We start from the raw sequence: 56,285 nt of genomic DNA, 5'->3' as shown, positions 1-56,285 counted from the left end.
CTGAAGCTGGGGCGCCGCGCTGGGAGAAGGCGCCAATTTCATTTGGGCGGCTCATACAGTGTTTTTCGCGTTTGCGAAAGGGGGGAGGCCGGATTGCCTGCCATGCATGGACGTCAACTCGATATCTGCGGATCGAGCGTCGTCCGCCACAGCTCGGTATCGTTCCGATCCATCAGCCTCACGGTCAGTTGCTCGGTCTGCCCGTCGATGTCGACAAGCCCGAAGAACTGCATGCCTGCCGACGGCGGCAGGTTCTGCTCCGCACCGCCGGGTGCGGCTTTCATGAACTTCACCTCCGGTCCGAAAGTCATGTCGAGTTCCTGCGGCCCATAGGTTCCGGAATGCAGCGGACCCGCAACGAACTCCCAGAATGGCAGGAACTCGCGGAACTTGGCCTTACCGGGATCGTAATAGTGTACAGCCGTGTAGTGCACGTCGGCTGTCAGCCAGATCATGTTCGCTATGCCGGCATCGCGGATGAAGCGCAGCAGATCGGCGAACTCCAGCTCGCGGCCAAGCGGGGCGCCATTGTCGCCGTTGGAGATCGACTCGCTGCCCGTCCGGTGGCCGTAATCGTCCCAGATCACCAGCCCGATCGGCAGATCGCAGGCGATCACCTTCCAGGTCGCGGTCGAGCGCACCAGTTCCCGCTTCAGCCACGCCAGCTGGCGCTCGCCCAAAAGCCGCGACTCCGGCGTCGACTCGGCATCGAGCCCATGACTGTTCGGGCCGCGATAGGAGCGCAGGTCGATGAAGAAGACATCGAGCAGCGGACCGTAAGACACCTTGCGGTAGATCCGACCGGGCTCATCGGCCACGTAACGGATCGGCGTCATCTCGTGGAAGGCACGGCTTGCGCGGGCAGCAAGCGTGGCGATCGATTTTTCCTTGTAGCGATCATCATCACGGAGGTCGGTCGAGGGCGACCAGTTGTTCAGCACCTCGTGATCGTCCCATTGGTAGAAGACAGGGCAGACCGCATTGAACGCCTTCACGTGCTCGTCGAGCAGATTATAGGTCCACTGGCCGCGAAACTGGTCGAGCGTCTGCGCGATGTCGCGCTTTGCCTCGGTGACGACGCGGTTTTTCCAAACGCCGCCATCTCGCAGCCTGACCTCGTCCGTGATCGGATTGTCGGCGTAAATAGTGTCGCCCGAATGGATCATGAAATCCGGGCGATGGTAGGCGATCGTCGAATAGGTGCGCATCCCCTCCTCGTCGATGCCCCAGCCCTGGCCGGCCGTATCCCCAGACCACGCGAAGCGGATGCTGCGCTTGCCCGCCGGCGCCGTGCGAAACTGTCCATGGATGGGTTCCGACAGGTCGTTGAGGTCCTGCAGGTCGGCCGCACGAAAGCGATAGAAGATCTCTTGATCATCAGGGAGATTCTGGAGCAGCAGCTTTCCCGCAAGATTGGTGCCCGGTGTCACGTCTATGGGCGCGACGCGCACCGCGTTGGCGAACCGGTCGCTCGTCGAATACTCGACATGCAGTCGTGCCGGCCGGTTCACCTGCGCCCAGACCATACCCGAATTCGCATCGACATCGCCGGATTGCACGCCTGCTGTAAAGACCGGGCGACTTGACGAGCCGCGCGCGTAGTAGGGCATCGCCAGCCCCGCCAGTGCAAATCCGCCAACGGCGCCCATGGATGAGAGGAAGCGTCGGCGGGTTGTTTCAGTCAATGTCATGCCAAGGTCTATCCGGCTAACGGGAGGGCCGAACCTATGGCGGCTGTCATGTCATGCGTTTGAAGGCGGCATGACGGTTTTTCGAAACTTCAGCGACAGTTTTGCTACGAGGCGTCGCCGGTGAGGCGCTATTCCGCCACCAAACCACTGCGGCGAAGCAGCGTCAGCAGCAGAAGCGGCAAGAGCGACGTGATGAGGATAGCGATGAAGGCCATCGCCATGCCGAGCCCGATCGATCCCTGTTCGAACTGGCGCCAGATGAAGGTGGCGATCGTCTGCATGCCGACAGGCGCCACGACAACCGAGGCCACCAGTTCGCGCGAGGCGAGCGCAAAGACCAATAGCATCGCCGAAGCAAGGCTCGGGAAGACGAGCGGCAGGAGGATGCGGCGAAAGGCGGTTACCCCGCTTGCGCCGAAGACCCGGGCCGCCGCTTCCAGGCTATCCCCGATCTGCTGGAACGCCGCGGTCGTATAGCGCACCGGCTGCGGCAGCAGTATGCAGCAATAGGCGAGCAGCAGGATGAATGCCGTGTTGTAGGGGGTCGCCGGCAGCCATGGCATGTTCCAAGCAAGGATCAGCCCGACGGCAACGACGATGCCCGGCAGCGCATTCGGCAGGATCGTCATCGTGTCGATCGCCACGCGTCCGCGGATCTTCGTCTTGACGACCGTATAGGCGGCCAGCACGCCGATGAGCCCGGTAATCAAGGCCGTGCCGATGCCAAGCGAGAAGCTGTTGGCGAGCGCCCCCAGAGCGCCGGCGCTGTTGTTGAAGACCGACAGGAAGTTTTCGGCGCTGATGTTGTCGAGCGCCAGACCACCGGAAATCGTCCGCGACAGCGCCGTGAGCAGGATCGATAGCAGTGGCACGCCCGTTGCCAGGAAGGCAACCACGGCAAAGGCGATCATCACGGGAACCTTCATCGCCCCAAGCGGTCGCTTGTCCTTGGCAGCAGGTTTGCCGCCCACCGTTTGATAGGAGCGTCGGGCGAGGATCCATCGCTGCAGCAGGAATGTCAGCAGAGACATGACGACGAGCAGGATCGACAGGATCGCCGCTCCCGGCAGATCGATCGGCCAATCCGAGATCCGCAGGTCGATACCGGTGACCAGCACCTGGAAGCCGGCACGACGACCAAGGGCAGCGGGCGTACCGTATTCCTCGATCGCCGCGGCAAAGACCAGCATCAGGCTGGCAACGAGCCCGGGCGCCGACAGCGGCAGCGTGATCCGAAAGAAGGCGCGCGCCGGCGACGCGCCAAAGACGCGGCCGACATCCGCATAACGCGCACCAACAGCCTCAACCGTGCGCGACACGGCGAAATAGACCACCGGAAAGGTATTGAAGGCCATGACCATGGTCATGCCGAAGAGCGAGAAGAGGAAGGGCGCGAGGTTAAATCCCGCGATCTGCTGAAGATAACCGCGCGGCTGCAGCGCCATGATCCAGCCAAGCGTCGCGATGTAGGGCGGGATCATGAATGGGACGAGCAGGAGCACATCCCACAGCGGTGCAAGCGGGATGCGGTAGAGTGCGCGAAACACGCCGAGCGGCACCGCCACCAGCGCCGAGGCCAGCACCACGCAGCTGCCAAGCAGAATGGTGTTGCCGGCCATCGCGATCAGCGCGCTATCGAAGAGCGTCGCAACAAGCGAAGAGAAAGGGCCCGCGAACGAGCCCTGTCCGATGTTGGGGAAGATGCCCTGAAGCACAACGGCGATGAAGGGAACGGCGACGATAACGGTCAATCCCGCGATCGCCAGCCAGGCGGCCGGCGCAGCGCCGCTACTATCGTGCGTCCTCATCGCCCTGCCCTTACTTACCGCCGAACGTGTCGGTGACCTGCTTCAGCGTTTCCTTCCGCTTGCCGTAGACATCAGCGGTGTCGTACTTCAGCAGCTTCAGATCGCTGATCAGCGGACGGCTGGCCGGAATGTCGCTACGAGCCGGCATCAGCATCTGATCGGCAACGAGCTTCTGGCCTTCGTCGGAGAGCATGTAGTCGATGAACTTCTTCGCCTCGTCCTGGTTCTTCGACCAGTTGAGGATCATGGCCGGACGCGGCGCGATGACGGTGCCGGATTCCGGGAAGATCACATCGATGGCCTCGCCCTTTTCCTTGGCGTTGAGCGTGATGTAATCGACGGCGCCGAAGACAGCGGCCTTGGCACCCTGCAGAACCGGGTTCAGAGCCTCGGCATTGGCGCCGGCGATGATCGCGCCATTATCCTTCAGATCCTTGAAGAGCTTGAAGTCGTCCTGGCCGGCCAGTGCCGCCGTCAGCTCGAAGGACGAGCCGGATTGCGCCGGATCCGGAATATTGACGAGGTCCTTGTATTCGGGCTTCGTCAGGTCGGCCCACTCGGCGGGCTTCGGCGTGCCGCTCTTGGTGTTCCAGGCGATGCCGAGCGCCGAGATGCCCTGGGCAACGGCCGTGTCGGTCTTCAGGAAATCAGGAACCCTGGCGGCGTTCGGGCTGCTGTAGGACACGAGCCAGCCGCGCTTGGCGAAGTCGGTTGCCGTATCCCAGGAAGCCGAAATGAGAACGTCGACCACAGGGTTCGAGGCTTCTGCTTCGATACGGGCCATGACCTTGCCGGTCGTTGCCTGGAAGACATTGACCCTGACCCCAGTCTGTTTGGTGAAGCCGGCCGACAGCTTGTCGATCAGCCCCTGCGGACCGGCGGTATAGACCGTGATGTCGGCGTGGGCGACGCCCGCCATCAACGTTACGGCGAGAACGCCGAAAGTGATGCTCTTCAACGACTTAAGCATGCTCCAAATTCTCCTCTTTGGACAAATGAATTTCTTTGCCGAACCAGCGGATCTGGCCGGGATCGATCGACAGACCGATGCCCTCGCCGGGCCGCAGCTTGGCGCGGCTCAAAACCTGCAATTCGATCTTTTCGGCGCCGACCAGCGAGACGGTCGCCAGATGACCATCCCCGCGGAACTGCGAACGCAGCACCGTTGCGGCAAGTGTGCCTGGCAGGATCTCGCCCGCGCTGATCGATCCGGTGGGGATGAGGACGCGAACGGCGCAATCGACACCATCGACGCCGCGCAGCAATGCAAGGCCGCTACCTTTGAAGAACCAGTGTTCGTCGCGGTATTCGAGTTCGGCGACACCGCCGAGGCGCAGGAAGTCGGCCACCTCGGGCGTTGCGGGCTTCTCGATCAGCTCGTCGGGCGATGCCAGCTGCTCGATCAGCCCGCCACGCATGACGGCAACATCATCCGCCAGCGTCAGCGCCTCGCTATGATCGTGCGTGACGTAGATTGCCGTCAGGCCGAGCGTCGCGATCAGCTCGGCAAGTTCGCCGACCATGTTTTCACGCAGTTCGCGATCGAGATTGGACAGGGGTTCGTCGAAGAGAATGAGCTGCGGTTCGGCAACGATCGCTCGCGCGATCGCGACACGCTGTTGCTGGCCGCCGGAGAGATCGCTCGGCCGGCGGTCGGCATAAGCACCGAGACCGACGCGTTCGAGCGCCCGCATCGTCCGCGACTGCCGTTCGGATTTACCGACGCCGCGCATTTCGAGCGGAAAGGAGACGTTGCCGCCAACGGTCATGTTCGGCCAGAGCGCATAGTCCTGAAATACCATGCCGAGGTTGCGCTTTTCCGGCGGCGAGAAGGCGCCAGTTGCGGCATCGGCAACGGTGCGTCCGGTAATCGCGATCGAACCTTTCGTAGGCGCGAGCAGTCCGGCGACGAGCCTCAGAAGAGTGGTCTTTCCGCAACCGGACGGCCCAAGCAGCGCCAGCGTCTTGCCCTTGGAAAGCGAGATATCAATGCCCTTCAGAACGGGGGTCGCCCCATAGTGCAATTCCACGCCGGCCGTCGAAACGGCCGCATTGGTCTCTGAAGGTTGAGGGGTCATGAAAAAACCGGCATCGGTTGAAAATCGATGCCGGTTGCTTATTAACCTTCAATGACAGTCATGTGACGAAGCGGCAAGAAGCCGTCTTCCATCAATACTTTAGCCGTCGCGTATCGATGACGCGCAATACCTGCCGCCTCAGGCGTCGCTGCCCGACAGTTCTTCAAAGGTCGCAAGACCCTTCTTCACCAGCATGGCATCCGGGCTTGGCAGCTTGCCGCGGAAACCCTTGTAGGCATCCTCAGGATCGATCGCGCCACCGACGGAATAGATGTTGTCCTTGAGCTTGGCCGCCATCTCGCGATTGAACGCGTCGCCGGTTTCCTCGAAGGCGGCAAAGGCATCCGCATCGAGCACTTCGGACCACATGTAGGAATAGTAGCCGGCTGAATAGCCGCCCGAGAAGATGTGCTGGAAGTGCGGCGAGGCATGCCGCATGACGATCGACTTCGGCATGCCGAGCTCCGACAAGACCTCCGTCTGCACGACCATCGGATCCTCCACCTTGTCGCGGGTGTGGAACGCCATGTCGACAAGCGCAGACGAGGTGAACTCGACCGTATTGAAGCCGGAATTGAAGGTGCGCGCGGCCAGAACCTTGTCGAGCAGGGCCTGCGGCATCGGCTCGCCGGTTTCGAAATGCACGGCATATTGCTTCAGGATCGCGGGCACCGTCAGCCAGTGCTCGTAAAGCTGCGACGGCAGCTCGACGAAATCGCGCGAGACGCCCGTGCCCGAAACCGAGGGGTAGGTGACGTTCGACAGCATCCCGTGCAGCGCATGGCCGAACTCGTGGAACAGCGTGCGCGCGTCGTCGAGCGACAGCAGTGCCGGCTTGCCTTCGGCGGGCTTGGCGAAATTGCAGACATTGTAGATGATCGGCAGTTCGCCGTTGCGGCCGTTCTTCAGCGGCAGCTTGTGCTGTGATTGGAAGGAACTCATCCAGGCGCCCGAGCGCTTCGAGCTGCGGGCAAAGTAATCGCCGAGGAAGAGCGCGACCAGCCTGTCTTCGCGATCGCGGATCTCGAACACGCGCACATCGGGATGGTACGCCGGAACACCTTTCTTCTCGACGGCGCGAATGCCGAACAGCCGGCCGGCGACGTCGAAGCAGGCGTCGATGATCTTCTCGAGCTGCAGATAGGGCTTCAGCTCGGCCTCGGAGAAATTGAACCGCTGCGCCCGGATCTTCTCGGCATAGTGCCGCCAGTCCCAGGGCATGACGTCGTGGTTCTTGCCTTCGTCCGCGATAAGCTTGGCGATATCGGCTTCTTCCTCGCCGGCACGCTTGACCGCCTTTGCCCATACCTCCCGAAGCAGGTGGTTCACGGCGTCGGGTGTCTTCGCCATCGTGTTGTCGAGCTTCAGTTCCGCGAAGTTGCCGTAACCGAGCAGCTTTGCCACTTCGTCGCGAAGCGCAAGCGTGTCACGGATAATGCCGCGATTGTCAGTCGCGCCATCGTTTTCGCCGCGCGCAACCCAGGCCTTGAACGCCTGTTCACGCAGATCCCGCCGCTCAGAGAAGGTGAGAAACGGTTCGATGATCGAGCGCGACAGCGTGACGGCGAACTTGCCGTCTTCGCCACGCTCGCGCGCAGCCGCCGCCATCGCATCCTTCAGAAAGTCCGGAATACCGTCTAGGTCGGCGCCGTCGGAAAGGATTAGCGCCCAGTTTTTCTCATCGGCGAGCACGTTCTGGCCGAACTGAGTGCCAAGGCCGGCAAGCTTTTCATTCATGCCCGCGAGCTTCTCCTGCTCGGGCTTCGGCAGCTTCGCGCCCGATTTGACGAAGCCCTTCCAATGCCGCTCCAGCACGCGCGTCTGCTCCAGCGTCAGGCCGAGGCTTTCGCGGGCTTCCCACAAGGCATCAATACGGGCAAACAACGCCGCATTCATGCCGATCTTGGAATAGTGGCGCGACATCTTCGGCGAAATGTCCCGCTCCAGCGCCTGGATCGTATCGTTGGTATGGGCGCCCGCGCGGTTCCAGAACAGTGCCGACACCCGCGACAGCGCGTCGCCGGCGGTCTCAAGAGCAACGACGGTATTCTCGAATGTCGGCGCCTCGGGGTTATCAGCGATCCCGTCGATCTCTTTCTCATGCGCGGCAAGCGCTGCGTCGAATGCCGGCGCGAAGTCGCCGTCATTGAGAGCATCGAAGCGCGGCAGGCCGTGGAGACCGTTCCATTCGACAAGCGCCGGGTTGAATTCTGATGTGGAAGGCATGCGGAGATCCTCTGTGGCAGGCAACTGAACAGGCAATATAGGGAGGCACGTTCGCAATTGGTATTGCCGATCGGACGCACGTCCCGCGCCCGACTGCGAAAAGTTCACGGCAAGAGAATCAACCAATCGCTAGGGATTGAAGCAATCCACGCGCGATCTCAGGCCTTCCGCCAACCGAGTAGGCCCGGCGTCGCATGCCAGAGTGCCTGCACGGCAAAACCCATGAACAGCACGCCGGAGCAACGGACGATCAGCCGCTCGTGCGAGCGATAGAAACGCCGCACCGTGCCCGCGCCGATAATCGTGACCAGGATCATGTCGGCAACAATGAAGCCCAGGAACGAAACGGCGAGCAGGAGCGGCAACGTATGAAACTGCAATGCGCTCGCCGAGCCAGCAACAAGGGCAGTAAACGTCGCGAGCGCGACCGGATATCCCTTCGGGTTCGTGACACCGAAGATCAAGCCGCGGCGGAACGGCCGCTCGACGACCATCAAGGCCTGTCCCTGTCCCTTCGGTTTCGCCCGAACCGCATTCCAGCCGATCCAGGCAAGGTAGAAACCACAAAGAAGACCGAGCGCGTCGAAGACGAAGGTACCGATCGTCCTCGCCCCGATGATCGCGATCAGCGCCAGCGATGCCCACAGCAGATCGCCGACCAAATGCCCGCCGACGAACATTGCGCCGGCACGGCGGCCCTGCCCGGCGCCGATACCAAGCAGCGCAAGGAAGGCAGGCCCTGGAATAAGCACGTAGAGGAGAGCTGCCAGAAAGGCGCCCGCGAGCAAGGATTGCGTCATCGAGAAACTCCGGAAAGGACCGTCGCAGCTTATGCGCCAATCGAAGGGCGTCAAGCCATGATGGCAATCCATGAGATTTTTGAATTGCCGGATCACGCCGCTTCCGACAGAAGAAAGTGCCGCCTCGCGCGGATCGCGCACGTTACCAGAGATCGAGTATCCCCATGCCCCCATTCCGGATGAGCGAACGGCGAACGAGCATGCTCGGCGCGCTTCTCGCAACCATCGGCCCGATCTCGATGTCGATCTACACGCCGGCTATGCCGGAACTCGTCCATGCGTTCCAAACCTCGGACTCGGCGATCAAGATGACGCTGTCAGTCTATTTCGCCGGCTTCTCGGTTGCGCAGCTGCTTGCCGGCCCGCTGTCCGATGCCTTCGGCCGCCGCGCTGCGACGCTGCTGTTCGTCGGCATCTATGTGGTCGGCAGCCTGCTTGCCGCCTTTGCGCCCGGCATCGAGTGGTTGCTCGCCGGCCGCCTGATACAGGGCGTCGGCGCTTCCGTCGGGATTACGGTGGCGCGCGCCATCGTGCGCGACCAGTTCACCGGGACCGAAGCCTCCCGCATCATGAACCTCATCGGCATCATGATTGCCATCGGACCGGCCGCCGCACCAACGATCGGCGGATTGGCACTCGCTGCCTTCGGCTGGCAGTCGGTCTTCTTCCTGCTGATCGGCTTCGGACTCCTGATCTGTTTTGGCGTGATCGTCTTCATGTTCGAGACGAGCGAGCCGGATCCGCGCCGCGCGCTCCCGGTTCCGCTGCTTCGCGCCTACCTGGAGCTTGCGCGCGAAACTCGCTTCGTCTCCGCCTCGCTCGTCCTCGGCGGCTCGATCGGCGCACTCTATGCGCAGGCGACGCTCCTCCCATTCATCCTGATCAAGGTCGTCGGCCTGTCACCGACAGCCTTCGGCTTGGGAATGCTGATGCAGTCGGGTTCCTACTTCTTGGGCTCCGTCTGCCTGCGTTACGTGGCGCCACGCTTGGGCGGCGACGGTTCCGTGCGTGTCGGGCTTGGCCTGCTCGGCTTCGCCGGCATCATGATCGCGCTGTCAGTCCATTTCGTCACGCCATCCTATCTTTCGATCATGGGGCCAATCGCGTTCCTGGCCTTCGGACTGGCGTTCCTGACGCCGCATATGACGACCTCGGGCCTCTACCCCTTCCCGCATATCGCCGGCTCGGCATCCGCGATGATGGGCTTCATCCAGATGGGTGGCGGCTTTGCCGGCGGCGTCGCCGGTTCGCTGATCGGCATGCCGCTTCTCGCCTTCGGAACGGTGATCCCGATCATGGCGCTGATTTCGATCATCAGCTACGTCTGGTTCGTTCGCGCGTCGCGGCACGCAGCAAAGCTCCCTCACGCCACGTCGTGCGAATGAAAAGTGTCCGTACGACGGGCCCTCAGACTGATGAGGACGTGTTCCTTTTTGCGGAACGATCGTTTTATCCGTCATGCCGGCCTTGAGCCGGCATCCAGCGGCACCGCGTCTGCGGTGCGAAAGGTCTGTTGCGCGCAAAGACTTGCGCGTGCTGCACCCCGGCTCGTCGGCCGGGGTGACGACGGGTGGGGCATAAGGCTTTGTCAACAAGCGGAAGGCCCGCACGAGGCGGGCCTTCGATCTCGTGCAAGCTGCTCGCGATTACTTCGAGAGATTGCGCTTGGCGAGCGTGCGCAGGCGCAGCGCGTTGAGCTTGATGAAGCCGGCTGCATCCTTCTGGTCGTAAGCACCCTGGTCATCTTCGAAAGTAACCAGCTTGTCGGAATAGAGCGACTTCGGGCTCTCGCGGCCGGTAACCATGACATTGCCCTTGTAGAGCTTCAGCGTCACTTCGCCTTCGACATGCTCCTGGCTCTTGTCGATCAGCGCCTGCAGCATTTCGCGCTCCGGCGAGAACCAGAAGCCGTAGTAGATCAGCTCGGCGTAACGCGGCATGATCTCGTCCTTGAGATGCGCGGCGCCGCGGTCGAGCGTGATGGATTCGATGGCGCGATGCGCGGCAAGCAGGATCGTGCCGCCGGGCGTCTCGTAAACGCCGCGCGACTTCATGCCGACGAAGCGGTTTTCCACGAGGTCGAGGCGACCGATGCCGTTGTCGCGACCGTAATTGTTGAGCGCTGCGAGCAGCGTTGCCGGGCTCATGCGTACGCCGTTGATCGAAACGGCATCACCCTTTTCGAAGCCGACCTTGATGGTGGTCGCCTTGTCGGGAGCCGCTTCCGGAGAAATCGTGCGCATGTGCACGTACTCAGGCGCTTCCTGTGCCGGATCTTCGAGAACCTTGCCCTCGGACGAGGAGTGCAGCAGGTTGGCGTCGACGGAGAACGGCGCCTCGCCCTTCTTGTCCTTGGCAACCGGGATCTGGTGCGCTTCGGCAAAGGCCAGCAGGTCGGTCCGGCTCTTGAACGACCAGTCGCGCCACGGCGCAATGATCTTGATATCGGGGTTCAGGGCATATGCGGAAAGTTCGAAACGAACCTGGTCGTTGCCCTTGCCGGTGGCGCCATGCGCGATCGCATCGGCGCCGGTCTTGCGGGCGATGTCGATCAGGTGCTTGGAGATCAGCGGACGGGCGATCGAGGTGCCGAGCAGGTAGACGCCCTCGTAGACGGCGTTGGCGCGGAACATCGGGAACACGAAGTCCTTGACGAACTCTTCGCGCACGTCCTCGATGTAGATTTCCTTGATGCCGAGCATCTCGGCCTTCTTGCGGGCTGGCTCCAGCTCTTCGCCCTGGCCGAGGTCGGCGGTGAAGGTCACGACTTCTGCGCCGAGTTCGGTCTGCAGCCACTTCAGGATGATCGAGGTGTCGAGGCCGCCGGAATAGGCGAGGACGACTTTCTTTACGTCTTTGTGCGATGCCATGATGATGAGGTCCGTTGCAAGAGGGCAGCGGCAAACCCGCCAGGCCCGGTATGGCTGGGCACTTTTAGCGAGATTGGCGGACGACGCAAGGGCAACGGCGGCTATCGGCGACCCAGATAATGTTTGACAGGCCGAAAGCGCAGCCCATATCTGCCAGCGTCCTGACAATGCGGAGGAGAGCTGGCCGTGACGAGAATCCAAGACATCATCAAGAAATCAAACGTCGCTGTCATCACCGGTGGCGCCTCGGGCATCGGACTTGCCGCCGCGAAACACTTTGCCCGATCGGGCATGAGCGTCGCCATTTCCGATCTCGGCGGCGATCGGCTGGCAGCCGCCGCAGAGGAACTGAAAGCGATCTCGGGAGAGGAGCATGTGCTCGCCGTCGAAACCGACGTCGCACAGAAGGAGTCCCTCGAAGCGCTCGAACGGACCGTGATCCAGCGCTTCGGCCGAGTGCACATTCTCATGAACAACGCCGGCGTCGGCCCAGAGACATCGATCTTCAGCGCCCAGGCCAATTGGGACGGGATTCTCGGCGTCAACCTGCTCGGCGTCATCAACGGCACGCGGACCTTCGGCCAGCACATGCTCTCGCATGGCGAACCGGGCCTGATCATCAATACCGGCTCCAAGCAGGGCATCACCACGCCACCTGGCAACCCGGCGTATAACGTCTCGAAAGCCGGCGTGAAGGTATTCACCGAAGCGCTCGAGCATGAATTGCGCAATACCGAAGGCTCGAAGATCTCCGCTCATCTATTGATCCCCGGCTTCGTCTATACCGGCCTCACCAAGGGCGATCGCGCCGAAAAGCCGGCTGCCGCATGGACGCCGGAACAGACGGTCGATTTCATGATCGAAAGCCTGGAACGCGGCGACTTCTACATCCTCTGCCCCGACAACGACGTCGCCCGTCCGGTGGACGAACGCCGCATGGCCTGGGCGATGGGCGACATCATCGAGAACCGCCCACCGCTGTCGCGCTGGCACAAGGATTATGCCGACAAGTTCAAGGCCTATCTCGAACGCAAGGAATAGGTCGTATTAGAAGGTTTGATTAGACATTTTCTGAAAGCCGGATATGACGGCTAAGCTTTCATCCGGCTTTCAGAGTGTACCATGAGCTTCCTGCCCAGCTTTCCGACCCTTCTCGCATTCGCAGCCGCGACCCTGCTGCTCGCTGCGACGCCCGGCCCCGACATGACGCTGTCCATCAGCCGCGCACTGGCGCAGGGCAAGAAGGCTGCGCTGTTCGTCGTTCTCGGTACGAGCCTCGGTATCGTCGTTCACACCATGCTGGTCGCCTTTGGCGTTTCGGCACTGATCACCGCGTCGCCGACAGCCTTCCTGATCCTGAAGACCGGAGGTGCTGCCTATCTCCTGTGGCTCGCCGTCCAGGCGATCCGCTTCGGCTCGAAGTTTTCGGTCAACAAGGTCAAAACGGCAAAGGGCACGCCACTCGCCAACGTTTCCTCGGGCTTCTGGGTCAACCTCCTGAACCCGAAGGTCATTATCTTCTTCATGACCTTCCTGCCGCAGTTCGTCAGCGCCGGCGATCCGACGGTGACGCAGAAGCTGCTCTTCCTCGGCTTCTGCTTCATCCTGATCGGCATGCCTGTCAACGCAGCCGTGGTCTTCGCGGCCGACTGGCTCGCCAGCTGGCTGCAGACCAACAAGAAAGTTTTGCGCGGCATGGACTTTACCTTCGCCGGCGTCTTCTCCGTCTTCGCGGCAAAAATCCTGCTGACGCAGGCGCGCTAAGCGATCGCCGGGAAGCTCTGGCTTCCCGGAAGCTGTCTATCCTCAGCCGATCAGCAGCGCGTCATCGTCCAGGGTCTGGCCGCGCATCTTGCGGAACATCGCGATCAGGTCTTCGACCTGCAGCGTCTTGCGGCTATCGCCGCTGACGTCGAGAACGACCTCGCCGCCATGCAGCATGATCGTGCGGTGGCCATAATCGAGCGCCTGGCGCATGGAGTGCGTGACCATCAGCGTCGTCAGCTTGCGCTCCGAGACGATCTTCTGCGTGAGGCCCATGACGAACTCTGCCATCCCTGGATCGAGCGCTGCCGTATGCTCGTCGAGCAGCAGCACTTCGGAGCCGGCAAGCGTCGCCATCACAAGCGACACCGCCTGACGCTGACCACCCGATAGCAGGTCCATGCGGTCCCGCATCCGATTCTCGAGACCGAGATTGAGCTCGGCAATCCGATCGCGGAAATGTTCGCGCCGCTTCGGACCGAGCGCTGATACGAGCCCGCGCCTTTCACCACGACGCGCCGCAAGCGCAAGATTTTCCTCGATCGACAGCGAGCCGCAGCTTCCCGTCAACGGATCCTGGAAGACACGGGCAACGAGGCCCGCGCGAGCGGCCGTCGATTTGCGCGTGACATCGGTATGGCCAATCAGGACTTGGCCTTCGCTGGCGAGAACATCACCGGCAAGAACGCCGAGCAGCGTCGATTTGCCGGCGCCGTTCGAACCGATAACGGTGACGAACGAACCTTCCTCGATCGTCAGGCTGACGCCGTTCAGTGCCTGTTTCTGCAGCGGCGTGCCCTTGCCGAAGACGACCTTGATGTCCTTGAGCGTGATCACGATGCGGCACCTCCGCGGCGAAGACGGGGAAGAATGAGCGCTATTGTCACCAGAACGGCCGTCACGAAATTAAGGTCCGAGGCTTGCAGCCCGATGACATCGGTGGAGAGCGCCAATTGGATGGCGATACGGTAGAGGATCGAACCGAGCACGCAGCCGACCAGCGCGATCAGCAGGCCACGACGGCCAAGCAGCGTTTCGCCGATGATGACGGCCGCAAGCCCGACGACGATCGTTCCGACGCCCGAGGTGACGTCCGCAAAGCCGTTGGTTTGCGCGAAGAGCGCGCCGCCGAAGGCAACCAGCGCATTCGAGATCGCCATGCCGAGATAGATCTGGCGGCTGGTGTCGACGCCCTGCGCGCGGGCCATTCGGGCATTCGCACCGGTCGCGCGCATCGCCAGACCCGAGTCGCTTTCAAGGAAGCGCCAAACGACGATCACGGCAACCACGACAAGGACGCCGACGAACAGCGGTCGAACATAGAAATCCCGCAGGCCGTGACCGAAGAACGGACTGATCATCGTATCCGCATTGATCAGCGCGACGTTCGGCTTGCCCATGACGCGCAGGTTGACCGAGAACAGCGCGATCATCGTCAGGATCGAGGCCAGCAGGTTGAGGATCTTGAAGCGCACGTTGAGCATCGCGGTAACGAGACCTGCCGCAGCACCCGCGACCATGGCGATAAGCGCAGCAAGCCAGGCATTGACGCCAGCGATGATCAACACCGCCGTTACGGCAGCCCCGAGAGGGAAGGAGCCGTCAACCGTCAGATCCGGAAAATCCAGCACACGAAATGCGAGGTAAACGCCGAGCGCCACGAAGGCATAAACCAGCCCCAGCTCCACGGCTCCCCAGAATGCGATCTGACTCAAGGCTCATGCCCTTTCTTCTGACTCGGTCCGCCTGTTACCGGACCCAAGCTTTTAATACCATCAGCCGCCCCCGCGTTAAACGGGAGCGGCTGGATGGCTGGTTTCTCCAAAATATGCGGCGATCAGTCGATCGTCTTCGTCGCGCGCTTCAAGACACTTTCCGGCAGCGTGACGCCCATCTTGGCGGCTGCACCCTTGTTGACGACCAGATCGCTGCCGGCAGCAACCTTCACCGGGATATCGCCCGGGTTCTCGCCCTTGAGGATACGAACGACGATTTCGCCGGTCTGCTTGCCAACATCGTAGTAGTTGAAACCGAGGGCGGCGACCGAACCGCGCGAGACGGAATCCGTGTCGGCGGTGAAGAGCGGCAGCTTGCTCTCTTCGGCAACAGCAACCGCGCCTTCAAGTGCGGAGATGATCGTGTTGTCGGTCGGGACATAGATGGCATCGGCACGGCCGACGAGGGCACGGGCGGCACCCTGCACTTCCGCGGACTTGGTGGCCGCAGACTCGACGACCTTCATGCCTGCCTTCTCGGCTTCCGTCTTCAGAACGGCGAGCAGCGACACGGAGTTTGCCTCACCGGAGTTGTAGAGATAGCCGATCGTCTTGGCGTTCGGCAGAATTTCCTTGATGAGCGCGACATGTTCGGCAACCGGCGACATGTCGGACAGGCCGGTGACGTTGCCGCCGGGCTTGTCCATGTTCTTGACGAGCTGGGCGCCGAGCGGATCGGAAACGGCCGTGAAGACAACCGGAATGTCGCGCGTTGCGGAAACGACAGCTTGCGCTGATGGCGTGGAGATCGGAACGATAACGTTCGGGCCCTCGCCGGCGAACTGGCGGGCGATCTGCGCAGCCGTCGCCGGGTTGCCCTGGGCCGACTCGAACATGAACTTCAGGTTCTCGCCTTCCTTGTAGCCGGCGGCCGTCAGCACATCGAGGACACCCTTGCGTGCGGCGTCAAGCGCCGGATGCTCGACGATCGCCGTGACCGCGACGGTCACGTCTTCGGCCTTGGCAGGCAGGGTCAGGGCCAACGTGGCCGCAACAGCAAACAGAATGGAACGCATTGGGGTATCCTCCAGACATGATTTTGGCCTGCTTCTAGGAAAAGCAGGCCATGAAATCAATCATTAGAAAACACTGAACGGATCAAACTTGCTGATCAGTCGTCCGCGCCATGGTTGGCGATCATCATCGCCTCGAAGGCCAGCCGCTCGGTCTTGCGCATGCGCTCCGACTCCGACTTCAGCTGACCGCAGGCCGCGAGAATGTCGCGGCCGCGCGGCGTGCGGATCGGCGAGGCATAGCCGGCCGAATTGATGAAATCGGCGAACTTCTCGATCTGCGCCCAGTCAGAACACTGGTAGTTGGTGCCCGGCCAGGGATTGAACGGAATGAGGTTGATCTTCGCCGGCACACCCTTCAGCAGCTGAACGAGGCCCTTGGCATCCTCGAGGCTGTCGTTGACGTCCTTCAGCATCACATATTCGAAGGTGATGCGGCGGGCATTCGACAGGCCGGGATATTTGCGGCAGGCGTCGATCAGCTCCTTCAGCGGATACTTCTTGTTGATCGGCACCAGAATGTCGCGCAGGTCGTCGCGCACCGCGTGCAACGAGATCGCCAGCATCACGCCGATCTCGTCGCCGGTGCGGAAGATCTCCGGCACCACGCCTGACGTCGACAGCGTGACGCGGCGCTTGGAGAGCGACAGTCCGTCGCCGTCGGTGGCGATCAGCAGCGCCTGCTTCACCGCATCGAAATTGTAGAGCGGCTCACCCATGCCCATCATCACGATGTTGCTGACCTTGCGGCCCTCGGCAGGCATGATCGTTCCTTGCGGCGCTTCGCGGTCCGGGAAATCGCCGAGCCGATCGCGGGCAAGCAAAAGCTGGGAGAGTATTTCTTCAGCGGTGAGGTTGCGGACCAGCCGCTGCGTTCCGGTATGACAGAAGGAACAGGTCAACGTGCAGCCCACCTGGCTGGAGATGCAAAGCGTACCGCGACCCTCTTCCGGGATGTAGACGGCCTCGATCTCGACCGGTCGCCCCGCCCCGCGCGGCGGGAAACGCAGCAGCCACTTGCGGGTGCCGTCGTTCGACACCTGCTCCTCGACGATCTCGGGACGCGCGATGGTGAAATGCTGCTTCAGCATCTCGCGCATGTCCTTGGCGACATTCGTCATGTGATCGAAATCGGAGACGCCGCGCACGTAGATCCAGTTCCAGAGCTGGGCAACGCGCATCTTGATCTGCTTGTCCGGGACGCCCTTTTCGCGCAGCGCAGCCCCCATCTCTTCGCGGCTCAGGCCGATCAGCGAGGGCTTCTGGCCGGCGTCGAGCTGCGGCAACACGCCGGCAGGCTTGGTAACAGTCATCGCATCCATGACGGACATAGTCTCTTATCCCGAATTCAACATGTAATCGCCCCGGTAAGCCGGATGACTTGCGGGCACGACAGGCATGATGGCAGAAATTGAATGCGGACCGGGCGGCAAAGCCGCAATCTATCCGCTGTTGCGCGGGCCTTTAGCATCATTTTCGCCGCGCGTCACTATAGATGGAAACGACGAAGGCCGGCACAAGGCCGGCCTCCTGAAATTTCGTCACCGTAACCGAAGGCTTACTTGCAGCCCTCAACCTGCTTCAGTGCAGCGGAAATGCCGGACAGCGAGTAGCTGTAGGAGGTCGGTGTGCCCTTGCGGGATGTCGCGTTGACCGTCATCGAGTGGCCACCCTTCATCGCCGCGACGAGCGCCGGCTCCTGGGCTGCGTTCTCGACCCAGCCGGCCTTGTCCTTGGTGAACATCACGAAGGTCTTGTTGTCGATCACGACATCGATCTTCGAGTTCTCCTTGACGGTGTAGCCCATCATTGCCTGCGGCTCGTAGGAAATGTTCTGGCCGGGGCGCTGCGAGACGATGAAGAAGTTGTCGCCGTGATCGATGCCGGCCGGCTTCTTTTCCGTCGGCACGGACAGAACGTAGCAGACAGTGCTCGCGCCGGACTTGTAGGAATAGGCGCCCCAAGCCTGGAACTGCTGGATCCGGGTCGGCGCTGTCGAAGCCTGAGTAGCCTGTGGCTGCGCTGCCTGTGGCTGCGCCGCGGGCTGCGACTTCTTGGTCTGAGCGGATGCAATGCCGGCGCCGGCGAGAACGAGGGAAATGGCGATTGCGGTACTTCTAAGAAACATGGATATCCTGCCGGTTCTTGCGATTCGAGCCCGAAGCGAACGGGCGGCGCATAATCACGATCTGCTTTATTTTGACTTAATTCAGGTTACCAAAGCGTCAACGGGGACTGCGAGAAGTCCCTGCCTGTTCCATTCTCACCCAAGTGTCAACATCGGACGCGGCGCCTCGCCCGTAATGAAGTGATGCCGCGTGCGCACACGGCTCAACGTCACGGATGAATCTAAGACATAAAGATTCAGGCAAGAGTTTGACCTTTTCAGAAACCGTTGTACGTCAATAAGTATTAGAAATCCGCTGGAGAACTCGCTGAGCCAGGGGGCTTTAGGCCGGACATGGATGCCGAAGAGAAACAGCGCTTCGCCGCCCTCGCAAGGGCCGTTGCGGAACGCCGCGACCAGGAGGCATACACCGTGCTGTTCGATTACTTCGCACCGCGCCTTAAATCGTGGTTACTTCGCCAAAGAATGTCGAGCGGCGAGGCAGAGGAGCTTGTTCAGGAAGTGATGATCGTGCTCTGGCACAAAGCCGAGCTTTACGATGCAGCGCGATCCTCTCTGTCGACCTGGCTTTTTCGCATCGCCCGCAACCGTCGGATCGATCTCCAGCGCCGGGCCAAAGCACGCACACTGGATCAGGCAGACCCGGCATTGCAGCCGGTCGCCGAAAGCGGCGCAGACGAGATCCTCGTAAACGACGATCGCGATGCCCATATTCGCGCCGCTGTCAGCCAACTCCCCGAAGAACAACGGGAAATGCTCCGCGCCGCCTTCTTTCTCGGCCAGTCCCATTCGCAAATCGCCGAGGCGACCGGCTTGCCGCTCGGGACGGTAAAATCCCGCATCCGGCTTGCTTTCGGAAAGCTCAGAAAGGTTCTGGAGGCCGAGGGCGCCTGAGGTAACGCTAGATCGTCTTCATGCCTTCAGGCTTATCGGCGAGCGCACGGTCCGCCGCTTCATAGTGCTTCGGTTTCAGATGCCTGCTGACCATGGCGAAGGCCGCGGAAAGGACCGCTACGTCATCCGAAAACCCGATCACGGCAAAAACATCAGGGATCATGTCAACCGGCATGACGAAATAGGCGAGTGCCGCCAGCAGAACGCCGCGCACCCTTGTCGGCGTCTGGGGATCCATCGCGCAGTAGAATGCAGCGACGACATCGCGCGCGAACGGGATCTGCCGTACGGCCTTCTTGAAGGTCGGCCAGAATTTCTTGCGCACTGTCTCTTCGCGCCGGCTTTGCGTATCATCGTCGCCCGGCAGCAGGATCTCACCGAATTTGACGTCGTCCATTCCGATTGGTCCTCTCTTTCACGCGCACATATGGTGACGGCGGCACCGGATTCAATCAAGTCGGCGCGCCGCCGCCTTCTCCATCGCTGCCGCCAGCTTGAAATCGAGTTCCGTCAAGCCGCCAGCATCATGGGTGTTAAGCTTTACATCGACGCGCGAATAGACGTTGAACCATTCGGGATGGTGATTGAGCCGTTCCGCAGCAAGTGCCGCTTCGGTCATAAAGCCAAACGCCTCAACGAAATTGCGAAACTTGAAGCTTCGCGATATCGCCGTGCCGGCGGCGTCGAGCGACCAGCCGTCGAGCTTGGCGAGCTCGGCAGCGATGGCTTGCCGTTCCAGTTTTTCCCGTTTCATGCGATTGTCCCTTCTCTTCCGTCATGGACCACAGATGAAACGCATTAGCATCCTGTTTGTTTGCATGGGCAATATCTGCCGCTCGCCTCTTGCCGAGGGGATCCTCTCGCACCTCGTCGATGTGGCCGGCTTTGCCGATCGTTTTGAGATCGACTCGGCCGGCACCGGCGGTTGGCATGAGGGCGAGCATCCGGATCGGCGCTCGATCGCCACCGCGAGAGGCCACGGGATCGACATTTCCCGGCAACGCGCCCGTCAGATCAGGATGAAGGATTTCAGCGGCTTCGACCTGATCCTCGCGATGGATCGCGCAAATGTCGCCGAACTGCATCGCATGAGCCCGGGAGCCGCAAATATCCGCCTGTTCGGCGACTTCGCTTTGGCGAGCGGCGAGGATATACCCGACCCCTATTTCGGCGACAGCGACGGCTTCGAACGCGTCTACGCCAGGCTCTTTGCCGGCTGCAGGAAGCTGCTCGAGACGCTGGGCACCGACAATGCCTCATGGAGAGGGAAGATCTCTTCCGTCAAATAAGGCCCACCGCCGACCGATTCCCTCGACGACAAGAGAACGAAGCGCGGAACGGTGAAGGCCGACGTCTGGAAGTTTCCACGCCCGGCGAGATAGTGCACGACATCGTCGACCCGCGACGACTTCAACCGCGCCAGCGTGGCATGCGGCGTGAACTTGCGGGGATCCGGCGGCAATCCGATGCGCTGGCAGATCCGCTCGATTTCCGCCTGGAGGGCGTACATCTCGGGTGAAGGCGAGACGCCGGCCCACACCGAATGCGGTTTTTTGGACCCGAATGCGCCGATACCATCGAGACGTATCTGGAATTCGGGCCGGTCGATGCGGTCGAGCCGATCGACAATTTCGTCTGCCGTGCGTCCATCGACATCGCCGATGAAGCGCAAAGTGATGTGGTAGTTTTCCACATCGATCCATCTTGCACCAGGGAGACCACCGCGCAGCAATGAGAGGCTCATCGCGGCATTGCGCGGAATTTCGAGGGCGGTAAACAGTCTCGGCATAACGAGCACTCCCCGAATCTTTTGCAGGTGCTCACACGGAATCACGCATTGAACACCTGCGCAAGTCCCTAATTCTTCACAGTAGAAATCGTTCCTAAGAATTGCGTGATAGCCGGCTCCATCTTTTCGACCATCACATCGATCCCTTTGCTGTTCGGGTGCATCCCATCCTCAAGCTTCAGACCGGCATCGAGGGCGACACCGTCGAGAAAGAAGGGATAGAGCGCAACGCCATGTTTTTGCGCGAGTTTCTCATAGATCGAGTTGAAGCGCGCCGCATAGTCGCCGCCCATGTTCGGCGGTGCCAGCATACCGACGAGAAGGACCGCAACACCACGTTCCTTTAGCCGAGCAATCATCTGATCGAGGTTCTTTTCACTTTCCTCCGGAGGGATGCCGCGCAGGGCATCATTGCCGCCCAGTTCGAGAATCACGCCATCGGTGCCGTCGGGGACCGACCAATCGATTCGCGCAAGACCACCGGCCGTCGTGTCGCCGGACACGCCCGCGTTCGCGATCGATACCTCGACACCCTTGGCTGTCAGGGCTGCTTGCAACTTTTCTGGAAAGCCATCACCGGGAGGGAGTTGGTAGCCCGCCATCAGGCTGTCGCCAAAACCGACCAGGCTGATTGTCTTTGCATTGGCTACGACCGCAAAGGCCATCGACGCAACAATGACGGCGATGTGAAGGCCGGCAACTTTAAAACTCATTCCGCTTTCCCTAGATTGGCAAGACAATCGGCATCTATATAGGGCGAATACTGTTGGCAAAAACCATCATCGAGTTGAAGCGCGCCGATTTGACGCTTGGCAGCGCCGCCGCCTCCGTCCATGTTTTGAAGGGCATCGACCTCACGATCGGCACCGGAGAGTCGGTCGGCATCGTCGGACCATCGGGTTCCGGAAAATCGACGTTGCTGATGGTGCTCGCAGGGCTGGAAAGGCTCGATAGTGGCGAAATCAATGTCAGCGGCACACCGCTGCATGCCCTGAGTGAAGACGAGATGGCCGACTTCCGCGGCCGCAATATCGGTATCGTTTTCCAATCCTTCCACCTGATCGCCAACATGACGGCCCTGGAAAACGTCGCTGTGCCGCTGGAGCTCGCTAACCTTCCCAATCCGTTCGAAATCGCCCGCCGCGAACTGAAATCCGTCGGGCTTGGCGATCGGTTGAACCACTATCCCGGCCAACTTTCCGGCGGCGAACAGCAACGGGTGGCGATTGCACGCGCGCTCGCACCGTCACCGGCGCTGCTGATCGCCGACGAACCGACCGGCAACCTCGACACCGACACCGGCCGGCAGATTGCGGATCTCCTGTTTTCCAAACAGGCCGAGCGCGGCATGACGCTGCTGCTCGTCACCCACGACACCGCGCTCGCCAAACGCTGCTCCAGGCAGATTCGGGTTCGTTCGGGCCAGATTGAGAGCGATAGTGCGCCTGTCCAGCCTGAGGCGGCGATTGCATGACATTGCTGACCCCGCGCGTCTCCCTCGCCTTTCGTCTCGCGCTCCGCGAGCTGCGCGGCGGCCTTCGCGGCTTCTACATCTTTCTGGCCTGCATCGCTCTCGGCACCGGCGCCATTGCAGCCGTCAACTCGGTTTCGCAGTCCATCACCAACACGATCGCCACGCAAGGTCAGGAGATTCTGGCCGGCGACGCACGCTTCGAGCTCAACAATCGCGAGGCGACGGAAGCCGAAATGGACTTCTTGCGCGGCTTCGGCAAAGTATCGGTGTCGACGGGCCTGCGCTCGATGGCACGCAAGCCCGACGGCTCGGATCAGGCGCTGGTCGAGGTCAAGGCAGTCGATGGCGCCTATCCGCTCTACGGCACCTTCGCGGCCGAACCGAATTATCCGCTGCACGGGCTTCTGTCGGGGCAGAGCGGCACCTATGGCGCGGTAGCCGCTCCGCTTCTGCTGGATCGGCTCGGCCTCTCCATCGGAGATGAGATCCTCCTCGGCAATGTCATTCTGAACATCACCGGTACGGTCAAGACGGAGCCGGACGCGGTTTCGGAAGGTTTTGGTTTCGCGCCCCGACTCCTTGTGAGCAGGGAAGCACTGAAGGCGTCCGGCCTCATCCAGACCGGTAGCCTGGTCGAGCATGCCTACAAGATTCGCATGGACAACCCGGCCGAAAGATCCACGCTGCGCGATCGCGCCGCGAAGGAATTTCCGTCGGCCGGCTGGTCTATCCGCACCAGCGACCGGGCGGCCCCTGCACTGACGGAGAACATTGAGCGTTTCTCGCAGTTCCTGACGCTGGTCGGATTAACGGCCCTGATCGTCGGTGGTGTCGGCGTCGCGAATGCCGTGCGTGCCTTCCTCGATTCCAAGCGCACGACCATTGCGACATTCAAATGCCTTGGGGCGCCCGCCGCGACCGTCGTGTTGATCTATCTTTTCCAGATCGCCATCATTGCCTTGGGCGGGATGGTGATCGGCCTCGTCATCGGGGCGCTGGCGCCAATCGTAGCGTCGCAATTTCTGGCGCAGTTCCTGCCGGTCTCCACGGCTCTGACGTTCTACCCCGGGGCTCTGGCCCTCGCAGTCCTTTTCGGTATTTTGACAACGCTGGCCTTTGCCATCATGCCGCTTGGGCATTCACGAAAGGTTCCGGCAACGGCCCTGTTCCGCGAGCAGGGCTTCGAGGCGCGGGGCTTGCCTTCCTGGCCCTACATCCTTCTCGCTGCGACCTTTCTTGTTGCCCTTGCCGGCCTTGCCGTCGTAACCGCGTATGATCGTTTCATCGCGATCGTCTTTGTCGGCGCGATCGCCTTCGCTTTCGTGATCCTGCGGCTTGTCGCAGCCGGCATTGCTTGGCTGGCGCGCCGCAGCCCGCGGGTGAATTCGCCAGCCTTGCGGCTCGCAATCGGCAACATCCACCGGCCTGGCGCACTGACGCCCTCCGTCGTCCTGTCTCTCGGTCTTGGCCTCGCACTGCTCGTGACGCTCACCCTCATCGACGGCAACATGCGCCAGCAACTGACCGGGCGCATGTCCGCCGGCGCGCCGAATTTTTTCTTCGTGGACATTCAGGGGTCGGAACTCGAGACATTTCGCAGCGTCGTCAAAGCCGGTTCGCCGGACGGCAAACTGGTCGAAGTGCCGATGCTGCGCGGCCGGATCCTCGCCTTCAACGGCGAGGATGTCACCAAGCGCAAGGTTCCGCCGGGTGGCCAGTGGGTGCTGCGTGGCGACCGCGGCATCACCTATTCGGAAACGCTGCCGGAAAATGCATCGCTGACCGAGGGATCATGGTGGCCGAAGGACTATAGCGGCGAACCGCTCGTCTCCTTCTCTGCCGAGGAGGCAAATGAACTCGGCCTGAAGATCGGTGACACCATCACCGTCAACGTGCTCGGCCGCAACATCACCGCGAGGATTGCGAGCCTGCGCAAGGTCGAGTGGGAGTCGCTTTCCATCAACTTCGTGATGATCTTCTCGCCGAATACATTTCGCGGCGCCCCGCACGCCTGGCTGGCGACGCTCACCGACCCGACGGCGACCTCTGGCCAGGAGGCCGCGATCTTGAAGTCCGTTACAAACACGTATCCGACCATCACAAGCGTGCGGGTCAAGGACGCGATCGACATCGTCAACACGCTGGTGGCGCAGTTGGCGACGGCGATCCGCGCCGCCGCCTCCGTTGCGCTGATCGCCTCGGTCCTGGTTCTGGCCGGCGCGCTGGCCGCCGGTAACCGCGCCCGTACCCATGACGCGGTCGTCCTCAAGACACTCGGCGCGACGAGGCGAATGCTGATCCGTGCCTTCTGCTACGAATATTTGATCCTTGGGGCGGCGACCGCAGTCTTCGCCCTTTTTGCCGGCAGCGTTGCGGCCTGGTTCATCACCGCCCGGATCATGCGCATCCCCTCGCACTTCCTGCCCGATGTTGCCGGCCTGACACTTGTGACGGCTCTGGTCCTGACCGTTGGTATCGGACTCATCGGCACCTGGCGCATCCTCGGCCAGAAAGCGGCACCCGTTTTGCGCGAACTCTGATTGATCAAACGGAGAAATTTCCTTCACCTTACGGCGATTTAACCCGATCGCGGGTTGCAAGGGCCTTGTTTGCGAAAGCCGAAAGGCTCATATTGTGTGCAGGCATGCTGGGCTCCGCAGCGGCGCCCGGGTCGTTGACCCGCCACCGTGTCCACACCGGAGCTTATAAGAGGAAACTATGGCTGACCTTCGTAATTACCAAGGCCGCGTACAGACTGGCGAGATGATCGACCAGGGCCTGCGCAGCTATATGCTCAAGGTCTACAACCTGATGGCGCTGGGTTTGGCGATCACGGGTGTAGCCGCCTATCTGGGCTTCAATTTCGCCGTCCAGGACGGCCAGCTGACGCAGTTTGGCGTATTGCTTTTCCAGTCGCCGCTCCGTTGGGTGATCATCCTTGCACCGCTGGCTGCCGTGTTCTTCCTGAGCTTCAGGATTAACCGGATGAGCGTTGCCGCCGCGCAGACGACCTTCTGGGTCTACGCCGCGCTGGTGGGCCTGTCGCTTTCGTCGATCTTCCTGGTCTACACGCAGTCGAGCATCACGCAGACGTTCTTCGTGACGGCCGCCTCCTTTGGTGCGCTGTCGCTTTACGGCTACACGACCAAGCGTGATCTCTCCGCGATGGGCTCGTTCCTGATCATGGGTCTCTTCGGCCTGATCATCGCGTCGATCGTGAACATCTTCCTGGCATCGTCTGCCCTGCAGTTCGCGGTCTCCGCGATCGGCGTGCTGATCTTCGCAGGCCTTACCGCCTACGACACGCAGCGCATCAAGGAAATGTACTACGCAGCAGACGGCGCGGATGTTGCCGGCCGCAAGGCAATCATGGGCGCACTGACCCTGTATCTGGACTTCATCAACCTCTTCATGTTCCTCCTGCAGTTCATGGGCGACCGCAAATAAGGAACAGGAACGTTATCGAAAAAGGCGGCTTCGGCCGCCTTTTTTGTTGCTCGATCATGCCGAGGATGATTTCTGGAAGAGTCCATCGTCATATCTGCCGGCCGACCGAATGCCCATCTTCCTCCGCGACGCTTCCTCATCCGACCTCCCTGCCATCACGGCCATCTATCGCGAATCCGTACTGAACGGTGTCGCAAGCTACGAGATCGTCCCACCGGACGAGAGCGAGATGGCGGCACGATTTTCCGCAATCACGGGCCAGAGCTACCCCTACATCGCCGCGATCGATGAGAATGGCGGGCTGCTTGGTTACGCCTACGCCTCGGCCTTCCGCACGCGGCCGGCCTATCGCTGGATGGTCGAGGATTCGATCTACCTGGGGCCGGAAGCGCGCGGCAAGGGAATTGGAAGGCTGCTGCTCGCCGAACTGATCCAACGCTGCACCGATCTCGGCTTTCGCCAGATGGTGGCCGTGATCGGCGGCGCGCATCCGGCATCCATTGCCCTGCATCAGACACTGGGCTTTGCAGAAACCGGCCGACTCAAGGCAACAGGCTACAAGCACGGTCGCTGGCTCGACACGATGATCATGCAGCGTGCCCTGGGTGATGGGGCGGCGACCGACCCCGATGCCTCGACCTATCCAGGCACGCTGTTCAAGGCCTGAGCTCGAGCTACTTCTCGACCAGCTTCAACGCCTTGTTGAAGACCTTCAGAACCTGGGGGAGTTCGTGCCCACGCTTCAGGATAACGCCGTGCGTATTGATAACGGAATAAGCACCCTGCTTGGCAGTGAGCTTCGGATTCTTCTCGATGCGAAAGAGTGGCATTTCACCTGATCGCTTGAAAACGGAGAAGACGGCACGATCCTTCAGATGATCGATCGCATAGTCCCGCCACTCGCCCTCGCCGACCATGCGGCCATAAATCCATAAAATCGCGTCGAGCTCGCGTCGGTGGAATGTAACCGGCGCTGGATCCTTGCTCTGCTTGTATTCCTTGAGATCTACGACGACTGAGGAACTGTTGTCGGCTGACCGGCTCTCGCCGCGCCGCAAATCCGGCTGATCTGTCATCAGTCTCCCTGTGCCTCCGCTTGTGACGGGTACATGACAGTTTGCCTTAGCGTTTACAAATTGCAAGCGGGCGATCAGTCACATTAATCATAGTCTGTGCAATCTCCCGAGCGCCGCAATTCAGTCAAAACAGCGCCTCATTTGGAGGAGAAATTCCCTCACGACTGCGCCGCGGGGCCGTTCGGACCCGCGTCGCACCTGATTTGCGCATGATCTTTTTGCCGGATTTGGTCTGCTGAAAAGGTTTTGTGCGAGTTTGGCGCCAGCGCGCCAAAGGGCCCGGCTGACCGTATCGACCTTAACCCCAGCCCCGAATACGATCAGCCGGGCCGCCCCGTTTTCCATCCGCAAGGCAGATGAAACGGTCAGATATTCTTCCCAGCCATGACGACCGTCGCTCCGAGAATCGCCGATGGATTGCCGTCGGCGGTGGAGGATTGAAGTAGAATCGCGCAGCCCTCAAGATCCGGCTTCTGCATCACGCTGGCCGGCAGCGTCAAGCTCGTTTCCTTGCCCTCCCACATGCCGACGGTTTCGACATCGGCAACGCTGTTCAGATAAGCAATCTTCTGACCGCTGTTTTCGCCCTTCTCGACCTCGATGGTCTTCTCGCGGTTGAAATAGACCATGACGACATTGGCTTTGCCCTGGCCCGCGCCAATCTTGATCTCGAGTTGGTCGTCGCGCATCTGTGCGGTGACCGGCACCGACAATCCCTTGCCTTCGGCTGCATAGCTATCGATTTTCTTGTTGATCGCGCCCAGGTCGGCCCCTGCCACATGATCACGACCATTGACGATCACCTGCGGCGTATAGACATTGGCGCGGCCCATGGTCTGCGCGTAGCCATACTGGCGCTCGGTGTTTTCTTTCGAACTCAGCGTGTCGGCCCAGCCCATGTAGTTCCAGTAGTCGACGTGATAAGCGAGGGCAATAACGCCGCCAGCCTCGACAATCTTGCGGAAAGCCGCATCGGCTGGAGGACAAGAAGAACATCCCTGCGAGGTGAAGAGTTCGACCACGCCTTTTGGCGCGTCCTGGGCAAACAGTGGGCCGGCAAGCGCCACACCTGCAACCAGAGAAATCAGAAACCGCGGGGACATTCACTGCACCTTTTCTTCAGCAACCACCGCCACCCTTCACCATAGGTTCCGATGTCTGAACGTAGAGATAATGGTTCCCGATCTAAACGGAAAGTCACGAAGGGGTGAGACCAAGCTTCGGAGAAGCCAAGCTGAAACACATCAGCGTGACCGGGCATCTAAATACCTCGTACTCAAACAAAAAACCGCCGGAAATCTCTCTCCGGCGGTCATTGTCATGCAAGTCTGTTAACAATCAGGCAGCGAGATCGCGCAGAACCGTGTGCAGGATGCCACCGTTGTTGAGGTAGACCACTTCGTCGAGCGTATCGACGCGCGACAGCAGCGGAACTTCCTTCACGGTGCCGTCCCCGTAGGTAATCTTGGCGATCTTCTTTTCGCGCGGCTTGATGTTCTCGAGACCCTCGATGCTGACGATTTCGTCGCCCTTCAGGCCGAGGCTCTGCCACGTCGTGCCCTCTTCGAAGACGAATGGGATGACGCCCATTCCGACCAGGTTCGATCGGTGAATACGCTCGAAGGACTGTGCAATGACCGCCTTCACGCCGAGCAGGTTGGTGCCCTTCGCTGCCCAGTCGCGGGACGAGCCGTTGCCGTACTCGACGCCAGCAAAGATGACGAGCGGAACGCCCTCGGCCTTATACTGCATAGCCGCGTCATAGATCGATTCCTCTTCCTTCGACGGATAGTGGATGGTGTAGCCACCTTCCTTGCCGTTCGGGCCGAGCATGTGGTTGCGGATACGGATATTGGCGAACGTGCCACGCATCATGACTTCATGGTTGCCGCGACGCGTGCCGTACTGGTTGAAGTCGGCAACACCGACGTGGTTCTCAAGCAGGTAAGCACCAGCCGGAGACGCAGCCTTGATCGAACCGGCAGGCGAAATGTGGTCGGTGGTGATCTTGTCGCCGAAAAGGCCGAGAACGCGCGCACCCTTGATATCGGAGATGCCGGTGCCGGTCTTGCCCATGCCCACGAAGTAGGGCGGGTTCTGCACGTAGGTCGACTTGTCATCCCAGGCGTAGGTCTGTCCGGCCGGAACGTTGACGGCTTGCCAGTTTTCATCACCCTTGAAGACGTCGGCGTACTTCGTTTCGTAAAGTTCGCGGGTGACGTACTTCTGGATGAAGTCCTGCACTTCGTGCGAGGTCGGCCAAATGTCCTTGAGATAAACAGGGTTGCCGTTCTGGTCTTCACCGATCGGCTCCTTGGTCAGATCCTTCTGGACCGTGCCGGCCAGAGCGTAGGCAACGACGAGCGGCGGCGAAGCCAGGTAGTTCGCCTGAACATCCGGAGAAATACGGCCTTCGAAGTTGCGGTTGCCCGAGAGCACGCCTGAAACGATCAGACCCTTGTCGTTGATCGTCTTCGAGATCGGCGCCGGCAGCGGACCGGAGTTGCCGATGCAGGTCGTGCAACCGAAGCCGACGAGGTTGAAGCCGAGCTTGTCGAGGTCGGCCTGCAGGCCGGACTTCGCCAGATACTCACCAACGACCTGCGATCCCGGTGCCAGCGAGGTCTTGACCCACGGCTTGGACTTCAGGCCCTTGGCAACGGCGTTGCGGGCAAGAAGACCGGCAGCGATCAGAACCGACGGGTTGGAGGTGTTGGTGCAGGAAGTGATGGCGGCAATCGCCACGTCGCCATGGCCGAGATCGAAGTCGGTGCCTTCGACCGCGTAGCGGTTGGAGAGCTGACCGGGCTTCTTGTAATCGGTGTCCATCGAGCCGGCGAAACCGGAAGCGATGTTTTCGAGCGGGATACGGCCTTCAGGACGCTTCGGGCCGGCCATGGCAGGCACAACGTCGCCGAGGTCGAGTTCCAGCGTATCTGTGAAGACGAGGTCCGAACCATCGCCTTCGCGCCACATGCCCTGTGCCTTTGAGTAGGCTTCGACGAGAGCGATACGGTCCTTACTGCGGCCGGACATGTTGAGGTAGTTGATGGTTTCGCCGTCAACCGGGAAGAAGCCGCAGGTCGCGCCGTATTCCGGACCCATGTTGCCGATGGTCGCGCGGTCGGCGAGCGGCATGTTGTCCATGCCAGGGCCGAAGAATTCAACAAACTTCGAGACAACGCCCTTCTTGCGCAGCATCTGCACGACCATCAGCACGAGATCGGTCGCGGTGACGCCTTCCTTGAGCTTGCCGGTGAGTTTGAAGCCGATGACTTCAGGCAGGAGCATCGAGACCGGCTGACCGAGCATGGCCGCTTCCGCTTCGATGCCGCCGACGCCCCAGCCAAGAACGCCGAGACCGTTGATCATCGTGGTGTGCGAGTCCGTACCGACGCAGGTGTCCGGATAAGCAATCGTCTCGCCGTCCTCTTCCTTCGTCCAGACGGTCTGGCCGAGATATTCGAGGTTGACCTGGTGACAGATGCCGGTGCCCGGAGGAACGACGCGGAAGTTCTTGAATGCCTGCTGGCCCCACTTCAGGAAGCGGTAGCGCTCGCCGTTGCGCTGGTATTCCAGCTCGACGTTCTTGGCGAACGCCTGCGGCGTACCGAATTCGTCGACGATAACCGAGTGGTCGATGACGAGGTCGACGGGAACCAGCGGGTTGATCTTTTCCGGATCGCCGCCGAGCGACACCATCGCGTCGCGCATTGCAGCGAGGTCGACGACGGCGGGAACGCCGGTGAAGTCCTGCATCAGCACGCGCGCCGGGCGATAAGCGATTTCGTTTTCGACAGCGCCCTTGTTGTTCAGCCATTCGGCAACAGCAAGGATGTGGTCCTTCGTCACGGACTGACCGTCTTCGAAGCGCAGCAGGTTCTCAAGCAGAACCTTCATCGAGTAAGGGAGCTTCGAAACACCCGGCAGGCCATTCGCCTCAGCCTTGGGCAGGCTGTAATAGACGTAGTCCTTACCATTCACGGAAAGCGTGGAACGACAATTGAAGCTGTCAAGAGATTTAGACACGAGAGACCCCGTTTCTGATAGCGAACACAATCGTGCGGACGCCTATGCACGTAATGCACATCAGGATGCGGGTACGGCCATTTCCGCTGTCCGCACGTGGAGCGAAGCCCATGTTCGGCGCAAGGATGATATTCACGCCGACCGCTGGCGTGGTTGCGGGTCTTATAGATAATTTCTATGAAAGGTGCCAGAGAGTGCGTGACCCATTTCGGATTTTTTTGCGTTGCGATGACTGAAAAATTAAACCACGGAAAAGTCATGTCTCTCGAGGCCGCCAATCTGGCTGCGCGCCGGGGCGAAGACCTGATTTTCGAAGGCCTCTCCTTTCGCCTGGAATCGGGCGAAGCACTGGTTTTGACAGGCAAAAATGGATCAGGAAAGTCGACTTTGCTGCGCGTCGTCGCCGGTCTGCTGCATCAGGAAAAGGGCTCGGTCAGCTTCACCGATTCGCTCGGCAACACTCACCGGCGCGTCGGGGAAGTCAGCCACTATCTCGGTCACCGCAATGCAATGAAGAGCGAGTTGACGGTCGCCGAAAACCTCGATTTCTGGCGGTGCTTTCTTGGCGATAGCCATGGCGCTTCCACCGTCTCGATCGACGAGGCAGCCGAGGCGGTCGGTCTCGAGGGCATCACGCACCTTCCGTTCGGCTACCTCTCTGCCGGGCAGCAGCGCCGCTTCGCGTTCGCCAAGCTGCTTATCGCCCACCGGCCGGTCTGGATCCTTGATGAGCCGACTGCTGCGCTGGATAAAAGCGGCGACCGTCTGTTTGCCGAGCTTGTTGAAGCGCATCGCTGCAACGGCGGCATCGTGCTCGCGGCAACCCACCAGCCGCTAGGACTGGAAGGCGCGCAGGAATTGCGGATGGCGGGATTTGCCCACGCCGGACAGGGAGTGTGGGAATGACTGCCCTGCTTCTGCGAGACCTCAAGCTTTCGATACGCGCCGGCGGCGGCGCGCTGATCGGCGTTCTCTTTTTCTTGACCATTGTCGCGGTCATCCCCTTCGGTGTCGGGCCCGATCTCGCACTGTTGTCCCGCATCGGCCCGGCAATCGTCTGGATCGGTGCGCTGCTTGCGGCGCTGCTCGGTCTTGACCGCCTGTTTCAAGCCGAGCGCGATGATGGCTCACTCGATCTGATGCTGATGCAGGAAACGCCGCTGGTGCTGACGGTGCTCGTCAAATGCCTGGCGCACTGGGTCGCCACCAGCCTGCCGCTGGTTATCGCCTCGCCGTTGCTTGGCCTCTTCATGAATATGAGCGAGACCGCCATCGGCGCGACCATGCTGACGCTGCTCGTCGGTTCTCCCGCGATTACCTTCATCGGTGCCGTCGGCGCTGCCGTTGCCGTCGCCTTGCCGCGTGGCGGTCTGCTGGTGTCGATTCTGGTGCTGCCGCTGACGATCCCCGTGCTGATCTTCGGCGTCAGTGCCACTTACGCGGCGGTCGAGGGGCCATCGCCCTTTCTGCCGCCCTTCCTCATCCTGATGGCGCTGACCCTCTTCTTCGCGGTGATCGGACCGGTGGCTGCCGCGCTTGCGCTGCGTCACACGTCGGATTGATCGGGCACTCGATTGCGGCGTCAGGCATATCGCGGTAAGGAAAACGGCATGAGCGAAACGAGCCTTGCCATCACGAAATTCAGCGATCTCGCCAACCCGACGCGGTTTCTGGCGCTGGCCGCGCGCATCCTCCCGTGGATGGCCGGTTTCACGGCCCTCTGTTTTATCGTGGGGCTGTATCTCAGCTTCACGACAGAAGGCGACTACCAGCAGGGTGAAACGGTTCGCATCATGTATGTCCACGTGCCGGCCGCGTGGCTGGCGATGATGGGCTACACGATCATGAGCCTCTCGGCCGTCGGCACGCTGGTCTGGCGCCATCCGCTGGCGGATGTGTCGGCGAAGGCCGCAGCCCCGCTCGGCGCCGCCTTCACGCTGATTGCCCTGGTGACTGGGTCCCTCTGGGGCAAGCCGATGTGGGGCACCTGGTGGGTCTGGGACGCCCGGCTCACCTCCGTCTTCGTTCTGTTCCTGATGTATCTCGGGCTCATCGCCCTCAATCGCGCGATCGACGACCCTTCAAAGGCCGCCCGCGTCAGCGCCGTCCTCATTCTCGTTGGCTTCGTCAACATCCCGATCATCAAGTTTTCGGTCGAATGGTGGAATACACTGCATCAATCCGCGAGTGTGCTGCGCCTCGATGGTCCGGCCATCGATCCCGAGTTCCTGCGGCCGTTGCTGGTGATGGCGGTTGCATTTACCGCGCTCTTCCTCACGCTGCACATCATGGCGATCCGCAACGAGATCTGGCGTCGCCGCGTCGCCGCTCAGCGTCGACTGGCCGCCCGCCTGGCAAGCCGCGAGGGATAGTCATGACACACGCTTTCTATGTCTATGGCGCTTACGGCTTTGCCGCCCTTGTCGCGGCCGCGGTTACCCTTTGGACCTGGGCCGATGGCCGCGCTCGGCGGAAAGAACTGGCAGCCCTTGAAGCCTCCGGCATCCGCCGCCGCTCATCGCGAACAACGGATGGCAAATGAGCACCACCCCTGAAACGAACTCCGCCAAGCGCGGATTTGGACGCTATGCCGTCGCCTTGATCCCGTTGGTTGTCTTCGCCGGCATCGCAGCCACCGCAGCAAAGATGCTCTACGATCAGGACGTCCACGGCAAGAATATCTCGGAAATCCCCTCCGCACTGATCGGCACGAAGGCGCCGGCGCTGAACCTTGCGCCGCTCGAAGGCGCCAACCTGCCGGCGCTGACCGACAGTGCCATCAAGGGAAAACTGACGCTCGTCAACGTCTTCGCCTCCTGGTGCATTCCCTGTCGCGACGAGCATCCGATCCTGATGCAACTGGCAAAGGACAGCCGGCTCAATGTGGTTGCCATCAACTACAAGGACAAGAACGACAACGCGCTTCGCTTCCTCGGCGAACTCGGCAATCCTTTTGCCGCCATCGGCGTCGATCCCAAAGGGCAGGCGGCCATCGATTGGGGTGTCTACGGCATCCCCGAGAGCTATCTCGTCGCCCCTGATGGCACGATCCTCTACAAGCGGGTCGGCCCGTTCGACGATGTCAGCCTCAGGGAAGGCCTCTTCCCCGCCGTGGAGACGGCGCTCGGCAAGCCGGCTTCCTGATCAGAGCGCACTCTGCCAGGTCTTGATCGCCTCGACAGGCCAGATCAGCATCAGCACGTTGAGCGTCAGGTTGTCGCGGATCAGGTAGCCGGTCAGAAGCTCGAAGAAGATCGCGATTGCGATCGTCAGTGCAACCGGCGCCCGCGAGGCGAAGAAGAACCCGATCACCATGAAGACCGTGTCCATTGCCGAGTTCAGGATGCTGTCGCCGTAATAGTCGAGCGAGATCGTCGCCGTTCGATAGCGGTCGATGATGACAGGCGAGTTTTCCAGCAGTTCCCAGCCGGATTCGATGACGAGCGCCAGAAGCAGCCGCACGGCAATCGGCTTGCCGCGCAAAAGAAGGTGCGTAACGCCGTAGAAAATGAAGCCGTGAATGATGTGAGACGGCGTGTACCAGTCGGAAATATGCTGAGAGTTACCGCTGGAATTGACGGTGCCTTCCCAAAGCTTGATGTATCCGCAGGTGCAGATGGGGGTGCGGCCCATCATATATTCGGCGATGATCTGGATCAGCAGGACCGCACCGCATGCGGCGAACCAGAAGGTCTGGTGCTTGGCTCTCTCTGCCGTATCCAGTGTCGTCACTTCTCGGTCTCTCCCGCCGAGGTCACAGTGTGCTTCATGATGAGCGGCATCTGCGCCATGGTGAAGATGATGGTGATCGGCATCGTGCCCCAGACCTTGAAGGCGATCCAGAAGTCATCGGAGAAGTTGCGCCAGACGACCTCGTTCAGCACCGCCAGGAAGAGGAAGAAGATTCCCCAGCGGATCGTCAGCTTGCGCCATCCCTCGGCATCGAGCTGAAAGGCCGCATTGAAGACGTAGCCGAGCAGCGACTTGCCGAAAGCCAGGCCGCCCAGCAGCGCAACGCCGAAGAGCGCGTTGACGATGGTCGGCTTCATCTTGATGAAGGTCTCGTTCTGCAGGTAGATCGACAGCGATCCGAAGATGACGACCACGATGCCCGACACGAAGGGCATGATCGGCAGATGCCCGAGAATGATCTTCGAGACCACCAGCGAGGTCACCGTCGCCGCCATGAAGAGGGCCGTCGCCACGAACAGTGGTCCGCCAAGCTCCGACAGAGCCGGAAACCTTTCGACCAGCCAGGCGCCGCGCAGGTTGGCGAAGAAGAAGATCAGCAGCGGGCCAAGCTCCAGCGCCAGCTTCAGCATCGGGTGATGCCGGTCGGCCGCGCTTGGGGTGATATCGCTCTCGGTCGTCATTCTATCTCAAATCCGTTTGTGCCACACGAGACGCTTGCCCGTGTTTGTCGGCATATCTGTGGCATTATTGACCGAGCCCGGCAATGGCGTGCGCGAAATCCTCGGCCTCGAAAGGTTCGAGATCATCGACACCTTCGCCGACGCCGATGAAATAGACCGGCAGCTTGTGCTTGGCAGAGATCGCCACGAGAATGCCGCCACGCGCCGTGCCGTCGAGCTTCGTCATGATCAGTCCGTTCACGCCGGCAACGTTCCTGAAGATTTCCACCTGCGACAGGGCGTTCTGCCCCGTCGTCGCATCGAGCGTCTGCAGCACCGTATGCGGCGCATCCGGATCGAGCTTGCCGAGAACCCGAACGATCTTCTCGAGCTCTGCCATCAGCTCCGCCTTGTTCTGCAGGCGGCCGGCGGTATCGATGATCAACACATCGCACTTCTTCGCCTTGGCCTGCTCGAAGGCATCGTAGGCGAGACCCGCCGCATCGGCACCGAGCTTGGTGCCGATGAATTCAGACTTGGTGCGGTCGGCCCAGATCTTCAGCTGCTCGATGGCAGCGGCGCGGAAGGTATCGCCGGCGGCAACCATCACCTTGAGGCCAGCGCCCGAGAGCTTGGCCGCCAGCTTGCCGATCGTCGTGGTCTTGCCTGTTCCGTTGACGCCGACGACGAGGATGACGTGCGGCTTGTGGGTGAGATCGAGCTGCAATGGTTTGGCGACCGGCTTCAGCACCTTGGCGATCTCGCTTGCCATGATGCGGCTCACGTCCTCGCCGGTGACGTCCTTGCCGTAGCGCTCGGAGGCCAGCGTATCGGTGACGCGCATGGCCGTCTCGACGCCAAGATCGGCCTGGATCAGCAGATCCTCGAGATCCTGCAGCGTGTCGTCATCGAGCTTGCGTTTGGTAAAAAGGGCCGCGATCTGGCCGGTAAGTTGCGACGAGGTGCGGGCAAGGCCGGCGCGCAGGCGCTGGAACCAGGAAAGTCTTGAGGCCGGCACCAGAGGCGCGGACTCGGAAGCCGCGGGACCGGTGGCAAATCCCTTTGGAAGAACGGGAGTCACGGAGATATCTCCGGAAACGCTATCATCCTCCGCCGGCGTAGATACCTCATGCTCGGCGGGAGAGGCCCGATCGGCGATAGGCTGCTGTTCCACATCGGCTTCAGCTGTAAGCTCTGCAGCCGACGTCTCTTCGGTTTCGCCGAGAGATGCTAGTTCCGCGACACTATCATCCTCTGCCTCATCGCCGATTTCCGGCTGCAGGGAAGGCGCAACAGGAACCGTCTCTCCCAGCGTGCTTCCAGCAGGAGTATCGAGCTCCGCTTCGTCTTCAAGCAACGAGAGCGGCACAAGACCCACATCGCCTACCTGCATCTCAGGCGGCAAGACCTCGGAAACGTCGTCCTCAACGGGTGTGAACGCTTCGGCCTGCTCGGCAAGCTCCTCGATCGAGGCGTCCTCAGCTACGTCATCGGCAGGCCCGCCGGCCGTATCCACCTCTTCCGCCAGAACCAGGTCTGCGGCAACCGGAAGGTTCTCCTCGCGCGAATGCGGCTCCAGCTCGGTTTCGAGCGCTTTCGTCTCGACCGCCCCCGGCGCCTGCTCTTCCTCCGGCTTGGGGCCGAAGGTGAAGACCTTTTTGATGAAATTGAACGCCATGAGGATTCCGTAAACTCAGGCCGCGTCGGCGGCCGTCAATTGCATGTCGAGGTGTTTGCCGTTGTGTCCGGTGATGACAGCCTGCACGAAGCTTCGGGGCGCAAGTCCCGCCGCTGCGACAAGCGTGAAGTTCTCGGTATGCGCCAAACCGTTGTTTTCCACCAGCAGCCATTGCTGCGTTCCGACCATTCCGTCGAGATGGGACTGATGCAGGCGATGTCCAGTGGCGCGCAGTCGCGCTGCCCGCTCCTTGACCAGCGCGCGATCGAGCTGCGGCATGCGCGCGGCAGGTGTCCCCGGCCGCGGGCTGTAAGGGAACACGTGGAGATGAGCGATATTGGCCTCTTCCGCCAGCCGCACCGCATTGGCGAACATTTCTTCGCTCTCGGTTGGAAAGCCGGCGATCATGTCCGCGCCGAAGCTCATCTGCGGCCGCAGACGGCGCACGTCGTTGACGAAAGCTAGGGCATCCGCGCTCGAATGGCGACGCTTCATCCGCTTCAGGATCATGTCGTCGCCATGCTGCAGCGAAAGGTGGAGATGCGGCATGAACCGCGCTTCGTCGGCAATGAGGTCCAACAGATGCTTGTCCGCTTCGATGCTGTCGATCGACGAAAGCCGCAGGCGGCGAATATCCGGCACCTGCTTCAACAGCGTCTTGGCAAGCAGCCCGAGCGTCGGCTCACCGGGCAGGTCAGCGCCATAGCTGGTCGCATCGACCCCGGTCAGCACGATCTCCCGGTAGCCGGTTTCGACGAGCTTTCGCGCCTGGTCGACGACCGCCCCCATCGGCACGGAGCGCGAATTGCCGCGGCCATAGGGAATGATGCAGAAAGTGCAGCGGTGGTCGCAGCCGTTCTGGACCTGGATGAAAGCCCGCACATGACCATCGATATGCTTGACCATCTGCGGCGCCGTCTGGCGCACGCTCATAATGTCGTTGACGCGCAGCTTCTCTTCCGCCGAAACGCCGAAATCCGGCAGGGAGCGATAGGAAGCGCTCTTCAGTTTCTCCTCGTTGCCGAGGACAGCATCGACCTCGGCCATATCGGCGAAGGTTTCTTTTTCCGTCTGGGCCGCGCAGCCAGTGACGATGATGCGGGCGTGAGGATTGTCGCGCCGCGCACGTCGGATCGCCTGGCGTGCCTGACGCACAGCTTCGCCGGTAACCGCACAGGTATTGACGAGGATGGCATTATTGAGCCCGGCCTTCTCGGCCTCCGCCCGCATCACTTCGGATTCGTAGGTATTGAGACGACAGCCGAAGGTGATGACCTCGACGCCGCTCACCGCGCTTCGGCTCCCGGCGCCGCATCGCGCGACCACGCACCCGTCGACGGATCGAGCGTGCCCGACCATTCCCATTCAGCCGGGCCCGTCATGATGACGTGAGCATCGCGTTCGCGCCATTCGATCGTCAGAACGCCCTGATTGGGGCTGCTTGCAACCTTCACCGCGACTTCGCGCCCTGTCCGACCGGTGCGGGCGGCGGAAACGGCCGTCGCACAAGCGGCCGAACCGCAGGCGAGCGTCAGTCCCGCGCCCCGTTCCCAGGTGCGCGTCGTGATCGAGTTCGGAGAAGTCACCTGCGCCAGCGTGATATTGGCGCGCTCCGGAAACATCGGATGGTTTTCGAGAAGCGGCCCGAAGCGGCCGAGATCGAACGACATCGGATCACGGTCAACCCAGAAGATCGCATGCGGATTGCCCATGGAAGCGACCGAGGGCGAATGCAGCACGGGATTGTCGATCGGCCCGATTTGCAGCTCGATGCGGCTGGTATCGTGGAATTCTTCCGCAAGCGGGATCTTGTCCCAGTCGAAGACCGGCTTGCCCATATCGACGGAGATCGTCCCGTCTTCATGCTCGGTGGCATTGAGGATGCCGGCCACCGTCTGGAATGTGAAAACCTTCTTGCCGGTTTCCGAAGCAAGCGCCTGCACAACGCAGCGCGTGCCGTTGCCACAGGCCTGCGCCTTCGAGCCGTCGGAGTTCAGAATATCGATCCAGGCATCTGTGCCAGCTGCCTTTGGATCATGGATCGCCATGATCTGGTCGAACTGTGTGTCGTCAGCGGCATTCAGCGCGATTGCCGCCGCAGGCGCTACCTTGTCTGTGCGGCCGCGCATGTCGACGACCAGGATCTTGTTGCCAAGCCCGTTCATCTTCGCGAATTCGACCGTTGCGCTCATAGTGTCATGTCCGTCTCTGTTTGGGCTGTATATGGCGGAAATGCGGGGGAATTACCAGTGGCTTGACTGGCGGTGGATGAGCCACACATTGCCAGAGAGCAAATGCCGTGACCTCATATTTAAGAATGAGTGCAGATATCTAGCGCTTTTCGCCGCTTCGGGGCATTCTTGCTCTGGGATGGTGCTTTTGGCAGGGAGGATCGCCGATGCGCTGCGTCACCGTACTTGGGCCCTCGCAGACGGGAAAAACGACACTCGTCGCAAAGCTGGCCTCGCTCGAGGGAACGCCCAGAAAGTCAGCCTCTCCATATGGATCAAGCCTGACGGAATTTGACTTCAAGGACGAAGCGTGGTGTGCGATCGACACTCCCGGGGCAAATGAGGCACTGGCCCTGGCGCAGGATGCCCTGCTCGTCAGCGACGCCTGTATCCTCTGCATATCGCCGACGCCTGATGAAGCCGTGCTGGCAGCACCCTATCTGCGCGCCATCGAGGCCTCCGGCACGCCCTGCCTGATTTTCATCAACAGGATGGACGAGCCGCGCGGCCGGTTGCGCGATGTCATTGCCGCACTTCAGACCTATTCCAACCATCCGCTTGTCCTGCGGCAAGTACCCATCCGCGAAGGCGACCGGATCGTCGGCAGCTGCGACCTGATTTCCGAACGCGCCTGGCGCTATCGGGAAGGTCAGCCGTCCGCGCTGATCGAGCTGCCGCAGGATGCCGTCGAGCGGGAGCACGAGGCGCGGGCCGAAATGCTGGAACAGCTCTCGGAGTTCGATGACTGGCTTCTCGAGGAGCTCATCGAAGACCGGGAGCCGGCAAGCGATACGCTGTTTACGATCTCTTCGCGAATTCTCAAGGAGAACCGGGTTATCCCCGTGCTGTTCGGCTCAGCCTCGCACAGCAACGGCATCATGCGCCTGATGAAGGCCCTTCGCCACGAAGCGCCGCCGGCAACGGCACTGCGGTCGAGGCTCGCAGGAAGTGTGGAAGAAGCGGCCCTTTCTGCCGTGAGTTTCCACGCCTACCACAAGGCTAATGTCGGCAAGACGGTGCTGGTGCGGGCGCTCGCCGACGGCTTGAAGCAGGGCGCTCCCTTGGGCGGCGCCACGCTGGGTCCGCTGCAGGAGGCCGGCAACGGAAAGCCAATCAGTGGCAGCGTGGAGGCTGGCAGCGTCTTTGCCGCACTCAAATCCGACCATCTGCCAGCGACTGCCCTGCTGACGCTGACAGCCAGCGTCGAGCCGCCCGATTGGACGACACCGCCGACACCGATGCTGGAAAGAATTCTCGTTCCCGGCAGCGAACGGGACGAAACCAAGCTTTCCGCGACGCTGGCGAAACTGGCGGAAACCGATCGCGGCTTGAAGGTGATGCAGGAGGAAGGCACAGGCGCGGCGCTGATCTGCGCCCAGGGGCCGGTCCATCTGCGTGATCTCCGCAAAACACTGTCGGAGGTCTTCCGCGTCGAAGTTTCCGAACGCGCACCAAACCCCGTATACCGAGAAACCATTTCCAAACCTTCGGATGTGCGCTACCGGCACCGCAAGCAAACGGGCGGCGCCGGACAGTTCGCAGACGTGCAACTCAGCGTCAGGCCGAACGAGCGCGGCCAGGGCTTCACCTTCGGCGAAAGCGTCAAGGGCGGGACCGTGCCCCGAAACTACATCCCAGCTGTTGAAGCCGGCGCCCGCGAAGCCATGGAGAAAGGTCCGCTCGGCTTCCAGGTCGTCGATGTCGACGTCGTGCTGACCGACGGTCAGTATCACTCGGTCGACAGCTCCGATTTCGCCTTCCGGACCGCTGGGAAAATGGGCGTCAAGCAAGCGCTTTCACAAGCTTCCGCCGTTCTCATGCAGCCTGTGGTGCGGGTGGAGATCCATATCCCCTCGGTCTATTCCGGCGGAATGGTGACGCTCGTCTCCTCGCTCAAGGGACAGGTGCTCGGCTTCGACCGGGACGAGAACGCGAAGGGCTGGGATATATTTCGAGCGCTCGTGCCTGGCGGCGTGCTTGATGAATTGGCCCGGTCGCTCAGATCGGCAACGCAGGGCATCGGCCACTTCTCCAAGACCTTCGATCATTTCGAAGAACTCTACGGCAAGGAGGCCGACACCATCATCAATGCGCATGGTGCCGGAGCCCACGCGCATTGATCATGCCGCTGGCACGTCGAATACCTCGCCGGCTCTAAGCGGCCTGAACCGCTCCTGCGGTATTTCGCGCTCGGCCAAGGCTGCCTTTAGCGCCTTGACCGGCGTCTCGATTGCCTCGTCGGTCAGCTGGAACGTCGCAAAGTGATGGCCGGCCACATAGGCAGCATTGGCAAGCTCCATTCCCATCACCGCTTCATCAGGATTCTGATGTTGGCCCTTCATGAACCAGCGCGGTTCATAGGCTCCGAAAGGCAGGACGGCGAGGCGAAAGGCACCATGCTTCTGCTGGGCAGCCCTGTAGTTGACGCCCCCATGAAAGCCCGTATCCCCGACATGGTAGATCTTCCCGGCTGGCGTTGACAGGACGAAGGCGGCCCAGAGCGCCATGCGACGATCCCCGGTGCCGCGTGCCGACCAATGATGCACCGGCTCGGCATCGATGCGGATGCCGGCAAGCGGGATGCGCTCGCCCCAATCCATCGCCGTCACCTGCATGGTGGGAACGGCGCGACGAATGATCGTATCGTTGCCAAGCGGCGTTACGACATGCGGCCGATGCCTCGCCTGCAGCCGCCTGAGCGTCGCGACATCGAGATGATCGTAGTGGTTATGCGAAACGAGAACGAGGTCGATCGGCGGCAGGTCGTCGAACGCGATACCGGGTGCCACGACGCGCTTCGGTCCGGCGAAGGCGAAGGGGCTGGCCCGATCGGACCATACGGGATCTGTCAGGATATTGAGCCCCGCGACCTGCACCAGCATCGTCGCGTGGCCGACCATGGTTACCCGCAGATCGTCGCCATCAACGCGCGCATCCGGCTTGGCCGGTACGAAGGGGCTCGGAACCGACTTCGGCCAGCGATCGCGGTTGCCGCCAAACTGCCATCGCATCAGATCTCGAAAACCGAGAGGCTCGATACCATCCGGATTGAAGAAATGCGTGCCGTCGAAGTGATCGGAGACAGGCCCTTGATAGTAGGGATTGCGTCTTTTGGCCGTAGGCATACAAAGCGATTCCGTTGCAGGGAAAGCAGATCTGGGATCGGGCGCGCGCTTTTGAAAGGTCGAAACGCCGTCTTTTCTCGGCGTTCCCTTGACTCGCGGTCCGTTTTCCTGTTTACCGCCGCTCAATCTGCGACGAGCTTCAAGACTCGAGCCACCGACCGGGACCCGTAGAGGTATAAAGAGATCCCGGAGGTCCACACCCGACAGCGCGATGCGCCCTCGGGTGCTTTTTGGCTATGCGTCTTGTTTTCGTCAAGGAAAAGCACAAGGTTTCCGTCTTCAGGAAATCACAAGGAAGAGCCGATGTTTGAGAACCTCCAGGACCGTCTTGGATCCATTCTGAATGGACTGACAGGCCGTGGCGCGCTTTCGGAAAGCGATGTTTCCGCAGCGCTGCGCGAGGTTCGCCGCGCGCTTCTGGAGGCTGACGTGGCGCTCGATGTCGTGCGCTCCTTTACCGATCGCGTCCGCGAAAAGGCCGTCGGCGCCGAGATCCTGAAGTCGATCAAGCCCGGCCAGATGGTCGTCAAGATCGTCCATGACGAGCTGATCGAGATGCTCGGCGGCGAAGGCGTCGGCGTCGACCTGCATGCGGCCGCCCCCGTCGTCATCATGATGGTCGGTCTGCAGGGCTCCGGTAAGACGACGACGACCGCGAAGATCGCCAAACGGCTCACCGACCGCGAGAAGAAGAAGGTGCTGATAGCGTCGCTTGATACGCGACGTCCGGCCGCCCAGGAGCAGCTGCGCCAGCTTGGTGTCCAGACTGGTGTCGACACGCTGCCCGTTATTGCCGGCCAGTCGCCGACCGATATCGCCGCGCGCGCCGTGCAAGCAGCCCGGCTCGGTGGCCATGACGTCGTCATCCTCGACACCGCCGGCCGCACGCATATCGACGAGCCCTTGATGGTCGAAATGGCCGACATCAAGAAGAAGTCGAATCCGCATGAAATCCTGCTGGTCGCGGACTCGCTGACCGGTCAGGACGCCGTCAACCTGGCGCGCAACTTCGACGAGCGCGTCGGCATCACCGGCCTCGTGCTCACCCGCATGGACGGCGATGGCCGTGGCGGTGCAGCACTTTCGATGCGCGCGGTGACAGGCAAGCCGATCAAGCTCATCGGTGTCGGCGAGCGTATGGGCGAACTCGAAGAGTTCCATCCCCGCCGTATTGCTGACCGCATCCTCGGCATGGGCGATATCGTTTCGCTCGTCGAGCGCGCCGCTGAAAACATCGACGCCGAGAAGGCGGCTGCCATGGCCGCCAAGATGGCCAAGGGCAAGTTCGATCTCAACGACCTCGCCGACCAGCTGCGCCAGATGCAGAAGATGGGTGGCATGGGCGGCATCATGAGCATGATGCCCGGCATGGCTGGGATGAAGGACAAGATGGCCTCGGCCGGTCTGAACGACAGCCTGTTCGGCCGTCAGCTCGCCATCATCGGCTCGATGACCAAGGCCGAGCGCGCCAACCCCGATATTCTCAAGCACTCTCGCAAGAAGCGCATCGCCGCCGGCTCTGGCACCGATGCCGCCGACATCAACAAGCTTCTGAAGATGCATCGCCAGATGGCGGACATGATGAAGATGATGGGCGGCAAGGGTAAGGGCGGCCTGATGAAGCAGATGATGGGTGGCCTTGCCGGCAAGATGGGCCTTGGTGGCCTTGGCGGTGGCATGCCCGATCTTTCGAATATCGACCCCAAGCAGCTCGAAGCGCTCCAGAAGCAAGCTGAAGCTGCCGGTCTAGGAAAGCCGGGCGGCGGGCTGCCCGGCCTCGGCGGTGGCGGTTTGCCGGGTCTGGGCGGCGCCAAGCTGCCGGGTCTCGGCGGTGGTTTCCCAGGCCTTCCCGGCCTGCCCAAGAAGAAGTGAAGGGGTCGCGTAGACAATGATTGATCCTGAAATCAAAGCCCAACTTTCGAACTATCGCCAGTCGATCGACAACATCGACGCCGCGCTGGTCCATATCCTGGCCGAACGCTTCCGCTGCACCAAAGAGGTCGGCGTTCTCAAGGCCAAGTACAAGTTGCCGCCGGCCGATCCGGCGCGCGAAGAATACCAGATCGAACGTCTCCGCCATCTGGCGAAGGATGCCAATCTGGATCCGGATTTCGCCGAGAAGTTCCTGAACTTCATCATCAAGGAAGTCATCCGGCATCATGAGCAGATCGCTGCAGACCACGCCGAAAACGGCGCCGCAGCAAAATGAACCATACCGCCGGATCAGGCGGTCCAGAAAAGTCCAAGGAGTAAAGAAAATGGCACTGAAAATTCGTCTCGCACGCGGTGGTTCCAAGAAGCGCCCGTACTACCACATCGTTCTCGCCGACGCCCGTTCGCCGCGCGATGGCCGCTTCCTCGAGAACCTCGGTTCCTGGAACCCGATGCTCGCCAAGGACAACGGCGCTCGCATCACGCTGAACAACGACCGCATCAAGCACTGGCTCGATCAGGGCGCACAGCCGACCGATCGCGTTCTGCGCTTCCTCAACGAAGCCGGCCTCGCAAAGCGCGATGCCAAGAACAACCCGGAAAAGGCAAAGCCGGGCAAGAAGGCTCAGGAGCGCGCTGCTGAAAAGGCTCAGAAGGCCGCCGACGCTGCTGAAGCTGCTGCTTCCGCAGAATAATCGGGAACCTTCCCTTATCGAACGGGCGGCATGGCGACATGCCGCCCGTTTTCGTTTCCATTCCGCTGCACTTCGTTTAAGAGAAGCCCAGATTTGCGGCTTCATGTGAAGGACGTCATGCCAAAGCTTGAAAATCCGGTTCTGATGGCAACGATCGGTGGCGCCCAAGGCCTGCGCGGCGAAGTACGCGCTAAGGCCTATACCGCCGATCCGACCGCGCTCGGCGACTACGGCAACCTGCACAGCCTTGATGGCCGCACCTTCGAGATTCTCGATATCCGGGAAATGAAGAACGTCGTCGTCGTCCGATTCCGCGGCATCAACGACCGCAATGCCGCCGAGGCGCTGAACGGACTGGAGCTCTACATCGAGCGCGACAACCTGCCGGACGAGGAGCTGGAAGAAGACGAATTCTTCTACGCCGATCTCGAGGGTCTGGAAGCGCTCGACGACCAGGGCGTCAGCTATGGCACCGTGACCGGCGTTTTCGACTTCGGCGCCGGCGATCTGCTGGAGCTCAAGGGTCCCGGCAAGCGCCCGGTATTGATCCCCTTCTCTGAAGCCTCGGTTCTCGACATCGACCTTGAAAGCGGCAGGATCACCATCGATCCGCTCGCCGCTGGCCTCGTCGATAGTGAGGATGACGCACCGAACTTCACGCCCGACAAGCCGAAAAAGAAGAAGTGAGGCCGTCGATGGCGTTTCGCGCGACCGTGCTGACCCTCTATCCGGAAATGTTTCCGGGCCATCTCGGCTACTCCCTCGCCGGGAAGGCGATGGAGCGTGGCCAATGGTCGCTCGATACCCTGCAGATCCGCGACTTTGCCACCGACAAACACCGCACCGTCGATGATACGCCCGCTGGCGGCGGCGCCGGCATGGTGCTCAAGCCCGACGTTCTCGCCCGCGCCATCGACAGCGCCTCCGAGAACGACAGCCGCCCCCGGCTGCTGATGAGCCCGCGCGGAAAACCGCTGACGCAGGAACGCGTACGCGAGCTTGCTTCCGGCGATGGCGTCATCATCGTTTGCGGTCGCTTTGAGGGTGTCGATCAGCGCGTCATCGATGCGCGCGAGCTGGAAGAGGTCTCGATCGGCGACTACGTGCTGTCGGGCGGCGAACCGGCTGCACTCACCATACTGGATGCGATCGTCCGCATCCTGCCTGGCGTCATGGGCAATGATCTTTCCGGACTGCATGAGAGCTTCGAAGGCGGCCTGCTGGAGCATCCGCACTACACCCGTCCCCAGGAATGGGAGGGCCGCGAGATTCCGCCGATCCTCACATCGGGCAATCACGGCGCGATCGAGAAATGGCGCCGCGAGCAGGCGTTGCAGCTGACCCGGGAACGACGCCCGGATCTGCTGGAAGAATAAAAAATGCCCGGCCGATCCCGGGCATTCGAGTTTTGGGTGTCAGTTGGTAGCGCCCACCGCAGAGCCGCGTGCGCTCGCGCGCAATGCGTAGTAGACATCACCGCCGATGCCGACGCCGAAGAACCAGCCATAGGTCCCCCACCATTCCGGCAAGATCGACGTGAACGTCGGCAGGATCGATGAGAATAGCGAGCCGACCACGAAGGCGATGAAGGCATTCGTGTGCCAGCCATTCTGGAAGCGGAACTCGCCATACTCCTGATAAAGATCCGCGACGTTCAGCTCACCCTTCCGGATCAGATAGTAGTCGACCATCATGATCCCGAAGATCGGGCCCATCGTCGAACCGATGAAGTTGACGAAGTGCGCGGCACCCGTTTCCCACGGCGCGAACGGATAGAGCACCAACGCAATCAGGGCGGCAATCCAACCGCCCCGCTTAAAGCTGATCTGGCGGGGGAAGACATTCGAGAAATCGAAGGCCGGCGAGACGAAGTTGGCGACCACGTTGATGCCGAGCGTTGCAACGGCGAAGGTCAGCGCCGCAAGCAATGCCAAGAACCAGCTGTCGAACTTCACGGAGATCGCCTCCGGATGCAGCAGTACTTCGCCGTAGACGGTGAATGCCGCCGTCGTTGTGACACCCGCGACGAGGCAGAAGGCGAGCAGGTTGATCGGCAGGCCCCAGAGATTGCCCTTGCGCAAGGTCTTGGTGTCCTTCGTATAGCGCGAGAAATCGCAGAAATTCAGGTAGAGAGCCGCAAAGTAGGGGATCCATGTCGCGGCAACCGCGGCAAGAGCCGCAAACGAGCCTGGCTCGCCGGCGATGCTGCTCCCCTGTTGTGCATTTGACAAATATTTAATCAAATGAGTCACAGGCTTGATATCGTGCAGCACTGGCAAAAGCCCAGTTTGGCGGTCGGCGCTGCGAAATTTCCGGGCCAAAGGGGTGACAAAGCCTGCGCAATACGGTATGCGCACGCCCGGAATGGGAAAACTCCCATCAACCACGTAAAGAAAAACAGACGAATTCGCTCCTGCCCTCACCGGCAAATATCTGCGGCTCGACCAAGGATAGATCGTTCAGAGCGCTCTGGCTGTTGAACCAACAAAGAGGTTGAGTCATGAATATCATTCAGCAGCTTGAGGCCGAACAGGTCGCCAAGATCGAAGCCCAGCGCACGCTTCCGGAATTCTCCCCGGGCGACACCGTTCGCGTCAACGTCCGCGTCAAGGAAGGCAACCGTACCCGCGTACAGGCCTACGAAGGCGTTTGCATCGCTCGCTCCGGCGGCGGCCTGCAGGAGAACTTCACGGTTCGCAAAATCTCCTACGGCGAAGGCGTCGAGCGCGTATTCCCGGTCTGCTCCCCTGCTATCGAAAGCGTAGAAGTCGTTCGCCGTGGTAAGGTCCGTCGCGCGAAGCTCTACTACCTGCGCGATCGTCGCGGCAAGTCGGCTCGTATCGTCGAGAACACCGGCACCCGCGCTCGCAAGCTCAACGACGCCGAGCGTCAGGCAGTTGCCGAGGAAAAGGCGCGCCTGGAAGCCGAAAAGGTTGCAGCAGCTCAGGCGCTCGCAGCCGAAAAGGCAGCACAGGAAGCTGCAGAAGCCAAGGCAGCAGCAGAAGCTGCCGCAGCGGCTGAACCGGCAGCAGAATAAGTTTCAATCCTTCGAGATTGTGGGAAGGCGACCTTCGGGTCGCCTTTTTTGTTGCTCGCTAGCGCGCCACTGGCAGGTCGGATCGCGTCAGCCGCGCCCACCGCCATTGTCCGAAATTCCAAACAGCCCGTGCGGAATGCATGCCGTTATCGCAAGAGCCGGTCTGACCTATTTCTGCCCTGTCTTTAAACGGAGCAGATCATGTCCAATCTCGAAAAATCGGGCACATTCACACTCGGCGACAGCACGGTGGCGCGGCTTGGCTACGGGGCCATGCAACTTGCTGGCAAGGGCGTCTTCGGACCCCCGAAGGATCGCGCCGAGGCAATCGCTGTGTTGCGCGAAGCAGTCGAAAGCGGCGTCAACCACATCGACACCAGCGACTTCTACGGCCCGCACATCACCAACCAGATCATCAGGGAGGCGCTGCATCCTTATCGGGATAATCTTGTGATCGTCACGAAGATCGGAGCAACGCGTGGGCCAGACGCGTCGTGGAACCCGGCCTTCTCGAAAGAAGCGCTGACGCTGGCAATTCACGACAACCTCAAGAATCTGGGCCTCGAGGTGATCGATGTGGTCAATCTGCGAGCCATATTTGATGTCCATGGCCCGGCGGAGGGATCTCTGGAAGAACCCCTCACCGTCCTCGCCGATCTTCAGCGCCAGGGCCTTGTCAGACACGTTGGCCTCTCCAACGTCACCACCAAGCAAGTCGCGGATGGCAGAAAGATCACCGAAATCGTTTGCGTTCAAAACCAGTACAATCTTGTGCATCGCGGGGATGATCCGCTGATCGACCAGCTCGCGACGGAAGGAACAGCCTATGTGCCTTTCTTTCCGCTCGGGGGCTTCTCGCCATTGCAATCGTCCACGCTGTCGGATGTCGCTGCGGAGCTTGACGCAACACCGATGCAGGTTGCTCTTGCGTGGCTTCTGCAGCGCGCGCCGAATATCTTGCTCATACCCGGCACCTCGTCACGTCTCCACCTCAGGGAGAACCTCGCGGTCGCCGATATCACCTTGCCCACCGGAGCCATTGAGAAACTGGATGGTATCGCGTCTCGCTGACGACATTTGCGATCTGTCCCGCAAAAATCTTCGCATGGAAGGGCGGTCTTTGGACCGCCTTTTCTGATTTTGAACGGCGACATACGGCAATTCTCTTGCCATCCGCTTCGCAACTATGACAGGTTTCGCGAGCTATATTTCGGGGAGATATTTAATGCCGTTCCGTCGCACTGTCCTTGCAGGACTGACCGCCCTTGTCCTGTCGCCGCTGGCCGCCTTCGCCGCCGACCTTCCCGACCTCAAGGGCAAGTCGGTCGTCGTCGTCACCGAGAACGCCTATCCGCCGTTACAGTTCGTCGATCCGAAGTCGGGCAAGGCGATCGGCTGGGAATATGATGCGATGAACGAGATCGCCAAGCGGCTGAATTTCAAGGTCGAGTACCAGAACACCAGCTGGGACGCGATGATCCAGGCGGTCTCCGACAACCAGTACAACATCGGCATGACCGGTATCACCATCAAGGATGATCGCAAGGCCAAGGTCGATTTTTCCGATCCCTACATGCGTTCGCAGCAGTTCATGCTGGTGCGCGGCGATGAAAGCCGCTTCACCGACGCAAAGACCTTCGGCGCCTTCAATGAAGGCCTCGTCGGCGCGCAGCCGGGCACGTCGCCTTTCTACACCGCCGTCTACGAAATCCTTGACGGCAACGAGCAAAACCCGCGCGTCAAGCTCTTCGAAACCTTCGGCGCCACCGTCCAGGCGCTCAAGGCCGGCGACGTCGACGTGGTGCTGACCGACAGCGTCGCTGCCAAGGGCTATGTCGACGCCTCGAACGGCGGCCTGAAGGTCATTGGCGGCCCGCTCGGCACGGAGGATTTCGGTTTCATCTTCCCGAAGGGCTCCGATCTCGTCGCCGCGGTCAATGCCGCAATCGCAAGCCTGAAGGCCGACGGCACCTTCGACGCGCTGAACAAGAAGTGGTTCCTCGACTACAAGATGGGCGAATGATCCCGTCTTCGGTTAACGCGTGATGGCTCCGCAGCCAGCCCCTGGCGGGCATGTGAAGGGCGACTACCCCTGGTGGCTGGTCGCCCTTGTCGCGATCGGAATCGTCCTTGCCGTCGTCATCATCGCCAACGACATCTATGCGCAGGTCTTCCGCACCGTCTTCAATGGCGTCGGCGTTACCATCTTCGTGACGCTGGTGGGCTTTGCGCTGGCGACCCTTCTCGGCCTCGGCGTCGCGTTGCTCGGATTGTCCGACAGTGTCGCGCTCCGCCAGATCTCGCGTTTTTACATCGAGGTGATCCGCGGCGTGCCGATGCTGGTGCTGCTCTTCTATGTCGCCTTCGTCGGCGCCCCCGGCATCGTCGCCGCCTACAACTTCCTGACCAGTCCGCTGATCCAGGCAGGCTTTAGCGAACCAGTGATGGTGCGCGACTTCTCGCTGATGTGGCGAGCGATCATCGCCCTTATGATCGGCTACTCCTCTTTCATCGCCGAAGTCTTCCGCGCCGGCATTCAGTCCGTCGACCACGGCCAGATCGAGGCGGCCAAGGCGCTCGGCCTGTCGCGCTATCACCGCTTCCGCTTCGTCGTCTTTCCGCAGGCGATCAAGGTGATCTTCCCGCCCCTGTCGAACGATTTCGTAGCGATGGTCAAGGACTCGTCGCTGGTGTCGGTGCTCGGTGTCTCCGACATCACGCAGATGGGCAAGATCTATGCCTCCGGCTCCTTTCGCTTCTTTGAAACCTATTCGATCGTCACCTATATCTACCTCATCCTGACGATCGGTTTGTCGCTTGCCCTGAGGCAGGTGGAGAAACGGATGCGCGGGAAAGACCGGCGCTAGCGGCCGAATGATTCGAATTGCCGCCGTCGCGAAAAATTGGTATGTGACAGCGCATGGAATCCAAGTTCAGTTGCATTGGGGCGCATATTTTCGTGCTGCAGGATCACTACCGCCTGCCGGCACGTTTCTTTGCGGCCGTTTCCGGTGCACTCAACAGCCGACTTCGTTGATCGAATGACGGCCCGGCGGGCCTCACCGCCACCAACTCCATTTTTCCATACGCATCCAAGAACGGACCTACCGCCATGAGCGCACCGCGTACCCTTTACGACAAGATCTGGGACGACCACCTGGTCGATCAGCAGGACGACGGCACCTGTCTTCTCTACATCGACCGCCACCTGGTCCACGAAGTCACCTCGCCGCAGGCCTTCGAAGGCCTGCGCATGACTGGCCGCAAGGTTCGCGCGCCGGAAAAGACGCTGGCTGTGGTCGACCACAACGTCCCGACGTCACCTGATCGCCATCTCGGCATCAAGAACGAAGAGAGCCGTATCCAGGTCGAGCAACTCGCCATCAACGCCGCCGAATTCAATGTCGAGTACTACTCGGAAAACGACAAGCGCCAGGGCATCGTCCACATCATCGGACCGGAACAGGGCTTCACCCTGCCCGGCATGACGATTGTCTGCGGCGACAGCCACACCTCGACGCATGGCGCCTTCGGCTCGCTCGCCCATGGCATCGGCACGTCTGAGGTCGAGCACGTGCTCGCCACCCAGACGCTGATCCAGAAGAAGGCGAAGAACATGCTGGTGCAGGTCGACGGCGTACTGCCGGCTGGCGTCACCGCCAAGGATATCGTTCTCGCCATCATCGGTGAAATCGGCACCGCCGGCGGCACCGGCTACGTCATCGAATACGCCGGCGAAGCCATTCGCGCGCTGTCGATGGAAGGCCGCATGACGATCTGCAACATGTCGATCGAAGGCGGCGCCCGCGCCGGCCTGATCGCGCCCGATGAGACCACCTTCGAGTACATCAAGGGCAAGCCGCGCGCGCCGAAGGGCGAGGCGCTGGAACAGGCAATCGCTTACTGGAAGACCCTGAAGTCGGACGAAGGCGCGCATTTCGACCGCGTCGTGAAGCTCAACGCCGCCGAACTGCCGCCAATCGTATCCTGGGGCTCTTCGCCGGAGGACGTCATTTCCGTTCAGGGCGTCGTTCCGAACCCTGATGAAATCCCCGAAGAGACGAAGCGCGCTTCCAAGTGGCGTGCGCTTGATTACATGGGCCTGAAGCCCGGCACCCCGATCACCGAGATCAACATCGACCGCGTCTTCATCGGCTCCTGCACGAACGGCCGCATCGAAGACCTGCGCGCTGTTGCCAAGGTCGTCGAGGGCAAGACCGTTGCCTCGACCGTCAACGCCATGATCGTTCCGGGCTCCGGCCTCGTGAAGGAGCAAGCGGAGAAGGAAGGCCTCGACAAGATCTTCAAGGCGGCCGGCTTTGACTGGCGCGAGCCCGGCTGCTCCATGTGCCTCGCCATGAACGACGACCGCCTGAAGCCCGGCGAACGTTGCGCCTCGACCTCGAACCGCAACTTCGAAGGCCGCCAGGGCTTCAAGGGTCGTACGCACCTGGTGTCTCCAGCGATGGCCGCCGCAGCGGCGATCGCCGGCCACTTCGTCGATATCCGCGAGTGGAACTAAGCATAAAGGCCTCCCCTTCGGAAACGAGGGGGAGGCTATCTCAGCAGACACCGGACGTATTCGGTGCGACAATCGCCGCGTTCGACCCCCTGGCTCCTTTCAGGTGAGCATATGAGCGCCGCAAAACCCTCCACCAAACGACGCCTGCTTCTTCTTCGTCACGCCAAATCCGCATGGCCGGAGGACGTGGCCGACCACGACCGCCCGCTGGCCGGCCGTGGAGAAAAGACAGCGCCATTGATGGGCCGCTACCTCGCGCGTGAAAAGCTTATTCCCGATCTCGTGCTTGTATCGTCCGCGCGCCGCACGCAGCAGACCTGGAAACTCGTCGCCAAAAAGCTGCCGCCCTCGATCGCAAAGCAAGATTCGGAGGACTTGTACGAAGCCTCTGCGGCGAAGATCGCTGCCGTCGTACAGTCGATCGATCCATCGGTCCGGACCCTCATGCTGATCGGACACAATCCCGGTTTTCAGGATCTTGCGGATGGCCTGATCGGTGCAGGCGACCCGGAGGCATGTGTTGGCATCAGGGAGAAATTCCCGACAGCCGCACTTGCCGTCATCGAGTTCGATGTGGATCGCTGGAAAGGGCTAAAGCCAAAGAGCGGCACGCTGGAGCGGTTCGTCACGCCGCGTTCGCTCGCCTGAGTGAAAACTGCGTCTCCCTCCTCCCCGCATAAAGAGGAGGGAGCGCAAAGTTCAGATCAGAAATTGGCCGTGTACGGATCCGGCCCCATGCGGGCGCTCTTGTCGTCAAGCTTGGCAATCGCCGCCATGTCGGCAGCATCCAGCTTGAAATCGAAGACCTTGAAATTCTCCTCAATGCGCGACGGCGTCACCGACTTCGGAATGACGACGAGACCGCTGTCGATGTGCCAACGGATGATGACCTGCGCGGGTGTCTTTCCGTGCTTCCTGGCGATCTCGCCAATCGTCGCATCGGCGATCAACTTGCCCTGACCGAGCGGGCTCCAGGATTCGGTGGCAATGTTCAGCTTCTTGTGCGCTTCCTGCGCCGCCCGCTGCTGGAAATCCGGATGCAGCTCGATCTGGTTGATGACAGGGACGACACCTGTATCGCCGATGATCTGTTCGAGATGGTCGGGATAGAAGTTGGAAACGCCGATCGAACGAGCGCGGCCCTCTTCCCGGATCTTCACGAAGGCCTTCCAGGTTTCGCGATAGAGCCCACGCTGCGGCGACGGCCAGTGGATGAGGTAGAGATCGACATAATCAGTACCGAGCTTCCTCAGGCTGCCTTCGAAGGCGCGCATGGTCGCGTCGTAGCCCTGGTCGGTGTTGCGGAGCTTGGTGGTGACGAAAATGTCCTTGCGATCGAGGCCGGACGAGCGGATGCCCTCGCCGACGCCTTCCTCGTTGTCGTAGCCGGACGCCGTGTCGATGTGGCGATAGCCGGCGGCAATGGCCGTGCGCACCGTCGGTGCCGCAATCTCCTGGGGCGTCTGCCACACGCCGAGACCGACCTGGGGAATGGAATGTCCGTCATGGAAAGTGATGATGGGTTGCTGTGCCACAATATGTCTCCGTAATTTTGAAGAATTGGACGGGGCATGATTGAATCCGCTTCTTGCGGATTTCCCTGCGCGCATTTCAGCCGTGCGCCGGTCGAAAGGGCATATAGGTAAGCGGGACTGGTTTATCACCCCCGAGCGTCAAAGAACACGAACGACATTGCCTCTGCGCATGAAGGGCAGAAGACGCTGCATATCGCGCGGATGAACGGCGACGCAGCCGGCGGTCGGCTCGTAACCCGGCCTGATCAGATGGAAGAAAATCGCGGAGCCCCGATTGCGCGCCCGAGCCGTGACGTTCCAGTCGAGCACGAGGCAGATGTCGTAGAGGCCGTCCTTGCGCTTCATCTCCTCATGGCTGCGGCCGAAGGGCGCCCGGACCAGGCGATTGTAATTGGCGTCGTCCGGCTGGTCGCACCAGAGCATATCCTCACGGATGCGGCGAATTGCAAGCGGCGTCTCCAGATGTGTGGGCCGGTCGCCACGGCGGAAGCCGGAAAGCAGCTTCATCGAGGCGATTGGGGTGGCGCCATCTCCCTCGCGCTTGAGAACCGTTCGGCCTGAACGACCGATCGCTGCAGGCACCCTGAGGGCGCCGAACTGGATCAAAGCCCTGCTTTTTTAGCCGGGCGCAGGACGAACGAGGAGGGTCGTCGACTTTATCCGCGTCGGACGCCTTGTTTTCTCCATTTTTCTCACATGTGTTTGCGATTGCTAGGATTGTGATTGAAATCACATAGCATCGTATACGACAACAGCTCGGTCGCCCGATCTTTGCCAATGCCGGAAAATTGGCGTAGGAGTGAGGGACCGTAGGCGAGGGAAAGAGCCGCATGACCGCACGCACCATTCTCTTGGTGGATGATGATGACGACCTCCGCGAGACACTCACGGAGCAGCTTTCGCTCTATGACGAATTCACGGTCCTCCAGGAAACGACAGCGGCCAAGGGTGTCGAGCGCGCGCGATCAACGCCGATCGACCTGTTGATCATGGATGTGGGCCTGCCTGACATGGACGGCCGCGAAGCCGTGAAGCTGCTGCGCAAGGGCGGCTTGAAAGCCCCGATCATCATGCTGACCGGCCATGACACGGACTCGGATACGATCCTGGGCTTGGAGGCTGGCGCTAACGACTACATCGCGAAGCCCTTCCGCTTTGCCGTCCTGCTTGCCCGCATCCGCGTGCAGCTCCGGCAGCACGAGCAGAGCGAGGACGCCACCTTCAATGTCGGCCCCTATGTCTTCAAGCCGAGCCAGAAGCTCCTGACGATGGACAGCGGGCAGAAGATCCGTCTGACCGAAAAGGAAGCCGCGATCATTCGCTACCTCTATCGCGCGGAGCAAAAGGTCGTCACCCGTGACGTGCTGCTGGAAGAGGTGTGGGGTTACAATTCGGGGGTGACGACACACACCCTGGAAACCCACGTTTACCGTCTCCGCCAGAAGATCGAACGCGATCCCTCCAACGCCGAGATTCTGGTAACGGAAAACGGCGGCTACAAGATCATACCGTAGCATGGCCCTAAACGACGACATCAGGCTACTGTCGCAGCTGCCGCTGTTCCACGGCATGTCCGAGGATCAGCTGCGTCTGATCGCCTTTGGTGCGGATCGCCGCGTCATGTCGGCCGGCCAGATGCTCTTCCGCGAGGGCTCGCCGGCAGAAAGCGCCTATGTGATCCTCAGCGGCAATGTCGAACTCAGCCGCACCGGTCGCGACGGTCAGCCCGAGATCCAGAACACCGTCGGACCCGGCACGCTTCTATCCGAACTTGCCCTGATCACCTTGGTCGAGCGCAAGTTTACGGCCGTTGCAACGGAAGACACGAGCATCATCCGCATCACGCGCTCACTCTTCCATCGGTTGATCGAGGAGTATCCGGATGCAGCCCGGTTGATCGAGAGCCGTATCCGCGACAATATTGCCGAGCTTGCGGCCAGAGCCGCGGCCCAGCTTCACCGCTTTGTCTGACAGATCAGAGATTGAAGTGCGCCGTGACAGGCACGTGGTCGGACGGCCGCTCCCAGCCGCGCGCTTCCTTCAGGATGTCGATGCGCTGCAGGTGTGGCCCAAGATCCTTTGAGCTCCAGATGTGGTCAAGGCGGCGGCCGCGATCGGCCGCTTCCCAGTCCTTGGCGCGATAGCTCCACCAGGTATAGAGCTTTTCGTTCTCAGGCACGTGCTGCCGCATAAGGTCGAGCCAGGCGCCGCGCTGCATCACCTGGAGAAGGCCTTCCGTCTCCACGGGCGTGTGGCTGACGATCTTCAGCAACTGCTTGTGGGACCAGACGTCCTGCTCAAGCGGAGCGATGTTGA

At 61.1% G+C, this 56,285-nt stretch carries 57 protein-coding genes (1 of these 57 only partly in view); 28 read left to right on the top strand and 29 right to left on the bottom strand.

Annotated features, from left to right (window positions below):
* Positions 1-113 precede the first annotated feature (113 nt).
* From IB244_RS04485 to IB244_RS04460, 6 genes are all read right to left on the bottom strand, one after another.
* On the bottom strand, positions 114-1,691 hold the full coding sequence (locus IB244_RS04485; RefSeq protein ID WP_192303238.1) for an alkaline phosphatase D family protein: 1,578 nt from the start codon (positions 1,689-1,691) through the stop codon (positions 114-116).
* A gap of 128 nt (positions 1,692-1,819) precedes the next feature.
* Positions 1,820-3,499 (bottom strand): ABC transporter permease, encoded by a 1,680-nt coding sequence (locus tag IB244_RS04480; protein WP_192303236.1) that lies wholly within the window; start codon positions 3,497-3,499, stop codon positions 1,820-1,822.
* Between the two features lie 10 nt (positions 3,500-3,509).
* A complete protein-coding gene (locus tag IB244_RS04475; RefSeq protein ID WP_192303234.1) occupies positions 3,510-4,469 on the bottom strand; it encodes an ABC transporter substrate-binding protein in 960 nt (319 codons plus the stop codon).
* Positions 4,462-5,577 (bottom strand): ABC transporter ATP-binding protein, encoded by a 1,116-nt coding sequence (locus IB244_RS04470; protein ID WP_113469736.1) that lies wholly within the window; start codon positions 5,575-5,577, stop codon positions 4,462-4,464. Before IB244_RS04470 ends, IB244_RS04475 begins: the two co-directional genes overlap by 8 nt.
* Positions 5,578-5,715: 138 nt before the next feature.
* On the bottom strand, positions 5,716-7,803 hold the full coding sequence (locus IB244_RS04465) for a M3 family metallopeptidase (RefSeq protein ID WP_192303232.1): 2,088 nt from the start codon (positions 7,801-7,803) through the stop codon (positions 5,716-5,718).
* Positions 7,804-7,961: 158 nt separating this feature from the next.
* A complete protein-coding gene (locus IB244_RS04460; protein ID WP_192303230.1) occupies positions 7,962-8,603 on the bottom strand; it encodes a LysE family translocator in 642 nt (213 codons plus the stop codon).
* A 200-nt stretch (positions 8,604-8,803) separates the two neighbouring features.
* Between IB244_RS04460 and IB244_RS04455 the strand changes: the two genes are divergently transcribed.
* Entirely contained in the window at positions 8,804-9,988 is a 1,185-nt protein-coding gene (locus IB244_RS04455; RefSeq protein WP_192303299.1) for a multidrug effflux MFS transporter, read from the top strand.
* Between the two features lie 261 nt (positions 9,989-10,249).
* On the opposite strand, the gene IB244_RS04450 is transcribed toward IB244_RS04455, so the two are convergent.
* Positions 10,250-11,473, bottom strand: coding sequence for an argininosuccinate synthase (locus IB244_RS04450; protein WP_018855789.1), 1,224 nt, complete (start codon positions 11,471-11,473; stop codon positions 10,250-10,252).
* Positions 11,474-11,659: 186 nt separating this feature from the next.
* On the opposite strand from IB244_RS04450, the gene IB244_RS04445 reads away from it, so the two are divergent.
* Complete coding sequence (locus IB244_RS04445; RefSeq protein WP_192303228.1) at positions 11,660-12,514, top strand: SDR family NAD(P)-dependent oxidoreductase; 855 nt, start codon at positions 11,660-11,662, stop codon at positions 12,512-12,514.
* A gap of 81 nt (positions 12,515-12,595) precedes the next feature.
* Positions 12,596-13,237, top strand: coding sequence for a LysE family translocator (locus IB244_RS04440; protein ID WP_192303226.1), 642 nt, complete (start codon positions 12,596-12,598; stop codon positions 13,235-13,237).
* 42 nt (positions 13,238-13,279) lie between these two features.
* Here IB244_RS04440 and IB244_RS04435 read toward each other — a convergent pair whose 3' ends face one another.
* The 5 genes from IB244_RS04435 to IB244_RS04415 all read right to left on the bottom strand — a co-directional run bounded on the left by IB244_RS04435 (position 13,280) and on the right by IB244_RS04415 (position 18,153).
* Positions 13,280-14,074: an ABC transporter ATP-binding protein gene (locus tag IB244_RS04435; RefSeq protein ID WP_192241928.1), complete on the bottom strand. Its 795-nt coding sequence runs from the start codon at positions 14,072-14,074 to the stop codon at positions 13,280-13,282.
* A complete protein-coding gene (locus tag IB244_RS04430) occupies positions 14,071-14,952 on the bottom strand; it encodes an ABC transporter permease (RefSeq protein WP_016556625.1) in 882 nt (293 codons plus the stop codon). Before IB244_RS04430 ends, IB244_RS04435 begins: the two co-directional genes overlap by 4 nt.
* A 122-nt stretch (positions 14,953-15,074) precedes the next feature.
* The gene (locus IB244_RS04425) at positions 15,075-16,028 is read right to left on the bottom strand and encodes an ABC transporter substrate-binding protein (protein WP_018855793.1); all 954 of its coding nucleotides are present in this window, start codon (positions 16,026-16,028) and stop codon (positions 15,075-15,077) included.
* Positions 16,029-16,123: 95 nt separating this feature from the next.
* On the bottom strand, positions 16,124-17,356 hold the full coding sequence (gene rlmN, locus IB244_RS04420; RefSeq protein ID WP_018855794.1) for a 23S rRNA (adenine(2503)-C(2))-methyltransferase RlmN: 1,233 nt from the start codon (positions 17,354-17,356) through the stop codon (positions 16,124-16,126).
* 227 nt (positions 17,357-17,583) lie between these two features.
* Positions 17,584-18,153 carry an invasion associated locus B family protein gene (locus IB244_RS04415; protein WP_018855795.1) on the bottom strand — a complete coding sequence of 190 codons (570 nt, stop codon included), beginning with the start codon at positions 18,151-18,153 and terminating at the stop codon, positions 17,584-17,586.
* Positions 18,154-18,486: 333 nt separating this feature from the next.
* On the opposite strand from IB244_RS04415, the gene IB244_RS04410 reads away from it, so the two are divergent.
* Positions 18,487-19,047: a sigma-70 family RNA polymerase sigma factor gene (locus tag IB244_RS04410; RefSeq protein WP_113469732.1), complete on the top strand. Its 561-nt coding sequence runs from the start codon at positions 18,487-18,489 to the stop codon at positions 19,045-19,047.
* Positions 19,048-19,054: 7 nt separating this feature from the next.
* On the opposite strand, the gene IB244_RS04405 is transcribed toward IB244_RS04410, so the two are convergent.
* On the bottom strand, positions 19,055-19,444 hold the full coding sequence (locus IB244_RS04405) for a YkvA family protein (RefSeq protein WP_018855797.1): 390 nt from the start codon (positions 19,442-19,444) through the stop codon (positions 19,055-19,057).
* A 51-nt stretch (positions 19,445-19,495) separates the two neighbouring features.
* Positions 19,496-19,801, bottom strand: coding sequence for a 4a-hydroxytetrahydrobiopterin dehydratase (locus IB244_RS04400; RefSeq protein ID WP_018855798.1), 306 nt, complete (start codon positions 19,799-19,801; stop codon positions 19,496-19,498).
* 34 nt (positions 19,802-19,835) lie between these two features.
* On the opposite strand from IB244_RS04400, the gene IB244_RS04395 reads away from it, so the two are divergent.
* On the top strand, positions 19,836-20,336 hold the full coding sequence (locus IB244_RS04395; protein WP_113469730.1) for a low molecular weight protein-tyrosine-phosphatase: 501 nt from the start codon (positions 19,836-19,838) through the stop codon (positions 20,334-20,336).
* On the opposite strand, the gene thpR is transcribed toward IB244_RS04395, so the two are convergent.
* On the bottom strand, positions 20,243-20,836 hold the full coding sequence (gene thpR, locus IB244_RS04390; protein ID WP_192303224.1) for an RNA 2',3'-cyclic phosphodiesterase: 594 nt from the start codon (positions 20,834-20,836) through the stop codon (positions 20,243-20,245). The genes IB244_RS04395 and thpR overlap by 94 nt on opposite strands.
* Positions 20,837-20,904: 68 nt before the next feature.
* Positions 20,905-21,549 (bottom strand): arylesterase, encoded by a 645-nt coding sequence (locus IB244_RS04385; protein ID WP_192241926.1) that lies wholly within the window; start codon positions 21,547-21,549, stop codon positions 20,905-20,907.
* Between the two features lie 53 nt (positions 21,550-21,602).
* On the opposite strand from IB244_RS04385, the gene IB244_RS04380 reads away from it, so the two are divergent.
* From IB244_RS04380 to IB244_RS04365, 4 genes are all read left to right on the top strand, one after another.
* Entirely contained in the window at positions 21,603-22,310 is a 708-nt protein-coding gene (locus IB244_RS04380) for an ABC transporter ATP-binding protein (RefSeq protein WP_018855802.1), read from the top strand.
* Positions 22,307-24,850, top strand: coding sequence for an ABC transporter permease (locus IB244_RS04375; RefSeq protein ID WP_169683136.1), 2,544 nt, complete (start codon positions 22,307-22,309; stop codon positions 24,848-24,850). The genes IB244_RS04380 and IB244_RS04375 overlap by 4 nt, the downstream gene beginning before the upstream one ends.
* A 178-nt stretch (positions 24,851-25,028) precedes the next feature.
* Positions 25,029-25,757, top strand: a complete 729-nt coding sequence (locus IB244_RS04370; RefSeq protein ID WP_018855804.1) for a Bax inhibitor-1/YccA family protein — start codon at positions 25,029-25,031, stop codon at positions 25,755-25,757.
* 109 nt (positions 25,758-25,866) lie between these two features.
* Positions 25,867-26,424, top strand: coding sequence for a GNAT family N-acetyltransferase (locus IB244_RS04365; RefSeq protein ID WP_026371597.1), 558 nt, complete (start codon positions 25,867-25,869; stop codon positions 26,422-26,424).
* Between the two features lie 7 nt (positions 26,425-26,431).
* Here the strand turns inward: IB244_RS04365 and IB244_RS04360 are convergent, their stop codons facing one another.
* The 3 genes from IB244_RS04360 to acnA form a co-directional block, all read right to left on the bottom strand.
* Positions 26,432-26,833 (bottom strand): DUF2794 domain-containing protein, encoded by a 402-nt coding sequence (locus tag IB244_RS04360; RefSeq protein ID WP_018855806.1) that lies wholly within the window; start codon positions 26,831-26,833, stop codon positions 26,432-26,434.
* Positions 26,834-27,198: 365 nt separating this feature from the next.
* On the bottom strand, positions 27,199-27,936 hold the full coding sequence (locus IB244_RS04355; RefSeq protein WP_018855807.1) for a DUF1223 domain-containing protein: 738 nt from the start codon (positions 27,934-27,936) through the stop codon (positions 27,199-27,201).
* A 235-nt stretch (positions 27,937-28,171) separates the two neighbouring features.
* A complete protein-coding gene (gene acnA, locus IB244_RS04350; protein ID WP_192303222.1) occupies positions 28,172-30,862 on the bottom strand; it encodes an aconitate hydratase AcnA in 2,691 nt (896 codons plus the stop codon).
* 258 nt (positions 30,863-31,120) lie between these two features.
* On the opposite strand from acnA, the gene ccmA reads away from it, so the two are divergent.
* From ccmA to IB244_RS04325, 5 genes are read left to right on the top strand one after another with little or no spacing between them, the layout of a single operon-like run.
* Complete coding sequence (ccmA, locus tag IB244_RS04345; RefSeq protein WP_192303220.1) at positions 31,121-31,768, top strand: heme ABC exporter ATP-binding protein CcmA; 648 nt, start codon at positions 31,121-31,123, stop codon at positions 31,766-31,768.
* A complete protein-coding gene (ccmB, locus tag IB244_RS04340; protein WP_018855810.1) occupies positions 31,765-32,424 on the top strand; it encodes a heme exporter protein CcmB in 660 nt (219 codons plus the stop codon). Before ccmA ends, ccmB begins: the two co-directional genes overlap by 4 nt.
* 48 nt (positions 32,425-32,472) lie before the next feature.
* A complete protein-coding gene (locus IB244_RS04335; RefSeq protein WP_018855811.1) occupies positions 32,473-33,234 on the top strand; it encodes a heme ABC transporter permease in 762 nt (253 codons plus the stop codon).
* Positions 33,235-33,236: 2 nt separating this feature from the next.
* Complete coding sequence (ccmD, locus tag IB244_RS04330; RefSeq protein WP_113469725.1) at positions 33,237-33,404, top strand: heme exporter protein CcmD; 168 nt, start codon at positions 33,237-33,239, stop codon at positions 33,402-33,404.
* On the top strand, positions 33,401-34,006 hold the full coding sequence (locus tag IB244_RS04325; protein WP_018855813.1) for a DsbE family thiol:disulfide interchange protein: 606 nt from the start codon (positions 33,401-33,403) through the stop codon (positions 34,004-34,006). The genes ccmD and IB244_RS04325 overlap by 4 nt, the downstream gene beginning before the upstream one ends.
* On the opposite strand, the gene IB244_RS04320 is transcribed toward IB244_RS04325, so the two are convergent.
* The 5 genes from IB244_RS04320 to dapF form a co-directional block, all read right to left on the bottom strand.
* Complete coding sequence (locus tag IB244_RS04320) at positions 34,007-34,594, bottom strand: DUF2585 domain-containing protein (protein ID WP_018855814.1); 588 nt, start codon at positions 34,592-34,594, stop codon at positions 34,007-34,009.
* Positions 34,591-35,235 (bottom strand): septation protein A, encoded by a 645-nt coding sequence (locus IB244_RS04315; RefSeq protein WP_018855815.1) that lies wholly within the window; start codon positions 35,233-35,235, stop codon positions 34,591-34,593. The genes IB244_RS04320 and IB244_RS04315 overlap by 4 nt, the downstream gene beginning before the upstream one ends.
* 64 nt (positions 35,236-35,299) lie before the next feature.
* Complete coding sequence (gene ftsY / locus IB244_RS04310) at positions 35,300-36,892, bottom strand: signal recognition particle-docking protein FtsY (RefSeq protein ID WP_018855816.1); 1,593 nt, start codon at positions 36,890-36,892, stop codon at positions 35,300-35,302.
* 15 nt (positions 36,893-36,907) lie between these two features.
* Positions 36,908-38,182 carry a tRNA (N(6)-L-threonylcarbamoyladenosine(37)-C(2))-methylthiotransferase MtaB gene (mtaB, locus tag IB244_RS04305; protein ID WP_018855817.1) on the bottom strand — a complete coding sequence of 425 codons (1,275 nt, stop codon included), beginning with the start codon at positions 38,180-38,182 and terminating at the stop codon, positions 36,908-36,910.
* Positions 38,179-39,084 (bottom strand): diaminopimelate epimerase, encoded by a 906-nt coding sequence (gene dapF / locus IB244_RS04300; RefSeq protein WP_018855818.1) that lies wholly within the window; start codon positions 39,082-39,084, stop codon positions 38,179-38,181. Before dapF ends, mtaB begins: the two co-directional genes overlap by 4 nt.
* A 206-nt stretch (positions 39,085-39,290) precedes the next feature.
* Between dapF and IB244_RS04295 the strand changes: the two genes are divergently transcribed.
* Positions 39,291-41,243, top strand: coding sequence for an elongation factor G (locus tag IB244_RS04295; RefSeq protein WP_192303218.1), 1,953 nt, complete (start codon positions 39,291-39,293; stop codon positions 41,241-41,243).
* Here IB244_RS04295 and IB244_RS04290 read toward each other — a convergent pair whose 3' ends face one another.
* Complete coding sequence (locus tag IB244_RS04290; protein WP_113469723.1) at positions 41,244-42,248, bottom strand: MBL fold metallo-hydrolase; 1,005 nt, start codon at positions 42,246-42,248, stop codon at positions 41,244-41,246. It lies immediately after the preceding gene.
* A 303-nt stretch (positions 42,249-42,551) separates the two neighbouring features.
* Here IB244_RS04290 and ffh point away from each other — a divergent pair, with 303 nt between their 5' ends.
* From ffh to trmD, 5 genes are all read left to right on the top strand, one after another.
* On the top strand, positions 42,552-44,120 hold the full coding sequence (gene ffh / locus IB244_RS04285) for a signal recognition particle protein (RefSeq protein WP_018855821.1): 1,569 nt from the start codon (positions 42,552-42,554) through the stop codon (positions 44,118-44,120).
* 16 nt (positions 44,121-44,136) lie between these two features.
* Positions 44,137-44,457: a chorismate mutase gene (locus IB244_RS04280; protein ID WP_016556656.1), complete on the top strand. Its 321-nt coding sequence runs from the start codon at positions 44,137-44,139 to the stop codon at positions 44,455-44,457.
* A 49-nt stretch (positions 44,458-44,506) separates the two neighbouring features.
* Positions 44,507-44,875: a 30S ribosomal protein S16 gene (gene rpsP / locus IB244_RS04275; RefSeq protein WP_018855822.1), complete on the top strand. Its 369-nt coding sequence runs from the start codon at positions 44,507-44,509 to the stop codon at positions 44,873-44,875.
* 117 nt (positions 44,876-44,992) lie between these two features.
* Positions 44,993-45,562 (top strand): ribosome maturation factor RimM, encoded by a 570-nt coding sequence (gene rimM, locus IB244_RS04270; protein WP_018855823.1) that lies wholly within the window; start codon positions 44,993-44,995, stop codon positions 45,560-45,562.
* Positions 45,563-45,570: 8 nt separating this feature from the next.
* Positions 45,571-46,251 (top strand): tRNA (guanosine(37)-N1)-methyltransferase TrmD, encoded by a 681-nt coding sequence (gene trmD, locus IB244_RS04265; RefSeq protein ID WP_018855824.1) that lies wholly within the window; start codon positions 45,571-45,573, stop codon positions 46,249-46,251.
* A gap of 39 nt (positions 46,252-46,290) precedes the next feature.
* On the opposite strand, the gene IB244_RS04260 is transcribed toward trmD, so the two are convergent.
* Positions 46,291-47,145: a cytosine permease gene (locus IB244_RS04260; RefSeq protein WP_409564047.1), complete on the bottom strand. Its 855-nt coding sequence runs from the start codon at positions 47,143-47,145 to the stop codon at positions 46,291-46,293.
* 230 nt (positions 47,146-47,375) lie between these two features.
* Between IB244_RS04260 and rplS the strand changes: the two genes are divergently transcribed.
* The 6 genes from rplS to IB244_RS04230 all read left to right on the top strand — a co-directional run bounded on the left by rplS (position 47,376) and on the right by IB244_RS04230 (position 53,082).
* Complete coding sequence (rplS, locus tag IB244_RS04255; protein ID WP_018855826.1) at positions 47,376-47,912, top strand: 50S ribosomal protein L19; 537 nt, start codon at positions 47,376-47,378, stop codon at positions 47,910-47,912.
* Between the two features lie 201 nt (positions 47,913-48,113).
* Positions 48,114-48,983, top strand: a complete 870-nt coding sequence (locus IB244_RS04250) for an aldo/keto reductase family oxidoreductase (RefSeq protein ID WP_018855827.1) — start codon at positions 48,114-48,116, stop codon at positions 48,981-48,983.
* A gap of 154 nt (positions 48,984-49,137) precedes the next feature.
* Positions 49,138-49,935 (top strand): transporter substrate-binding domain-containing protein, encoded by a 798-nt coding sequence (locus IB244_RS04245; protein ID WP_018855828.1) that lies wholly within the window; start codon positions 49,138-49,140, stop codon positions 49,933-49,935.
* Positions 49,936-49,957: 22 nt separating this feature from the next.
* Positions 49,958-50,779, top strand: coding sequence for an amino acid ABC transporter permease (locus IB244_RS04240; RefSeq protein WP_026371599.1), 822 nt, complete (start codon positions 49,958-49,960; stop codon positions 50,777-50,779).
* A 245-nt stretch (positions 50,780-51,024) separates the two neighbouring features.
* Positions 51,025-52,434 (top strand): 3-isopropylmalate dehydratase large subunit, encoded by a 1,410-nt coding sequence (gene leuC / locus IB244_RS04235; protein WP_018855831.1) that lies wholly within the window; start codon positions 51,025-51,027, stop codon positions 52,432-52,434.
* A 111-nt stretch (positions 52,435-52,545) separates the two neighbouring features.
* Positions 52,546-53,082, top strand: a complete 537-nt coding sequence (locus IB244_RS04230; RefSeq protein WP_025658126.1) for a SixA phosphatase family protein — start codon at positions 52,546-52,548, stop codon at positions 53,080-53,082.
* Between the two features lie 56 nt (positions 53,083-53,138).
* On the opposite strand, the gene IB244_RS04225 is transcribed toward IB244_RS04230, so the two are convergent.
* Together IB244_RS04225 and IB244_RS04220 are read right to left on the bottom strand one after the other, a co-directional pair.
* A complete protein-coding gene (locus tag IB244_RS04225; RefSeq protein WP_169683148.1) occupies positions 53,139-53,969 on the bottom strand; it encodes an aldo/keto reductase in 831 nt (276 codons plus the stop codon).
* Between the two features lie 138 nt (positions 53,970-54,107).
* Positions 54,108-54,575 carry a L,D-transpeptidase gene (locus IB244_RS04220; protein ID WP_246734322.1) on the bottom strand — a complete coding sequence of 156 codons (468 nt, stop codon included), beginning with the start codon at positions 54,573-54,575 and terminating at the stop codon, positions 54,108-54,110.
* Between the two features lie 224 nt (positions 54,576-54,799).
* Between IB244_RS04220 and IB244_RS04215 the strand changes: the two genes are divergently transcribed.
* Positions 54,800-55,483 (top strand): response regulator transcription factor, encoded by a 684-nt coding sequence (locus IB244_RS04215; RefSeq protein ID WP_018855834.1) that lies wholly within the window; start codon positions 54,800-54,802, stop codon positions 55,481-55,483.
* 1 nt (position 55,484) lies between these two features.
* Complete coding sequence (locus IB244_RS04210) at positions 55,485-55,940, top strand: cyclic nucleotide-binding domain-containing protein (protein WP_112655454.1); 456 nt, start codon at positions 55,485-55,487, stop codon at positions 55,938-55,940.
* Between the two features lie 4 nt (positions 55,941-55,944).
* On the opposite strand, the gene IB244_RS04205 is transcribed toward IB244_RS04210, so the two are convergent.
* Positions 55,945-56,285, bottom strand: partial view of an exodeoxyribonuclease III gene (locus tag IB244_RS04205; protein ID WP_018855836.1) — the end only. The gene runs 463 nt beyond the window's last position; 341 of the gene's 804 nt are visible here — the last part of the coding sequence; the start codon falls outside the window, past its right edge; the stop codon is at positions 55,945-55,947.

The sequence above is a fragment of the Rhizobium sp. RHZ02 genome, from assembly GCF_014851575.1.
Lineage (GTDB): Bacteria > Pseudomonadota > Alphaproteobacteria > Rhizobiales > Rhizobiaceae > Rhizobium > Rhizobium altiplani.
The sequence above is the reverse complement of the archived record's forward strand: the minus strand, read 5'-3'. Positions and strand labels throughout refer to the sequence as shown.

Excerpts from the sequence above, each read along its gene's own strand:
- IB244_RS04280 (WP_016556656.1), top strand. The coding sequence starts at position 44,137 with ATGATTGATCCTGAAATCAAAGCCCAACTTTCGAACTATCGCCAGTCG.
- IB244_RS04405 (WP_018855797.1), bottom strand. The coding sequence starts at position 19,444 with ATGGACGACGTCAAATTCGGTGAGATCCTGCTGCCGGGCGACGATGAT.
- IB244_RS04290 (WP_113469723.1), bottom strand. The coding sequence starts at position 42,248 with ATGCCTACGGCCAAAAGACGCAATCCCTACTATCAAGGGCCTGTCTCC.
- rpsP (WP_018855822.1), top strand. The coding sequence starts at position 44,507 with ATGGCACTGAAAATTCGTCTCGCACGCGGTGGTTCCAAGAAGCGCCCG.
- rimM (WP_018855823.1), top strand. The coding sequence starts at position 44,993 with ATGCCAAAGCTTGAAAATCCGGTTCTGATGGCAACGATCGGTGGCGCC.
- IB244_RS04365 (WP_026371597.1), top strand. The coding sequence starts at position 25,867 with ATGCCCATCTTCCTCCGCGACGCTTCCTCATCCGACCTCCCTGCCATC.
- IB244_RS04455 (WP_192303299.1), top strand. The coding sequence starts at position 8,804 with ATGCTCGGCGCGCTTCTCGCAACCATCGGCCCGATCTCGATGTCGATC.
- IB244_RS04295 (WP_192303218.1), top strand. The coding sequence starts at position 39,291 with ATGCGCTGCGTCACCGTACTTGGGCCCTCGCAGACGGGAAAAACGACA.
- IB244_RS04250 (WP_018855827.1), top strand. The coding sequence starts at position 48,114 with ATGTCCAATCTCGAAAAATCGGGCACATTCACACTCGGCGACAGCACG.
- IB244_RS04460 (WP_192303230.1), bottom strand. The coding sequence starts at position 8,603 with ATGACGCAATCCTTGCTCGCGGGCGCCTTTCTGGCAGCTCTCCTCTAC.
- IB244_RS04230 (WP_025658126.1), top strand. The coding sequence starts at position 52,546 with ATGAGCGCCGCAAAACCCTCCACCAAACGACGCCTGCTTCTTCTTCGT.
- thpR (WP_192303224.1), bottom strand. The coding sequence starts at position 20,836 with ATGCCGAGACTGTTTACCGCCCTCGAAATTCCGCGCAATGCCGCGATG.
- IB244_RS04315 (WP_018855815.1), bottom strand. The coding sequence starts at position 35,235 with ATGACGACCGAGAGCGATATCACCCCAAGCGCGGCCGACCGGCATCAC.
- IB244_RS04410 (WP_113469732.1), top strand. The coding sequence starts at position 18,487 with ATGGATGCCGAAGAGAAACAGCGCTTCGCCGCCCTCGCAAGGGCCGTT.
- IB244_RS04480 (WP_192303236.1), bottom strand. The coding sequence starts at position 3,499 with ATGAGGACGCACGATAGTAGCGGCGCTGCGCCGGCCGCCTGGCTGGCG.
- IB244_RS04415 (WP_018855795.1), bottom strand. The coding sequence starts at position 18,153 with ATGTTTCTTAGAAGTACCGCAATCGCCATTTCCCTCGTTCTCGCCGGC.
- IB244_RS04450 (WP_018855789.1), bottom strand. The coding sequence starts at position 11,473 with ATGGCATCGCACAAAGACGTAAAGAAAGTCGTCCTCGCCTATTCCGGC.
- ccmA (WP_192303220.1), top strand. The coding sequence starts at position 31,121 with ATGTCTCTCGAGGCCGCCAATCTGGCTGCGCGCCGGGGCGAAGACCTG.
- IB244_RS04395 (WP_113469730.1), top strand. The coding sequence starts at position 19,836 with ATGAAACGCATTAGCATCCTGTTTGTTTGCATGGGCAATATCTGCCGC.
- ccmB (WP_018855810.1), top strand. The coding sequence starts at position 31,765 with ATGACTGCCCTGCTTCTGCGAGACCTCAAGCTTTCGATACGCGCCGGC.
- IB244_RS04475 (WP_192303234.1), bottom strand. The coding sequence starts at position 4,469 with ATGCTTAAGTCGTTGAAGAGCATCACTTTCGGCGTTCTCGCCGTAACG.
- ccmD (WP_113469725.1), top strand. The coding sequence starts at position 33,237 with ATGACACACGCTTTCTATGTCTATGGCGCTTACGGCTTTGCCGCCCTT.
- ftsY (WP_018855816.1), bottom strand. The coding sequence starts at position 36,892 with ATGGCGTTCAATTTCATCAAAAAGGTCTTCACCTTCGGCCCCAAGCCG.
- IB244_RS04215 (WP_018855834.1), top strand. The coding sequence starts at position 54,800 with ATGACCGCACGCACCATTCTCTTGGTGGATGATGATGACGACCTCCGC.
- leuC (WP_018855831.1), top strand. The coding sequence starts at position 51,025 with ATGAGCGCACCGCGTACCCTTTACGACAAGATCTGGGACGACCACCTG.
- IB244_RS04325 (WP_018855813.1), top strand. The coding sequence starts at position 33,401 with ATGAGCACCACCCCTGAAACGAACTCCGCCAAGCGCGGATTTGGACGC.
- IB244_RS04425 (WP_018855793.1), bottom strand. The coding sequence starts at position 16,028 with ATGCGTTCCATTCTGTTTGCTGTTGCGGCCACGTTGGCCCTGACCCTG.
- trmD (WP_018855824.1), top strand. The coding sequence starts at position 45,571 with ATGGCGTTTCGCGCGACCGTGCTGACCCTCTATCCGGAAATGTTTCCG.
- dapF (WP_018855818.1), bottom strand. The coding sequence starts at position 39,084 with ATGAGCGCAACGGTCGAATTCGCGAAGATGAACGGGCTTGGCAACAAG.
- IB244_RS04400 (WP_018855798.1), bottom strand. The coding sequence starts at position 19,801 with ATGAAACGGGAAAAACTGGAACGGCAAGCCATCGCTGCCGAGCTCGCC.
- IB244_RS04335 (WP_018855811.1), top strand. The coding sequence starts at position 32,473 with ATGAGCGAAACGAGCCTTGCCATCACGAAATTCAGCGATCTCGCCAAC.
- IB244_RS04355 (WP_018855807.1), bottom strand. The coding sequence starts at position 27,936 with ATGTCCCCGCGGTTTCTGATTTCTCTGGTTGCAGGTGTGGCGCTTGCC.
- IB244_RS04210 (WP_112655454.1), top strand. The coding sequence starts at position 55,485 with ATGGCCCTAAACGACGACATCAGGCTACTGTCGCAGCTGCCGCTGTTC.
- IB244_RS04360 (WP_018855806.1), bottom strand. The coding sequence starts at position 26,833 with ATGACAGATCAGCCGGATTTGCGGCGCGGCGAGAGCCGGTCAGCCGAC.
- IB244_RS04465 (WP_192303232.1), bottom strand. The coding sequence starts at position 7,803 with ATGCCTTCCACATCAGAATTCAACCCGGCGCTTGTCGAATGGAACGGT.
- ffh (WP_018855821.1), top strand. The coding sequence starts at position 42,552 with ATGTTTGAGAACCTCCAGGACCGTCTTGGATCCATTCTGAATGGACTG.
- IB244_RS04385 (WP_192241926.1), bottom strand. The coding sequence starts at position 21,549 with ATGAGTTTTAAAGTTGCCGGCCTTCACATCGCCGTCATTGTTGCGTCG.
- IB244_RS04370 (WP_018855804.1), top strand. The coding sequence starts at position 25,029 with ATGGCTGACCTTCGTAATTACCAAGGCCGCGTACAGACTGGCGAGATG.
- IB244_RS04240 (WP_026371599.1), top strand. The coding sequence starts at position 49,958 with ATGGCTCCGCAGCCAGCCCCTGGCGGGCATGTGAAGGGCGACTACCCC.
- rplS (WP_018855826.1), top strand. The coding sequence starts at position 47,376 with ATGAATATCATTCAGCAGCTTGAGGCCGAACAGGTCGCCAAGATCGAA.
- IB244_RS04440 (WP_192303226.1), top strand. The coding sequence starts at position 12,596 with ATGAGCTTCCTGCCCAGCTTTCCGACCCTTCTCGCATTCGCAGCCGCG.
- IB244_RS04245 (WP_018855828.1), top strand. The coding sequence starts at position 49,138 with ATGCCGTTCCGTCGCACTGTCCTTGCAGGACTGACCGCCCTTGTCCTG.
- IB244_RS04470 (WP_113469736.1), bottom strand. The coding sequence starts at position 5,577 with ATGACCCCTCAACCTTCAGAGACCAATGCGGCCGTTTCGACGGCCGGC.
- IB244_RS04375 (WP_169683136.1), top strand. The coding sequence starts at position 22,307 with ATGACATTGCTGACCCCGCGCGTCTCCCTCGCCTTTCGTCTCGCGCTC.
- rlmN (WP_018855794.1), bottom strand. The coding sequence starts at position 17,356 with ATGTCCGTCATGGATGCGATGACTGTTACCAAGCCTGCCGGCGTGTTG.
- IB244_RS04485 (WP_192303238.1), bottom strand. The coding sequence starts at position 1,691 with ATGACATTGACTGAAACAACCCGCCGACGCTTCCTCTCATCCATGGGC.